This is a genomic window from Amycolatopsis sp. CA-211722 (assembly GCF_056828465.1).
The window spans coordinates 8,056,205-8,112,201 of sequence record NZ_CP184752.1 but is presented as its reverse complement, the minus strand read 5'-3'; the positions used below and the strand labels follow the sequence as shown (position 1 = coordinate 8,112,201).

The following is a 55,997-nucleotide window of genomic DNA, read 5'->3' as shown; positions in this document are numbered from 1 at the left end:
GCGCAGAAGCAGCTCCTTTGCCGCGCTGTCTCCGGCGGATGCCAAGCGCGCCAACGCTTCCACGGCGGTGGTGCGGATGATCACCTCTTCGCCGACCGTGCTGATCCCGTGTGCGGGGTCGTCGGAACGCTCCGGCGGGATCGGCTGGCGCAGCACGTTTTCCAGCATCGGAACGGCGGCCGGGTGCTTCAGGTCGGTGAGCAGCTGGACCAGGCCCCACCGCTCCAGGTACTGCTCCTCGGACAAGGAGTCGTACTGTGCTCCGAGCGCGGGGACGACGTCGTCCGCGCGCTCGCGCAGCCGGTCGAGGCTTCGCTGGTAATTGCGCTCGGCGTCCTCGCCGGACGCGGCCATGGTTTCGGTGGCCTGGGTGACCAGTTCGCCGATTTCACTGTTCGAGAAGCTTCCGAGGCCCGAACTGCCCGGGCCCGCTTCGAGATTGTCGCCACCCGGGCCCAAGGACGGGGTGTCGGGATTGCGTGGCATGAGGTTCTCCTTCGCAGCGGCGGTGATGCTGACGGAAGGAAGGAACGCGAACCGGGGCGGCAGATACCTGATTTTCCGAAAAATCGCCCCTTGGGGCAGAACGTGATTTTCACCGCGGGAATCCGAAAAGGATTTCGTTCACCGAAAACGGGGTGGACGGCGAAAAGCCTTCACGGATTCCCGGCTCGTGATCAATGGCGGACGTCGATGACGACTCGGTTCGGTGAGGTCAGGGTGAACACGCTGACCGCTGTCCTCGACCGGACGCCGAGGCCGATGGACAAGGTGCCTTCGAAGTCGCCGGTGACCGCGACCGCCATGACGTTGCGCAGGTTCCGGGTCCGGAATTTCTGTGGGCCGGGATAGGTCGGATTCCCGGCGTCGTCGTGCGCCGCGGCCGGGGTCGCGGTGACCGCGATGAAGAATTCGCCGGTCAGCCAGACGATCTCGCCGGAACCGTCGGCGGTCAACTCGTCGACGAGGTCGTGGCGGACGGCGGGAGCCGGGCCGGCGGTCAGGTCGAGCACGACCCGGTCGAAGCCGGTGTTCTGGCCGGTGCGGATCCCGGTCATGGTGGGGATCTGCGGTGCCGCGGCGGAAGCCGGGACGACCGCGGCGATGGCGCCGGTCAGCATCAGGACGGTGGTGGCGAGCGCGCGTCGTAAGGTGATGGTCGTGGGACGACCTCCTGCCGGAGAGTTGTTTCCGGAAAGACGCTCCGTGCTCCGAGAGGTTGTATTCTTCGCGCTATCGTTACTGATCGCCGAATTCGCGTCGAACGATCTCGAAGTCGGCGGGAAAATGGTTTCTCACTCGCTCCGCGAGCCGACGCATGTATCGGAGATCGCTTTTCGCGGAAGCGATGAGATGGGTGAATCTCCGATCGTCCTCGCGATAGCCGTCGTCCTGCGAGGCGAAGACGCATTGGACGTCGGTGGGGCCGCCGCTCCAGCAGAGCGCGCCGAGAAGGTACTGCTCGACGACGAGGTTGAAGTCCTCGAGCGGCGCGAGCCGTCGCCAGGCCGTCCGGTTCTCCGGGGACTCGACCATGCGGATGGCGAGATCGGCGTAGCGGCGGAGAAGCGGAACGGCCGTGCCGCCGACGATTCCGGTGCACAGCGCGGCTTCCCCGGTGTAGTCGTCGAATTCCTCCGGCAGGAAACCGCCGGTGCCCCGGATCGCCGCGGCGGCGGCCGCCGGGCGGTAGTACCCCGCGTCGGAAGCCGGTGCGTGCTCGGGATTCTGTGCGACGACCTCGCCGTCGAGCCCCTGCGCCGGGAATCCGGGCCAGAGGAAGACGTCGTTGTCGATGTGCAGGAACGGCTCGCGCTGCTCGCGGTACGCGTGCAACTTGCCGAGCGCCCACCAAGACGGGTTCTGCCCGGCGAGTCCGTTCAGTGTCAGGGAGATGTCGTCGAAGGGCAGCCGTAGCCGACCGGCGAGCAGTTCGTGGCCCCAGTCGTCGGTCACCAGCGCCGTCGTCGGGAAGAGACGGGACGCGAGCCGGAACGACAGGACCCACGACAACGCGTGGAAGAAGTCGCTCGGCCAATGCCTGCCGTGCCGGCGCCGGTACGGGACGCTCCAAAACGACCAGACGGCCCGTCGGATCGGCCGCGCGGCCCTGTCGCCTGGGCGGACCACGCGGACCGGCGGCGGGCGCCAACCGGGCTCGCTGATCTCGCCGTATCCGCTGTGCCAGGGGATTCCGGGCGCGAGCAGGCGGCCGCCGATGGCGACCGCGGTGCCGGAGTCGTATCCGTAGTACGGCATCGCGCTGTGGTTCGGACCCGGGCGGTCGAACGTTACGGTCATTTGTGGTGTACTAGTACACCTTGGGTGCGACGGTCGGCGAAAGCCTTCGCCGGTTCTGATCTTTCACGGTCAGGAGGAGCTTCTTGTCGTCACGAGCGGGAGCGCAGCCTGTGTTCCTGGAACGCTTGCTGCTGGACGTGGAAATGCGGCGTGGGCGGGTCCACCGCCGTCTGGCCGTGCGAACCGTCGTCGCCTGCGAACACGGCGTCGACGGCTATGCCGCCGGTGGCCGGGAGCCGGTCCGCGTCAAGGCGATCGCCGGTTGCCGCGTCGAGACTTCGGTGCTGCGCTTCCCGAAGCCGTTGCGCAAAGGAGAACGGCACGAGTTCGTCTCCCTCGTCTGCGACGACGACCTGGGCGGCGAGAGACGGTGGATCAATGTCGACGTCGACCATCATGGGATCGCGCCCGGTGCCATCGACGGTGAGGGCAAGGTGATCGGAGGGCTGAACGTCAGCATCACGTTCGACGACCGCGTTCCCGAAGCCTGCTGGTGGTACGCGGAGCAGACCGAGCGCGAGCGCGTGGTCCGGCCGCCCGCCGGCGATCGGCGCCTGCTCGAGATCAGGCGCGGCGTCGTCGAGCACACTTTCACGGGGCCGTGCCGTCCGTGGGAGCAGTACGGCATCGCTTTTCGCTGAGGGGAGTGAACATGGCCGGTGATGTGGGTTTGGAGTCCCTGCTCGACTACGCACGAGAGGACCGGGTCGGGCTCTCGGTCGTGGTCGCCGTGGCGGGCGCCAAGGCGGGCGATGGCGCGACGTTCGCGGAGCGAACCGCGACACTGCTCTCGGTGGTGGGCGAGTTGATGGACCGGGGCGCGGTCCCCGGTGATCTGGTGGGCGCGGACCGCGACTTCGTGGCTTGGCCGGGGTCGAAGGACGCCGTTCTGTCGCGGCTGGCGTGCGAGGTCAAGGCGCTGGGCGATCTTCCGGCGACAGGGGAGTTGTGCTGGATCCACGATCCGGCCGCTGGATGACCTTGCCCGGGTCGAGTCAGAGGTCGGCGGCGGACCTTCGTGCCACATGCTCGGCCAGGGCGACCCAGCGAGAGACTGCCTTGGCGGTTCTCCCGCCGGTGCGCCGGTGTCGCGTCATGACACCTCCGGCGCCCAGTTCAACCCCACCCACCCGGACGACTCCGGCCGAAGCGCGAGATCGTCACCCTATACAGCGAGGCCCAAAGCGGCGAGAAGCCGAAGACGTCCCGGAAGCGCTGAACTACAGCGACAGGCCCACTCTCCGCATGGAGAGTGGGCCTGTCGCTGTGTCTGAATACCGCTATGGCGTTAGTTCGCGTCGACCGGCGTCGGTGAGCATGTAGTACGGCCGCCAGTCAGGTGTGGACTTGTCGAACTCATGGGTGACCCAGCCGAGGGTGTGCATCTCGGCCAGCATCTCCGCCAGCCGGCGATGACCGACGGCCGCTGCACGCCGGAGATCCTGGGCGTAGAAGCGGGATTCGGCGCCTCCCGCGAGGAACACGTCCGCCAACCGGCTCATCTCTCGGGCTGTCCGCATGACCAGATTCTAGTCGTCCTGGTCGTCTTCCGGCGGTCGTGGAAGCCAAGCGAACCGCCATGACGTACCTCTGTCACCAGGGTGAGTCGGTCCGGTCGGTTGCACCGGTGGCCGACTTCCCGCGCTCCCGGGGCCCCTGTTTCCGACCTTGCCGCCGACATGGCAGCTTCGGTTGTCGCGCCGTTGTCGTCGTTTCTTGGGCACGGCTACCCCCTTGGTGGGGGAGGCGGCGGCTTGGGAACGTTTGGCGGACCGGAGTTCTTGTCCGTGGGCCGTGTGGGTGTGTCCTTGCCCGGTCCAGGGTTCGTGGGGCTGGTTCCCGCAGGGTTGCGTTCGCGCGCCATCGGCCGCCTTTCTGGTTGCGGGTTGGCGCCGGAGCCCGGTCCGGTGGCGGTGAGCAGCCCGGCCTCGGCTACATCAGCGGGCGCGTTGCGCCGCCGATACGTTTTGAACCTGGTCCGCGCGCAGGTGAGGACCCTCGCGCCGATCAGGCGACCCGGCGCCACGCGAGTAAGAGGGGCGTGACGCCGGGTGGTTTAGGTCGGTGGGGCTGATACCGGTCCGATTCCGAGCGGTTCGGAAGGCGGTTCCTCGCCGTCGCGCTTGTTCGCGCGCCGAGCGAGCGCGGCACCGATCTCCACGAGGTCACGGCTGAGCCTTCGCAGTCCGGCCGCGTAGTGCTCGTCCGACGGTTGCAGCGTCAGCAGCTGCAACGTCACCTCGCCGATCTCGGTATCGACCCGCGCTATACCGGCGAGAATGTCGCGGTCACGCTCCTCCACGGCGTGCTTCCGCGTTCGTCGTGAACAGCAGGTCACGACACAGCGGGCATCGCGTCTTGGCCGACGGCGCCGCGATTCGGTCCCGGCTGATGCTGCCGCGCTCGTGGCGCCGAGGCTCCGGCCGGTTCTCCTCACGATGGCAACAGCATCGGCGGCCACGCTGCGTCGGCGCGAGCTGTGCGCGCTGGTACAGGTGTGCCTCGACGCTGAGGAGAACCCCGCGCCATTCGTACCTGGCCGCCTTCGATAGGCGACGGAACGATCTCGCACGACCGCCGCGGGCCGAACTGGTCGTACCCGAGTTCCGAGGATCCGCTGCCACGGCCCCGGACGGGGGCCTGATAAGTCCAGATGGTCACGATGTTGACACTAAGAGCGATAATGCCTGGTGAGAGGAGCCCCGCGAGTGGCCATTCCGAGGGGGTGGCCAGAAGTCGGGGCCGGGCGGAAGATGGCCACTTTGGCGTGAGGGGTACCTGTGGAGCAGGACAGCATCGGCGAACTGCTCCGAACGCTGCGGGAAGACACTGGGCGATCGCAAACCGATCAAGCCGCCGTGCTGTCCGAACTGTCGGGCCAAACCATCACCAGAAACGAGATCTCCCGTTGGGAGACGGAGAAGCGGCTACCGACACCGTTCTGGCAGCAGCACATCGCTGTGAGCTTCGGAATAGTGGAGACGAGGATCAAGCGCGCCGTTTCGACCGCGCGGGTGAGACGGCGCAAAGAGAGGACGGGCGGAGTGCAGCGACGCGAGTTTTTCGGAGCAATGGCTGCGCTGGCAATCCCGCTCGCCCGCACCGACCAGCCCGCCGCCCGCCGGGTCGGTCGCTCCGATGTCGCGGAACTACGCCGCCGAACCGCTCGTCTGCGGCGCCTGGACAACATCATGGGCGGAGCTGAGACTTTCCCCGTCTACGCCGCCGAAGCCGACTACACGGAGCGGTTGATCCGCGAATCGAGCCACACCGAGGGCATCGGGCGTGACCTGCTCGCACTGCTCGCCGAACAGCAGCAGCAAGCCGGGTGGGCGGCGTTCGACCATGGACAGCACGAACTCGCGGAACAGCTGTACGACGCCAGCCGGGAGAATGCCGAGGACGCGCAGGCTTTGGACCTCGCGGGGAACGCGATCGCGTACGCGGCTTATCAGCAGACGACGAAGCAGCAGAGCGGAACCGCGCTCGCCACCGATTCGTATGAGGTCGCGCGCAAGGTCGCCACGCCAAAGGTGGGAGCGCTGCTACTTGAACGGAAGGCCTGGGCGCACGCGACGGTGGGGGAGGCACAGGAAGCCGACCGTGCGCTCAACCTCGCGCGCGGGGCTCTGAATACCCCGGCGGCCAGGCCCGAACCCGATTGGGTGTTCTGGGTGGACGCCGCCGAGATCGACATCATGGCCGGTCGCTGCTGGACCGAACTCCGGCGGCCGCTGCGCGCCGTCCCCGTCCTCGAGCGGGTCCTGGTGGACTTCGACGACACCCATGCTCGGGACAAGGCCCTGTACCTGACATGGCTGGCCACGTCCTACCTCCAGGCATGCGAGGTCGAGCAGGCCGCGGAGACGCTCGGCCACGCGGCCGACCTGGCGGCCGGAGTGACCTCCGTCCGCCCGGCGCGCCGGATCGAAACGGTGGCGCGCCGCCTGGCCCGCCACCGTTCCACTCCTGTCGTCGCTGACCTGCTCGCCCGGTTGGAGGTCTAGCGGGGCCGGGTCGACTCCTCGGCCCACGCCAGATAGTCCGCAGAGCCGCGAACGAGTTCCACGGCCGTCACCTCGGGCTTGTCCCACGGGTGGTTCTCGATGATGTGCGCCTCCAATTCGGCATAGCGCGCATCGGTCGTCTTGAACGTCACGTTGAACTCTTCGCCATGGCCGCTCTCTCCGAGGTGCCAGAAGAACGACGTGACCGGGCCGACCACCTGCGCGGTGCCCGCGAGGCGCGCGCCGACGGCCGAACTTGCCAGCTTCTCGCCGGATTCCCGATCTGGGGTCGCTGTCGTCACGACAAGGTGAACAGTCATGTCGACAGCGTAGGACCCGAGATCAACGAGGGCCGGAAAATTCGTATCGCCTGGCCTGGCTACACCAGCTCGGTGTTCTCGTAGACGTAGATGGGGCGTCCATCGTCGAGCTCTCCCGAGAAACGGAATACCGCTGTGCCGGACCGCGAACGACTGAATGCCCCCTCTTGATCAGTCTGGAGTGTGACGGTTCCCGCTCGTGCTGGAACACGCAGTTCCTCGGGAGGAGGTGTCTCGTCCGCGATCTCTGCCGTTGTGCGCTGGCCGTTTTTCCAAATGAGCAGAGCGGTGATCAAAGCTTGTTCCCCGAGTAGTTGACGGATCAGTAGGACCATTCCCAGCCGTGTGCGCCCGGACCCATGGCTCCCGTACCGTCTGTGAGTTGAAGGGTCCCGGTCGTTGCGGTCGTGGCGATCGCGATCTGCCCGGTATAGGTGCGGTTGGGCGCGTACGCCGACGGCAACGCCTTCGGGACAACGCACGTGTCCGTCTCCGCCTGATTTGTGACACCGTCGCTGCCGGTTGTGGAGAAGGCGTACGGGTTGATCAAGCTCGGCAGGATGCTAAACGTGCTGAGGCCGTTGCCATCGGCCCTATCGGTCTGCGTCTTGATCGTTACGTCCAGCAGCAGGGTGTGCTTGCCAGGCTGACGCGACATGTACTGGCCGCACTTCGGGTCGACGGCGATCTTCGTGACCCAGAATTCGACGGCCGGGGTGCCATCAGGGTTCGTAATGCCAGCCCGCTCGCCAACCTTCTTCGGGATGTACCCCGTTGCCGTCGATGCGGCCGAGGCAGCAGTGGACGGCGATGAGGTAGGTGAAACGCTGGCGGGTGCTGCCGGACCGGACGCCGCAGAGGTCGGGGCTGACGTCGTAGGCGACTCGTTGCCGCAGGCGGTAAGGCCAACAACGGCGAATGCCATCGCGGCGAACAGAATTGCGGTCTTGTGCATGCGGCACCCCTCGAAAGCGTGTGATCAGGAGTCGTGCACAGCCCCCCATGGTGTTACGCCAATCGCTGCAACGTTCTGTAACTGTCGAACGCTCCGAGCGCTCAACGCTCGCCCTTGCCTGCGCGTATGGGCTGGGCGTGAGCGTTGAGCGCCCGGTGAGCTGAACACTCAGAGTGGACCCTCTTCCCGCGGCCCTCGCGCCGCGCCTCGGTCTCCAGCTCGGGGAGCAGCCGCCGAAGCGTCGAGTCAGCGAAACCGGTGGCTTCACGCAGCTGTTCCGGGCTCGCCGGGGCAGCGCTCAGTAGCTCGGCGACCTGGTCGCGCTTGCTGGCCAGGCGTTGAACCGGTAGCGACGGCTTGGCCAGTGACACCACGTCCTCGCGCTCGATCCGCTCCGTTTCGGCGTGCTCCGGCTCGCCGTCGGCGCCGAGCAGCCGCGCGCGCTCCGCCGGGGTAACGAGCCAGCCGAGAGTCATGCCCGTGAGGATGTCGCTGAGGGCGGCAAGGGGTAGTAGAACGGTCATGTCGGCCTCGGTGAGGCCATGTCCGTTCCGATTCAAACGAAACGGGGCTGCCTGTGTGTTAGGCAACCCCGCTCGAAAACGTCGTCAGCTCACCAGCCGCGTTCGCGCCACTCCGCCAGCTGTCCTCGCTGCTCACCGAGAGTCGAGTCGTCCCCGTGGCCCGGGTAGAACCACGTCTCGTCCGGCAGTTCGCCGAAGATCCGCGTCTCGACATCGTCCAGCAGCGACGTGAAATCCGAAGGCGACCCGGTCTTCCCGACACCGCCGGGGAACAGCGAATCGCCGGTGAACAGGTGCGGGTGCCCGTTCGGGTCGCGGTACAGCAGCGCGATGGAGCCGGGGGTGTGGCCTCGCAGGTGGATCACCTCGAGGGTGATCTGCCCGACCGTCACCGTGTCGCCGTGTTCGACGAGGAAGTCCGGCGGGATCGGCAGCGGTTCGGCGTCCAGCGGGTGGGCCGCGGTGTTCGCGCCGTTCGCGCCGGCGACGGCGCCGAGAGCCTGCCAGTGGTCCTGGTGCTGGTGGGTGGTCACGACGGTCTTCAGCGCGGGCCGGTCGGGACCGTGGCCGATGAGGTCGGAGATCCGTTCCGGGTCGTTCGCGGCGTCGATCAGCAGCGCTTCGTTCTCGGCGCGGCAGACGAGCAGATACGCGTTGTTGTCCATCGGGCCGACCGACAGCTTCGTGATGGTGAGCGCGTCCAGGGTGCGACGGGCGGCGTCGCCGCCGGGGTCGACATGCCCGGTGTAGGTCTCGACGATGTTCACACCGCATACGGTAGTCGTTCGCCTGCAATCGGTTCCACCCGCACAGGCGGCGCACAGGCGCGGGACGTAGGCTCGCGTCGCCCCGCCAGCCGAACCACAGGACGCTCGTGCCCGACGCCTCGCCACACGCCTCGCGCAAGATCAGCTGGGACGTCCTTCGCGTTGTAGCCGTCTTCGCGGTCATGCTCGGGCACGTCACCCATCAGGGGGCGCTTCTGCATCCCGAACTGGTGGGGTACCCCTTTCGGGTAACCGCTCAGTTCGGTGCGGCCATCCTTCTGGTGATTTCCGCCTTCTTCGTTTGCGCGAGCCTGCGCAAGGGCGAGCCCGGCCGGTGGCTGTGGAACCGGGTCGCTCGGCTGGTGCCCGCGTACCTGGTGGCGGTGATCGTCACCTACGTCGTCGCCCGGTACGCGACGATCCGGTTCAGCGGCCTGCCGTTCCCGCCGGGACCGGCCGGATTCCTGTTCGGCGTTCCGCAGGGCCCGCCGTCCGATCCGTCGCCCTGGTACGTCCCCACCGGCGCCGATCTGCTCGCCAACCTGGGCATGGTCCAGGAATGGGGCTGGCGATACGAACTCTTCTACTATCTCGACGGCGCCTACTGGACGCTGCCGGTCCAGCTCGCCGCCTTCACCGCCGCCGCCCTGCTGTGGCCACGCCGGTGGCGCACCCACCGGCTCACCGTCGGCCTGCTCTGGGCGCTGATCCTGGTCCCGCTCTTCCTCCGGTTCGTCGTGTTCGACCCGGTTTCGACGCCGAAGATCGTGGAGACCTTCTACTACGGCCTCGGCCTGCACCGCGTGCACGTCTTCGCCATCGGGATCGCGATCTGGCTGTGGTCGAAACGACGTCTCGCGCACTGGCACCTCGCGCTGTTCGTGCTCGCCGCCTGCGCCGCGCAGGACCTGCAGGTCTTCCCGTTCCATCAGGCCCTGCCGAACGATCCCGAGCGCTGGCCGTCGGCCATCGGGTTCGCGATCATGCTGCTGCTGGTGTGTCTTGCCGCCCGCGGACCGGACTGGCGGTTGCCCGGCCTCTCCAGGGCCGCCCCGGCTGTCACCTGGCTCGCGGGCATCTCGTATGGTCTTTATCTGGTGCACCAGGAACTCGGTTACATCCTGGCCCGTGCCCTGCTGAACGCCGGCGTCCCCGGCTGGCTGCGGCTCCCTCTCGTGCTGGCCGCCGCCGTGGTCGGGGGCTGGGCGATCACCGCCGGCGTGGAACGGCCGGTCCACCGGTGGCTCACCGCTCGCCGGGGTCGACGCGAAAAGCCGGGAAAACCGCAGGTCAAAGACTCGGAACCAGTTTCTGTCGGTGGTGCCTCGTAGCATGGAAGCGGCCGCCCGTGCAGCTTCGACCGGGCCGGCGACCGCAGCTGAGAATGAAACCTGAAGGGACCCTGGCGTGGCTGATCGCCTCGTTGTTCGCGGCGCCCGCGAGCACAACCTCCGCGGTGTGGATCTCGACCTGCCCCGCGACAGCCTGATCGTGTTCACCGGTCTGTCCGGGTCCGGGAAGTCGAGCCTCGCCTTCGACACCATCTTCGCCGAAGGGCAGCGCCGCTACGTCGAGTCGCTGTCGGCATACGCGCGCCAGTTCCTCGGCCAGATGGACAAGCCGGACGTCGACTTCATCGAGGGCCTTTCGCCCGCGGTGTCGATCGACCAGAAGTCCACCTCGCGCAACCCGCGTTCGACCGTCGGCACCATCACCGAGGTCTACGACTACCTGCGTCTGCTCTACGCCCGCGCCGGCAAGGCGCACTGCCCGCAGTGCGGCGAGGCGATCAGCAAGCAGACCCCGCAGCAGATCGTCGACCAGGTGCTCGCGATGGAGGAGGGCACCCGCTTCCAGGTGCTCGCGCCGGTCGTGCGCGGGCGCAAGGGGGAGTACCTCGACCTCTTCGAGAACCTGCAGCAGCAGGGCTACGCGCGCGTCGTGGTGGACGGGACGATCCACCCGCTCACCGACCCGCCGAAGCTGAAGAAGCAGGAAAAGCACCAGATCGCCGTCATCATCGACAGGCTTTCGGTGAAGACGAGCTCACGGCAGCGCCTCACCGACTCGGTCGAGACGGCGCTCCGGCTGGCCGACGGCCTGATCGAGCTGGAGTTCGTCGACCTGCCCGAGAACGACCCGCATCGCGTGCGCGGGTTCTCCGAGAACCTGGCCTGCCCCAACGGTCACCCGCTGGCGATCGAAGACCTCGAGCCGCGGTCGTTCTCGTTCAACGCCCCGTACGGCGCCTGCCCCGACTGCACCGGTATCGGCGTCCGTAAGGAGGTCGACCCGGAGCTCGTGGTCCCGGACGACGAGATGTCCCTCGGCGAGGGCGCCATCGCGCCGTGGGCGGGCGGCCAGAGCGCGGACTACTTCATCCGCCTGCTCGAATCGCTGTCCGAGACCATCGGCTTCCGGATGGACACGCCGTGGCGCAAGCTGCCGGCGAAGGTGCAGAAGGCCGTCCTGCACGGCGTCGACGAGCAGGTCCACGTCCGCTACAAGAACCGCTACGGCCGTCAGCGCTCGTACTACGCGAGCTTCGAGGGTGTCATTCCGTTCCTCGAGCGGCGCCAGGAGCAGACAGAGTCCGAGTACATGCGCGAGCGGTACGAGGGCTACATGCGCGAGGTGCCGTGCCCGGCTTGCCAGGGCACGCGGCTCAAGCCGGAGATCCTCGCCGTCACCCTGGAGCACAAGACCCAGGGCGACCGGTCGATCGCCGAGGTCTGCGCCCTCTCGATCGCCGAGGCGTCGCAGTTCCTGGACGAGCTGGAGCTCGGCAAGCGCGAGCAGGTCATCGCCGGCGCGGTGCTCAAGGAGATCCAGGCGCGGCTGCGCTTCCTGCTCGACGTCGGCCTCAACTACCTCTCGCTCGACCGTGCCTCCGGGACGCTGTCCGGCGGTGAGGCGCAGCGCATCCGGCTCGCCACGCAGATCGGTTCCGGTCTGGTCGGCGTGCTGTACGTGCTGGACGAGCCGTCGATCGGGCTGCACCAGCGGGACAACCACCGCTTGATCGAGACACTGGTCCGCCTGCGGGATCTCGGCAACACGCTGATCGTCGTCGAGCACGACGAGGACACCATCCGCTCCAGCGACTGGGTGGTCGACATCGGCCCGGGCGCCGGCGAGCACGGTGGCCACATCGTCCACAGTGGACCGTACAAGAAGATCCTGCGGAACAAGGAATCGATCACCGGCGCGTACCTGTCGGGCCGGACGAAGATCGAGGTCCCGGCGATCCGGCGCCCGATCGACAAGAAGCGTCAGCTGACCGTCGTCGGTGCCCGAGAGCACAACCTGCGGGGGCTCGACGTGTCGTTCCCGCTCGGCTGCCTCGTGTCGGTCACCGGTGTCTCGGGTTCCGGGAAGTCCACGCTGGTCAACGACATCCTCGCGACCGTGCTGGCGAACAAGCTGAACGGGGCCCGTCAGGTGCCCGGCCGCCACACCCGCGTGAACGGGCTGGCCAACGTCGACAAGCTGGTGCGCGTCGACCAGTCGCCGATCGGCCGCACCCCGCGGTCCAACCCGGCGACGTACACCGGCGTGTGGGACCACGTGCGCAAGCTGTTCGCCGCGACCACCGAGGCGAAGGTGCGGGGCTACCAGCAGGGCCGGTTCTCGTTCAACGTCAAGGGCGGCCGGTGCGAGGCCTGCGCCGGTGACGGCACGATCAAGATCGAGATGAACTTCCTGCCGGACGTCTACGTCCCGTGCGAGGTCTGCAAGGGCGACCGGTACAACCGCGAGACCCTCGAGGTGCACTACAAGGGCAAGACCGTCTCCGACGTGCTGAACATGCCGATCGAGGAGGCGGCCGAGTTCTTCGAGCCGATCAAGGCGATCCACCGGCACCTGGCCACCCTCGTCGACGTCGGCCTCGGCTACGTCCGGCTCGGGCAGCCCGCGCCGACCCTGTCGGGCGGTGAGGCGCAGCGCGTCAAGCTCGCCAGCGAGCTGCAGAAGCGGTCCACCGGCAAGACGGTGTACATCCTCGACGAGCCGACCACCGGTCTGCACTTCGAGGACATCAGCAAGCTGATCGGCGTGATCAACGGGCTGGTGGACAAGGGCAACACGGTGATCGTCATCGAGCACAACCTCGACGTCATCAAGACCTCGGACTGGATCATCGACATGGGCCCCGAGGGCGGTTCCGGTGGTGGCACCGTGATCGCGGAGGGCACTCCGGAGCACGTCGCTTCGGTGGAGGAGAGTTACACCGGTCAGTTCCTGAAGACCGTTCTCGCTTAGGGCTCGTGAGCGGTAAGGACGGTTTCTGGCCAAGGTGCTGGAGGTGTGTCGCGAAAGCCACTTTCGGGACGTCAGACGTCCCGAAAGTGGCTTTCGCGACATGATCGCCGGGGCGGTATCGGGCCCGGCCGTGGTCGAGGTTGCGAAAGCCACTTTCGCAACCCTCAACGTTGCGAAAGTGGCTTTCGCAACCCCTGCAGCGGCTACCTAAGGCACCCTTGGCCCTAACCGTCCTTGCCGCTCACGAGGTCCAGCACCGGCGAGGCGGGCCCGTAGTAGAACGCGCGCAGCCGATACGAGGAGCCTTCTTCGCCCGGCATGGTGGCGAGCCCGGCCGACGTCGTCCCCGGATCGGACACCTCGATCGGCACGAACCCGTCCGCGCCGGGTTTCTTGATCTCCACCAGGAAGCCGTCCTCGTCGCTGGAGCGATCGGCCCAGCTGAACCGCACCATCGCCTCCGGCGCGGGCTCGGCCTTGAACGACGCCGGGGCGGCCGATCGATCGCCCGCCCGCAGCGGCACGGCAGGTCCGGAAGCGGCGGGCGTCGCGGGGCCGGAAACCGTCACAGCGTCCGAAACGGCACCGTAGAACGGCCGGATCCGGTAGTAGAACCGCGTTTCCGGCATCAGGTCCGGATGCCGGAAGGTCGTCTGCCGCGGCGGCACGAACCGCAGGATCGTGTATTCGCCGTGCGGATCGGTCGTGTACTCGACGATCCTGCCCGCGGCGTCCGGATCGTCGTCGGGCCAGCTCAGGTCGACGTTCACCGGATCCGTCAGCGTCGCGGTGAAGCGGGGCTCCTCGCCGCATCCCGACACGAAGGCGACCGCCAGCAGAACGGCCGCGAGTTTCCTTGGCACGCCGAGACCCTCCCGGGAATCAGGCGGCGGCGGAATCCGGAGGCGCCAGCATACGAGCGCCTCCGGTGATCGACAAGACCCCCGGTTGAACCGCCTCCGCCGGTCATCCGTGTGGGAGGCAAGAGGAGGCGGCCATGGAGAACCGAGGAGAGGCCGGTGCCGATGCACAGTTCGATCGCGGCGGGCGCCGAACGATCCACTCTGCCCCTGCGGGTTGCAGTACTGTCCTCGCCGACCCAGAAGACCGTCGGGAGGACGCGAGTGGCGATCGGAGGCTGGCGGCCCAAAAAGGCCAAAGGCGAGGACTTGGTCAGACACTTGTACGCCGAACACGGGCGAAGCCTGCTGGCGTATGCGACAAGGCTGACCGGGGACCGCGCGGCCGCGGAGGACGTCGTGCAGGAGACCTTGGTCCGGGCTTGGAAACATGCCGAAGACCTGGAGAACGACGCGAAGGGATCGGTGCGGGGCTGGCTGCTCACGGTCGCCCGGAACATCATCACCGACCGCGCGCGGGCCAGGGCGGCGCGGCCACCGGAAGTGCCGGAGCCGGCGGAAGGCGTGCCCACCCCGGCGGTGGAGCGGGACCACGCGCAAGGCGTCGTGGACTCCATGGCCGTGCTCGGAGCCATGGACGGCCTGTCCACGGAACATCGTGAGGTACTGGTGGAGATCTATTACCGGGGCCGGACGGTGGCCGAAGCGGCGAAATCCCTGGGCGTGGCCCCGGGTACCGTTAAGTCGAGATCTTATTACGCGTTACGGGCGCTCAGAGCCGTGATGTCCGGACCCGGGAAGGAGGTAGCGCGATGAGTGCGGTGGGACACGACCAGGGCCAGCTCGCCGCCTACGTCCTCGGCGGCCTGACTCAGGCGGAAGCGGCCACGTTCGAGACGCATCTGGCGAACTGCCCGACGTGCCGTCGCGAGGTGCGCGAGCTGTCGGAGCTGCGTCACCACCTCGACGAGGTGCCGCCGGAGGCGTTCCTCGACGGACCGCCCGACGGCGGAGATCTGCTCCTGCAGCGCACGCTGCGCCAGGTTCGCGAAGAAGAGGGCACCCAAGAGCGCAAACCGCGGCGGCTCCTCGCCGTCGCCGGTGCGGCCGTGCTGGTCGTGGTGGCGCTCGGCGCGGGTGTACTCGTCGGACGGCAGACGTCGCCCGAACCGTCGACGGTGGCTTTGCCGGTGCCGACGGCGACTGCCCCGGTGCCCGGCACCCGCGACCTCGCGGCGATCAACCGGGACACGGGTGTGCAACTGGCGGTCCGGGTGGTCCCGGCCGCGGGCTGGGTGCGGCTGCACGCCAAGGCGACAGGTGTCCGCGAAGGCGAGAAGTGCGCGCTCATCGTCGTGACGAAGAGCGGAGAGCGGGTCAACGCCGGCAGCTGGCTCGTTTCGGAGAAGGGACAGCGTGAGGGCACCGGTGTCGACGGTTCCGCGTTGGTCGCCCCCGGTGACGTGGCTTCGGTCGACGTCGTGACGATGGACGGCCGGAACCTGGTGTCGGCGCAGGTATGACGGGTTCGCTCACGGGTCGCGGAGGCGGTTGGTACCGCTTCCGCGACACGTGGGTGCTGCCCGCCTCGCCCAAGGCGGTCTTCGACGCGGTCGTCGACTTGGCCGCGTACCCGCTGTGGTGGCGCGACGTGCGTTCGGTCAGCCGGGTCGACGAGGACACCGCCGAACTCGTCTGCCGCTCCAGGCTGCCGTACGCGCTGACCGTGCGGATGCACCGAGATCGCCAGGACGAGCGCGAGGGGCGGCTGCGAGTGCTGCTCAGCGGTGACCTCGAAGGGACGCTGGCCGGTGCGCTGGTCGCGGTGGGAAGCGGCACGAGACTGGAGATCACGCAGGAGGTCGAGGCGCGGAAACCGTTGCTGCGCAAGCTCGATCGGGTCGCCAGGCCGGTCTTCCGGATCAACCACGCGCTCATGATGCGGCGGGGGCAACACGGTTTGCGGGGATATCTGGGGCGCTAGGCTCCCGCCATGCGTGTCGCCACCGTGCAGCCGTTCACCGTCCCCGCCGACCTCGCCGCGAACATCACCGAACACGCCAGGCTCCTCCGGATCGCGGACGCCGACCTCTGCGTGTTCCCCGAACTCTCCCTGACCGGTCTGGAATTCGAGGCGCTCGCCGCCGACCCTGGCCTCTGGCTGACTCCTGACGATCCACGCCTCGAACCGCTTCGGAAGGCTTGCCGGGCGAGCGCCGTCCACGCCGTCATCGGGCTGCCCCTGGTGGAGGACGGGCACCGGTACATCGGTTCACTCGTCCTCGGCCCCGGCGGGGAAACCGTTGCCACCTATGCGAAACGGAACCTGCACAACAGCGAGGACGAGCTCTTCGAACCGGGCACGAGGCAGGTGATCGTCGAGGTCGGCGGCAGGCTTCTCGGCCTGGCGATCTGCCTCGACGCCGCGAACCCGGAGCACGCGCGGGAACTCGCCGAAGCGGGCGCCGAGGTCTACGTCCTCAGCGCGCTCTTCAGCGAGGGCCAGGAAGACCGGTTGCTCGATCAGGTCGGCGTCGCGGCCGGATACGGGATGTGGGTGGTGCTTTCCCAGTACTCCGGCAAGACCGGCGGCATGGCCGCGTTCGGCGGCAGCGGAGTCTGGAAACCCGGAGGCGCCGCCGAGGTGCGTCTCGGCGGCGAGGTCTCCGAGTGGGCTTACGCGACGATCGCTTCCTGAACCTTCCGGGTGCGAAGGAGCACTGTCGCGGCGAAGACCGCGAGAGCGAGCAGTCCGGCGCTCAACGCGTACGCCGTCCGGTAGCCGCTGGTGAGGGCTTCGGGAATCGCGGTGCCCTCGGCCAGCAGTGATCCGGTGCGGGACGCGGCGGCGGTCGCGAGCACGGCGGTCCCGACGGCCGCACCGATCTGCTGAGTGGTGTTGATCAGTCCCGAAGCGACCCCGGTGTCGGCGGGGGCGACGCCCGCCATCGCCTGTCCCATCAGCGCCGGCATCGCCGCGCCGAACCCGACGCCCATCAGCACGAGCGCGGGCAGGACGTCCGTGGCGTAGTCGCCGTCGGCCTGGACGGTGGCGAGGAAGCCGAGCGCCAGCGCGACCAGCGAGAGCCCGCTGACGAGGACCGTTCGTGCCCCGAAGCGGTGGTTCAGGCGCTCGGCGAAGACGAGCGACATCACCGCGATCGAAAGCGGTGCCGGCAGGAAGGCGAACCCGGTGCTCAACGCGTCGAGTTCGAGCACCCGCTGCAGGTAGAGCGCGGTGATGAACTGGAAGCCGAACAGCCCGGCGACCATCAGGACCATCACCGTGTTCGCCCCGGACACCGCACGGAGCCGGAAGATCCTCAGCGGCAGCAGCGGCCGACGGGCCTTCGCTTGCCGGAGCACGAATCCGGTGAGAAGAAGCAGCGACAGCGCGAGCAGCCCGAGCGTGCGTGCGTCGGCCCAGGTGTACTCCTCGGCCTTGACGATCGTGTAGACCAGGAGCATCAGCCCGCCGGTGACCAGCCCGGCGCCGGTGACGTCTGTGCCGCCGCGCAGGCCAGGGCCTCGATCGTCGGCGAGCAGCCGGACGGCGAGCGCCAGCGCGATCGCGCCGATCGGCAGGTTGACGAAGAACGTCCAGTGCCAGTCGAGCAGTTGCGTCAGCGTCCCGCCCGCGATGAGCCCGATCGACGAGCCCGCGGCTTGGGTGAAGCTGTAGACGCCGATGGCCTTCGCCCGTGCCCGCGGTTCCGGGTAGAGCGTGGTGATCATGCCGAGCACGACGGCCGACGCCAGCGCGCCGCCCGCGCCCTGCAGGAAGCGGAACACGATGAGCTGCGCCTGGTCCTGCGCGATTCCGCACAACAGAGAGGCGAGGGTGAACACGCCGAGCCCGGCGAGGAAGACCCGTTTCCGGCCGATCAGGTCGCCCAGCCTGCCGGACAGCAGGAGCAGCCCGGCGAAGGCGATCAGGTAGGCGTTGACCACCCAGGCGAGGGTGGACGCGGTGAAGCCGAGGTCGTTCTGGATCGCGGGGAGCGCGACGGCGACGATCGAGCCGTCGAGGACGACCATCAGCGAGACGGCGCAAAGGACGGCGAGGGTGAGAGCGCGCATGGTGATCCTTCAAGATTTCCCCAGGTGATGCCTTGGTGCATCACTTGTAACAGCGCCCATCTTGTGTGACTCTGTTCCTCGCCGGAAGGAGGCACTTTCATGTCCCAGGGGAACACCGATGTGACCGCGCAGGCCAGGGTCGTCGATCCCGAAAAACTCGAGGTGTGCACCGTGCTCGAGGTGATCAACCGGATCAGCGGCAAGTGGGCGATCGGCATCCTGCTGGAGGCCACGCGCGGCCCCGTGCGGTTCACCGAGCTGGAGCGCTCGGTGGAGGGGATCAGCAGGCGGATGCTCACCCTGACGTTGCGGAATCTCGAACGCGACGGCCTGCTCGTGCGCACCGTGTACCCGACGGTGCCGCCGAAGGTGGAGTACGAAGCGACGCCGATGGCGAAAGAGCTCTACGCCTCGCTGAGCGGTTTGCTGAGCTGGGCCGAGCGCCACCGCGACTCGATCGCCGAGTCCCGCGTCGTCTACGACGAGAAGGTCAGCGCCTGACGTCCGCCGCGTGCACGGCGCGTTGGACGTGCGAGCACAACATGGCGAAGTACATCTTGTGGAAAGGCAGGTCCGTGCTGTTCTTCGCGGACCAGCTTTCCCAGAGGCCGCCTGGGCGCAGATAGCGTGACGTGTACGCGGTCGTGAGGTCGGCGTCGATGTGGTGCAGGGCCGCGAGCGCCCATTCCTGGTCGTAGCGCAGGTCCGGCCGCGCGAGGTAGTGGTCCAGATAGGACACGAGGATCTCGGCGTCGGCGATGGTGCCGAACCGGGCGAGCGCGAAGCAGTAACCCTGCCCGGCGAAGACCAGGCCGCTTTCCAGGAACAGTTCCCGGATGCGGCCTCGCCACGCGGTGCGGCGGTCGACGCCGATGAGCCACGCCGCGGTGATCCGTGGCCGCCAGTCCGCCGCGAGCAGCTCTTCGAGTTCGTCGTCGGTGATGGTCCGCGCGTCCTCGACCAGGTCGCGCAGGAAAACCTCGCGCTCGGGGTCGCTCATCATCCCGGCGAAGTTGCCGTGCAGCAGCTTCGAGTACCGCGAGACCACGTAGCGGTCGATGGCGTCCGGCATGCCGGTGAGTTTCCCAGATGAGAAGGAACCGCGGTGCGAGGACGGGGGACCCTCGCACCGCGGTTCCGGTTCGTCGCCGGGCGCTACGCGTGTGCCACGGTCTTTTCCCGGTCGCCTTCAGGATCCTGCGATGTGTCGGGATGGTCGTCGATCAGGGTGGCTTCGTCGAACGGTGCCTGGCCGCTGAAGACCCGGTTGGCCTGGTCACGGTCGAATTCCTTGGTCCACGTGCCGACCAGGACGGTCGCGACGGCGTTGCCCGCGAAGTTGGTCAGCGCGCGGGCCTCGGACATGAACCGGTCGATGCCGAGGATGAACCCGACGCCGTCCACCAGTTCCGGCCGGTGCGACTGGAGGCCGCCGGCGAGGGTGGCGATCCCGGCGCCGCTCACACCCGCCGCGCCCTTCGACGCGATGATCATGAACAGCAGCAAGGAGATCTGTTCGCCCACGCCCAGCGGCTGGTCCTGCGCGGTCGCGATGAACAGCGTCGCCATCGTCAGGTAGATGGCCGTGCCGTCGAGGTTGAACGAGTAGCCGGTGGGCACGGTGATGCCGACGACCGGTTTGGAGACCCCGAGGTGCTCCATCTTCGCGATCAGGCGGGGCAGCGCCGATTCGGACGACGAGGTCGACAGGATCAGCAGGAATTCGCGGCCCAGGTAACGCAGCAGGGTGAAGATGTTGACCCGCGCCCCGATCCACAGCACCGCGCCGAGCACGCCGAACACGAACACCAGGCACGTCAGGTAGAAGCCGATCATGATGACGGCCAGGCTGCGCAGCGCGTCCCAGCCGGTTTCGCCGACGACGGCGGCGATCGCGCCGAACGCGCCGACCGGGGCCGCCCACATGATCATCGCCAGGATCCGGAACACCAGGCGCTGGATGTGCTCGATACCGCGGCGGATCGGCTCGCCCTTCGTGCCCAGTTTCTGCACGGCGAATCCGGCGAGCAGCGCGACCAGCAGCGTCTGCAGCACCTGGCCTTCGGTGAACGCGGAACCGAAGCTGGTGGGGATGATGCCCATCAGGAAGTCGATGGTGCCTTCGCCGCCCTCGGCCTGTGTGTGGGCCTTCGCGGCGGCGGCGGGGTCGAGGTGCAGGCCCTCACCCGGGTGCAGGAGGTTGCCGACGACGAGTCCGATGGCGAGCGCGAACGTCGACATCATCAGGAAGTAGCCGAGCGACAGCAGCCCGACCTTGCCGACCTTCGCGGCCTTCGCCACCGATCCGATGCCGAGGACGATGGTGCAGAAGATGATGGGGGAGATCATCATCTTGATGAGATTGACGAAGCCCGTGCCGAGTGGTTTGAGCTCCTTGGCCACGTCCGGCGCGGCGAACCCGACGATGACGCCGAGGACGACCGCCGCGATCACGGCCATGTACAGATAGTGCATCTTGTCGCGACGTCGTGACGCCACTTCCGGCGTTGCAGGCACCTTTGCCTCCAGCTCAGGGGGTGTCCAAGGGAATTGCCCATCACTATCACTCGGCCAGGTGAGCTGGGTCACGGTTGTGTTCATTGAGTTCGCGTGTGTGCCTTTTAGGGAATTCCGCCCCGGGTCCGTGAGCGACCTGGACGGCTGTGTGCTGGTATGAGCGGGTGCCCTCGACGACGCGGATCCGGACCAGACGCGGCAGTCTCGCCCGTCAGCTGCTGATTCTCCAGCTCGTCGTGCTTTTCGTGCTCGTCGCGGCGGGGGTGACGTTCGCCTATCTCGATTCCGTCCGGGCCACCGAGGACCGGGCGGAGGACAAGGTGATCGCGGTCGCCGAGTCGGTGGCGGACGCGCCGGGTGTGCTGGCCGCACTGTCCACATCGGAGCCTGCCACGACGTTGCAGCCGTTCGCGCAGAGTGTCCGGGCGGACACGCAGGTGGATTTCGTGACCATCATGGACAAGAACGGGATCCGCTACACCCATCCGAATCCGGACCTGATCGGGCAGCCGTTCATCGGCAACATCGGCGAGGCGCAACGCGGCGGCAGGGTGCTCGAGACCTACGCCGGCTCGCTCGGGCCGTCCGAACGCGTCGTGGTCCCGGTGCACGGTGCCGCCGGGCAGGTCGTCGCACTGGTGTCGGTCGGCATCACGGTGGAAGCGATCGACGCCGAACTGCGGGAACGCCTGTGGCCGCTGATCGGGGTCGCGGTGGCGGTGCTGGTGGTCGGCGGGATCGGCAGCTATCTCGTCAGCGCCCGGCTCCGGCGGCAGACCAGGGGGATCGCGCCGGAAGAACTGAGCAACCTGTTCGAATACCACGAGGCCGTTCTGCATTCCGTGCGCGAGGGGCTGCTGCTCGTCGGCGGCGACGGGCGAGTGGTGCTGTGCAACGACGGAGCCCGCGCGCTGCTGGCCGTCACCGACGACCCGGTCGGCCGCGAACTGTCCGCATTGGACATTCCGGAGGATCTCGTCGAAGCGTTCACCTCGGGGGAGGAGCGCACCGACGAACTCCATCTCACCGAGGCCAGGGTGCTCGTCGTCAGCACGTCGCCGGTGCGCTCGGGCGGGAAGGCGATGGGCACCGTGGTGATCCTGCGCGATCACACGGAACTTCAGGCGCTGACCGGGGAACTGACCACCGTGCGCGGCCTGGCCGAGGCGCTGCGGTCGCAGGCGCACGAGGCGGCGAACCGGCTCCACACCGTCGTTTCGCTGGTCGAGATCGGCCGCCCCGAACAGGCCGTCGAGTTCGCGACCGAAGAACTCGCGCTGGCGCAGGAACTCACCGACCGTGTGGTCGGCGCGGTCGCCGAACCGGTGCTCGCGGCGCTGCTGCTCGGCAAGGCGGCGGAGGCGAGCGAGCGCGGTGTCGAGTTCACGATCACGCCCGACACCGTCATGGAGGACGCGGACACCGGTGTCCCGCCGCGGGATCTGGTGACCATCCTCGGCAACCTGATCGACAACGGCATCGACGCGGCGGCCGGGAACGCCGGCACCGGCGGTCGGCCCGGCGTCGAGGTGACCGTCCGCGCGGACGCCGACGGATTGCTGCTGCGGGTCGCCGACACCGGGCCCGGCGTCCAGGACGTCGAAGAGGTCTTCCGGCGAGGCTGGTCCACCAAACCCGAAGACGGGCACGGGCTCGGTCTGGCGCTGGTGGGTCAGGCGGTGCGGCGGCACAGTGGGACGATCGACGTCGACCGCGACGAGGGCGCGGTGTTCACCGTGTGTTTGCCGCCGAAGGAGCCGACACGATGATCAAGGTGCTGGTCGTCGAGGACGAACCGGTGGCCGCCGACGCGCATCGGGTGTACGTCGAGCGCATGCCCGGCTTCACGGTGTCCGGCGTCGTCCACTCCGGCGGCGACGCCCTGCGGTTCTGCGAACGCGAACCGGTCGACCTGGTGCTGCTGGACTTCTATCTCCCGGACACGCACGGTCTCGCCGTCTGCCGGTCGCTGCGCGCGGCCGGGCTCCCGATCGACGTCATCGCGGTGACCTCGGCGCGGGATCTGGCGCTGGTCAAGGCCGCCGTGTCGGTCGGGGTGGTGCAGTACCTGCTGAAACCGTTCACGTTCGCCTCCCTGCGGGAGAAACTCGAGCGTTACGCCGAGTTCCACGGAGCTTCGGGCGAGGTGACCGGGCAGGCCGAGATCGACCGCGCGCTCGGCGCCCTGCGCACCACCGAGCGGCAGGTCCTGCCGAAGGGGATGAGCGCGCAGACCCTGGAGGCGATCACCGAAGTCCTCGCCTCGGCCGCCGACGGCCTGTCCGCCGGGGCGGCCGCTACGGCGATCGGGGCCTCCCGCGTCACCGCGCGCCGCTACCTCGAATACCTCGCCGACAACGGCCTCGCCCAGCGTGAGCCCCGCTACGGCCAGGTCGGCCGCCCCGAGGTCTGGTACAAACCGAAAACCGTATAACGACCTATACGACGGATCATGGTCGTATGCGAACACGTGCATGTCAATAGGGCGAAAGTGTTGGTAAATCACCAGCTGGCGGAAGCGACGAAAGTCGGTGCCGGGTCTCGGCCGGGACTCCTAAATTCACGAACCATTCCGTTGTCCTCACAAGGAGTGGGTCCATGGCAAGGAAGTTCTTCGTCTCCGCCTCCGTGAGCTTGGCGCTGCTGGCCGTCCCGGTCACCGCGGGCCAGGCCACGGCGGCGGTCCAGCCTGCTCAGCAGACCGTGGCGGCCACCACGGTCTACTACGACGCCTCGGGTGCCCCCACCTTCCGGGCCGCCATCCAGGCCGGCGTGGCGAACTGGAACAACTCGGTGTCCAACGTGAAGCTGCAGGAAAGCTCGTCGGGCGCCACCCTGCGCTACACCGAGGGCAACGACCCCTCGGGTTCGTACGCCGAGACCGACGGCCACGGCCGCGGCACCATCTTCATCGACTACACGCAGGCGCGGGAGTACGACCAGACGCGGATCGCCGCGCACGAGACCGGCCACGCGCTCGGCCTGCCGGACAATTACCAGGGCCCGTGCTCCGAACTGATGTCCGGCGGCGGCCCCGGCCCGTCCTGCACCAACGCGAAGCCGAACGCGCAGGAGATCTCGCGGGTGAACTCGCTGTGGGCCAACGGGCTCGTCGCGGCGGGCGCCATGCAGCGCATTTACAACTGACGCCTCTGGTCCCTCGTGAGTGGTAAGGACGGTTCTAACCGTCCTTACCACTCACGAGAATTCGTCGACCGTAACCACCTGCCGCACAAGGGTCGTACGAAGACCTCGGCGGCTCTAGCATGATCAGATGCGTCGGGCGCCGCGGATTCTCGTACCAGCCGCGCTGCTGTTCAGCGCCATGGTGGCGAGCAGCGGGATCGCGTCCGCGCCGCCACCGCCGGTGGCGCCCTTCGCCGGGCTGAACGAACTCTGGAACGGCTACGGCGATCAGGGCGGGCACTGGACGGGCGGGGATCGCACGGTGTCGGTGCCGCTGCCGGACGGCCGCACCGCGTGGCTGTTCTCGGACACGTTCCTCGGCACGGTGAACCCCGACCACAGCCGTCCCCGGGACAGCCCGATCGCGCGCAACACCCTGGTCGTCCAGCGGCCCGACGGCACGCTGGGGGAGACGCTGCACGGTGGCACCGCGGACGAGCCGGAGGCGCTGATCGGGCTCGCGGGTTCCGGTGAGCACTACTGGGTCGGCGACGGAGTCGTCCAGGGCGACGTCCTGCGGGTGCTCTACAACCGGTACGAGACGACAGGGTCCGGCGGCCTCGATTTCCGGAGCGCCGGGACCTCGCTGGCGACGTTCCGGCTGCCCGCGCTGACGCCGTCCGAGCTGCTGGTGATCCCGGTGAGCGACAAGGTCGCGTGGGGATCGGAGCTGCTCGAAGACGGCGGGCACATCTACATCTACGGTGCCGAACAAGGCCGGCTGAGGCTCGCCAGGGTGCCCGTCGGTGGCCTTCGCGGGCCTTGGCGGTTCTGGACCGGCGCCGGCTGGTCGTCTCGAGAAGAGGACTCGGCCCGGATGCTGTCCGGGGTCGGGACGGCGTTCTCGGTGAACCGCGTCGGCGGCGAGTACGTGCTGATCACCATGGACACGAGCCCCGGTTTCAGCCCGGTGATGCTCGCGTACACCGCGAGTTCGCCGACCGGCCCGTTCGGCGATCCGGTCGTGCTCCACCGGGCACCCGAAGCCAGTGACCGGCGCATCGTCTACGACGCGACAGCGCATCCGCAGCTGAGCCGTCCAGGGAAGCTCATGGTGTCCTACAACGTGAACAGCCTCGACCACGGCGACAACTTCGAGGACGCGCGGATCTACCGGCCGCGGTTCGTCGAGGTCACCTGGCCACCGGCGCTACGCTTCATCGGGTGATCGAGATACTCGACGATCTGGACGTCCTCACCCGGCCGGACGTCGATCCCCGCACTCTGAGCCTCGCCGGTGCGCGCCTCGGGTCGGACGCCGCCGTCACCGTCGCCCGCGACAGCGTCATCGAGGTCACGCTTTCGCCGATCGTCCACCGCGTGATCGCCGGAAGCGGCCGGGAGACGGAGTACTACGGCGCGGACGGTGCGCCCCTCTCGCGTGAAGTGGTGGTCGAGAGCGTCGTCGAAGGCGAGGGAATCGTGCACTTTCCCGGCAAATTCAGCTACCGGATCGTCGGCGGGGTGGTCGTCGGCTTCGCGATGTACGGCGGCGAGCGCGGTCTTCTCGCCCACTTCGGGTACCTGCGTTCCCGTGACGAGTTCCTCGACGCGTTCGGCACGCCCGACCTCGTCGAGGAGAGCTTCGACTGCGGCGAGCTGATGGGATACCGGCATCGTTACCTGGCCGCGGGGAAACAGGTGTTCTGGGACAGCTGGGACGAGCGCGTGGGTTCGCTGAACATCGGCGACTTCGGCGCTCGCTGATCATTCGTCCCGCGGCGCTTCGATACTCAGGGAAGTGCCACCCGTGAGCTGGTTCAGCCTGGTCATGGTCCGGTCCAGCTGCTCCGCCAGCCTCGGGATCGTGCTCGACGGGAGATAGGCCTCGGCGCCGGCGTCGAGCAGACGGCGCACCGGACCCTCGTACTTGACGCCGAGCTCGGCGTCCTCGATCTCCGTGATCACGATCCGGGCCTTCGGATACAGCGCGCGGAAGTTGCCGATCAACTGTGGGCTGCCCGGCGGGACCAGCAGGACGTCGACGGTCGGGGGAGCCGAGCGCAGGTCCAGGACGAGGTAGCCGGGCCCGAGCCGCTCGGACAACGAGTCCCGCGCCGACGCGGACAGCTTCATGGCGGTGGCCACCACCGTGATGTCGTCGGAGTCCGCCGGACGCACCGGTTCTTCGCGGGCAGCGGCGGAAATCGTCCCGATGGTCTCGCCGTTCCGGGTGATGAGCACGTTCTCGCCAGGGCGGAGGGTGTCGATGAGCGCTACGAGTTCTTCAGGAAGCTGGGAGGCGTCGACCCACTGATCACTCATCACCCCATGATGGCCTGATCCCCCGCGCGTGGTGCAAGGAAGGTACGTGAAGGCCCCCTTCACTGCGCTAGGCGCAATGAAGGGGGCCTTCACGTGTTCACCGCTGCCGAGGCCGTCCGGGCACGCCCGGTCGCGTCTGCCAGGGAAGCGGCCCGTCGAGCGGCCGGTACTCGACGCCCAGCGCGTCCAGCCGCGGCAGGTGATGGTCCCGCAGCCGCGGCAGGAACTCCGCGTAGTCCCGCCCGTCCGGATCGCTCCACGCCACCTCGGCGAAGGCGCATAGACGCGGGAAGGCGACGTAGTCCACCCGCCGCACGGTGTCGAGATGCTCCGACCACACCTGCGCCTGCGCCCCGAGAATCGACTTCCCCTCGGGGAAATCAGCGGGCACCGGCTCGTAGCCGTAGAAGCTCTCCAGCGTGCTCAGGTACCCCACGGGGATCGGTTCGTCCGGGTGATCGGACTGCCGGTGGTCCAGGTACACGTGCTCCTCGGGGCACATGACTACGTCGTGCCCGGCGGCCGCCGCGCGGGCGCCGGCCGCTTCGCTCTGCCACGACCCGATGACCATCGGCGGCAGGTCACCCGCTTCGAGCACTTCGTCCCAGCCCAGCGGACGACGCCCCCGATCGACCAGATGCTGCGCGATCTCCCGGACGAACCGGCCGTGTTCCTCGGTCGCGCCGGGAACTTCGTCACCGCCGAGCGCGATGACCTCGGACGGGAAGATCTCCAGTACGTGGTCGAAGACGCGTTTGAAGAAGTCCACTGTGGACTCCTCGGTGTTCAGCAGGGACGTGCTGATACCCCAGCTGGTCCACACCTCCCACGGCTCGCCGGTTTCCGGGCCGAGCTCGGGGTACGCGGTGATCGCGGCCCGTGCGTGCCCGGGGATGTCGACCTCCGGGACCACCGTGACCGAACGCGCGGCGGCGTACGCGACGATCTCGCGGAGATCGTCGGCCGTGTAGAACCCGCCGTGCGGCCGCCCGTCCCGTTCCGGACCGTCGTGCCGTCCGACCATGGACGACTTCCGCCAGCCGCCGACCTCGGTCAGCCGGGGGAACTCGGGGATCTCGATCCGCCAGCCCTGGTCGTCGGTCAGGTGCAGGTTGAGCACGTTGAGCTTGTGCGCGGCGATCAGGTCGATGAACCGCAGCACTTCGGCCTTGGTCCGGAAGTGCCTCGCCACGTCGAGTAAACAGCCGCGCCAGCCGAACCGCGGATGGTCGGTGACCACGCCGCACGGGATGCTCCGCTGTCCACTGTGGATCGACGCGGCCCGGAACGCGTCCGGCCCGATCAGTTGCCGGAGGGTCTGACGGCCGTAGAACTCGCCTGCCGCGTCGGCCGCGTGCAGGGTCACGCCGGACGGATCGATCTCCAGCCGGTAACCCTCGGCGGGCAGGAGGTCGTCGCGGCGCACGTCCACTTCGGACGGTACTGGACATTGTCCCGGCAGGGGTTCCACCGAGACGGGACGGGGGAGCAACGTTTCGAAGCCAGGCATGTCAACCCTTCACCGCGCCGCCCATGACGGACACGAGTCGTCGTTGCACGAGAATGAAGAACACCAGCACGGGGATGGTCATCAACGTCGAACCCGCCATCACCGCGCCCCAGTCGGTGTCCTCCGGTTTGAAGAACACCAGGATCGCCAGCGGGAGCGTCTGGTTCTCGGTGTTGGAGATGATGAACGTCTTCGCGAACAGGAAGTCGTTCCAGGCGTGGATGAACGCCAGCACACTGATCGCCACCAGCCCCGGTGCCACCAGCGGGAAGAGGATCTGCCAGGTGAACCGCATCCGGCTCGCCCCGTCGATCTTCGACGCCTCTTCCAGTTCCTGCGGTACCGCGGCGACGAAACCGCGCAGCATCCAGATCGCGAACGGCAGGCTGAACGCCAGGTGCACCAGGATCAGCGAGCCGAGGTGGTTGGTGCCGAACGCGGGCGCGACGTCGCCGACCGACCGCATCAGGAAGAACAGCGGGATGGTCAGCGCCTCGACCGGCACCATCTGCGCCACCAGCACCATCACCAGCAGCACCGTCCGGCCCTTGAAGTTGAACCGCGTCAGCGCGACCGCCGAAAGGAACGACAGCAGCAGCGACAACGCCACCACCACGACGGCCACGATCACGCTGTTCAGGAAGAACATCGCGAAACCTTCGCCGCTCAGCACCCGTTCGAAGTGTTCGAGGGTCGGCGTGAGCGTCCAAGGCCTGGGGTTCTCCGCCTGGATCTGCCCGGTGGGCTTGAAGGCCGAGAGCACCATCCAGTACACGGGGAACGCGACCATGCCGGCGATCACCACGCAGATGATCTCCGCGATCAGCCTGCCAGGGCGTTTGACCCGGCGGGTCTTCGGAGCCGTCGTCACACCCATCCCGCGCTCCGGCGTTGCGACCGGACGTACAGCCCGGTGATGGACAGCAGCAGCAAGGTCATCACGACTCCGAGCGCCGCGCCGAGACCGTATTCCTGTCCGGCGAAGGCCTGTTGATAGGCGAAGACGTTGAGCACGAGGTTGCGCCCGGCCACGCCGCCGCCGTTGGTCATCACGTAGATCTGGGTGAAGATCTTGAAGTCCCAGATGATCGACTGGATGGTGGCGATGGTCAGCAGCGGCCGCACCATCGGCAGCGTGATCGACCACGTGGTGCGCCAGGTCGACGCGCCGTCGAGGTACGCGGCCTCGATGACCTCCTCCGGCACGCCCTTGAGCCCCGCGTACATCGTCACCATGACGAACGGGTACGAGCACCAGATGACCTCGGCGGCCACCAGGCCGAACGTGCTGTAGGTGTCGAAGGTCCAGGAGTGGTTCGCCATCCCGGTGAACCCGATGCCCGACAGCACCTCGTTCACCAGGCCGAAGTCCGCGTCGAACAGGAACAGCCAGACGTACGAGCCCGCCATCGCCGGCGTCGCCCACGCGGCGAGCGCCGCCAGGAACAGCGGGACACGCGCCCACGCGCGGACACGGGTCGCCAGCACGGCGAGACCCGTCCCGAGGGCGAGACTGCCGACGACGCAGACCGCGGTGAAGCCGAGGGTCTTGGCCAGTACCTCCCAGAACTGCAGGTTCTCCAGCAGTTCGACGTAGTTCCCGAAGCCGAGGAACACCAGCGGGGCGTTGCCGACCGCCTGCGGCTGGCCGTAGTCGTAGAACGAGATCAGGACGAGCTGGTAGATCGGGTACACCAGCATCGCGAGCAGCAGGATGCCACCGGGCGCCAGGTAGAGCAGGGCGGCCCGCCCGTCCCGGCGACGGCGGGGCGACCGCCGTGCCGGGACGGCCGGAGCCGTGGTGCGGGGGATTTCTTTCGTGACCACTAACCGAACGCCTTGTTCATCTCGGCGGCCGCGGCGGTGAGCGCCGTCGCGGGGTCCTTGCCGCCGGTCGCGATCTGCTGGATCGCGGTGGGCAGCACGTTCTGCGCGTCGATCTTCGACCACGCCGCGGTGGCGGGGACGAACTTCGTGCCCGCGGTGAGCGTGTCGACGAACGGCTTGACCGACGGGTCGCTCGCGGCGAGCTTCTGCTGGACGCTGCCGAGGGTGGGCAGGTTGCCCATCGCGACGTACATCTTCTCCTGGTACTTCGCGCCACCGAGGAGCTGCGTGAACTCGACCGCGAGGCTCTTGCGCTTGGTCGCGTTGAACACGCCCAGCAGGTTGCCGCCCGCGAACGCCGGAGCGATCTTGCCCGCTTCGGTGCCCGGGATCGGGATGATCGCGTACTTGCCCTTCACCTGGCCCGCTTCGACGGCCTTGCGGTTGAAGTCACCGCCGATGGACATCCCGGCCTTGCCGCCGGCGAACGCCGTGATGCTCTGCGTGCCGGTGAGGTTGGCGCACTGCTCGGGCGGGCAGATGTCCGCCTTCAGCAGGTTCGCGTACGCCGTGACGCCGGCCTTGGCCTGCTCGGAGTCCACAGTGGACTTCCACTTGCCGCCGTCCTGCTTGGCGATCTCGCCGCCGTGTGCCCACAGGAACGGCAGCATCGCGTAGGTGTACTTGCCGCCGACGGAGATGCCGTACAGCTCCGGCTTCTTGGCGCGGATCGTCTTCGCGGTCTCGGTCAGTTCCGCCAGCGTCGTGGGCGGCTTGAGGCCGAGTTCGGCGAAGAGGTCCGTGCGGTAGTACAACGCGCGGATACCGGTGAACCACGGAAGCCCGTAGGTCTTGCCACCGGACTTCGCGGTCTCCAGGACCGCGGGCAGGATGTCGGCGCCTTCCTTCCACGACGAGAGATCGCCGGTCAGGTCGGCCAGCGCGCCGGTCGCGGCGTAGCTGGAGACGTCGGTGTTGCCGAACTCGGCGACGTCCGGCGCGCTCGCCGGATCGTTGAAGGCGCCGGAGAACTTGTCCGCGCGGCCTTCCACCGGGATCCACTGGACGTCGACCTCGACACCGGAATGCGCCGCCTTGAATTCGGTGATCGCCTCCTTGACCGCCGCCTCCTTGGGCGCGCGGTTGGCCTCGTCGAACAGCCAGACCCGGACGGTGCCGGTCTTCTCGTCACCGCCGCCCGCGGCCGGGGTGTTCTGGGCCGGCGCGCAGCCGGCGACGAGGCCGACGGCCGCGAGGCCCGCGATGAAGACGCGAGTTCTCATGGGTTTTCTCCTTAGGCGAAAAAGACGGAATTGACCTGGGGGAGCGCCAGTTTCCCGGCTACGGCCCCCGGAAGACCGGTCCCGGGATCGCGCGGCAGCCAGCTGAGCGTGCCGGACTTGTCGCTGGAGACGTAGAACCAGCGTTCGGTCGGATCCAGGGTTATGTGGCGCGGGTATACGCCGCCGACGGGCGCGTTGTTCAGCAGCTGCAACGACTTCCCGTCCTCGCCGACGCCGAACGACGCGATCGTGTCCGAACCGCGCACGGACGCGTAGACGAAATTCCCGTCCTTGGACGTGGTGATCTCGCCCGGGTACTGCGCGCCGGGGGTGCCCGCCGGAACGGCCGCGACGACCTGCCCGGCGGTCAGTTTCCCGGTGGCCGGGTCCCACGCCGCGACGGTCACCTCGGCCCGCAGCTCGCCGAGGATGTACGCGTACTTGCCGTTCGGGTGGAAGGCGAGGTGACGCGGCCCGGCACCGGATGGGAGCTTCAGCTGCTGGTTCAGCTTCAGTTTCCCGGTGGCGACGTCGAGTTTGTAGACGTAGACCGAATCCGCGCCGAGGTCGACCGACAGCACCCACTTGCCGGTGGGGTCGTTGACCACCTGGTGGGCGTGCGCGGCCCGTTCGGCGCCCTTGTGCTGAGCCAGATCGACGACGTCGCCGAGTTTCCCGCCCGCGAGGATCGGGAGGACGACGACGCTGCCGCTGCTGTAGTTCGCGGCCAGCACGTACTTCTGGCTCGAGTGGACGCTCAGATGCGTCGGGTGCTGGCCCTTCGCCGACTTCTTGTTGAGCAGCTTGGGTTTCGTCGGGTCGGCGAGGCTGAACGCGGAGATCTGGCCGTTCTCGTCCTCATTGGTCACGTAGAGGGTCTTGCGGTCGGCGCTGACGTCGAACCAGGAAGCGTTGCTGACCCCCGGGATCGTCCGGTCGACGACCACCGCGTTCGTGGTCGCGTCCCGGTGAGCGACATCGAGCCCATGCCCGGAACTGGTGTAGCTGCTGACGTAGATGGCCCCGGTTCCCTTCGGTCCGCAGGTCTGTTCGGAGGCGTTCGCGAGGTGGGAACCCAGAACGGTGGTGAGCCCAGCCGCTCCGACGGCGCCGAGGAAGGTGCGTCGATCGAGTCCGGTCATCGTGATCTCTCCCAGCTTTCAGGTGGTTTAAACCACTGCCATGAGCAATGCTGCCACGCCGAAACCGGAAACGGAAAGGACGGTTTCCAAGACGGTCCAGGTTTTCAGGGTCTGCGGAACGGACATGTTGAAGTACCGCGAGATGATCCAGAAACCGCCGTCGTTCACGTGCGAGGCGATGATCGACCCGGCCGAAATGGCGACGACCAGCAGTGCGAGCTGCATCTGCGAGTAGCCCAGCGTCGCCACGGTCGGCGCGACGATACCGCTCGTGGTGACGATCGCGACCGTCGCCGAACCCTGCGCGATGCGCATGCCGCAACTGATCACGTAGGCCGCCAGGATCACCGGGAGGCCGGCGTTGTCGAGGGAACCCGCGACGGCCTTGCCGATCCCCGTCGCGGCCAGCACGGCGCCGAAGAACGCGCCCGCGCCGACCACGAGCAGGATCATCGCGACCGGGCGCAGCGACTTCGCCGAAAGCTCGCTCAGATCCTTGCCCGTCAAGCCGCGGCGCAGGCCGAGCAGCCACGACGCGAGCAGCACCGAGATCGTCAGCGCGACCGCCGGAGTGCCGATGAACGCGGCGACACCGGCGAGCGCGGACTCCTTGGGAAGCCAGATGCTGCCGAAGGTCCCGGCGAGGATCAGCACCAGCGGGACCGCGATGATCCCCAGCACCAGCCCGAGCGACGGCGGGTTGTCCTCCTTCTCGCCCTCTTCCTCCGCGACCAGGAACTCCGCGGGAACCGCCACGTCGACGCGTTTGCCGATCCAGGTCGAATACAGCACACCGCCGACGAGGAACGCCGGGATACCGCAGACCAGGCCCATCAGGATGATCCAGCCGAGTTCCACGTGCAGCAGGCCCGCCGCGGCCACCGGACCGGGGTGCGGCGGGAGGAACGCGTGCGTGATCGAAAGGCCGGCGAGCAGCGGCAACGCGTACAGGACCAGCGAACGGCCGCCCTGTTTGGCGGCGACGTAGACCAGCGGCGCCAGCACGAAGATACCGATGTCGAAGAACACCGGGATCCCGAAGACGAAGCCCGCGAGACCCATCGCCAGCGGGGCCCGCTTCTCGCCGATGGCCCGCAGCAGCGCGCCGGTGAGGACCTTCGCCCCGCCGGAACGCTCCAAAATGGACCCGAGGATGGTGCCGAGCCCGATGATCGCGGCGATATGCCCGAGAATCCCGCCGAAACCCTTTTCCAGCAGGGAGTCCGACGCCTTCTGTGCGGAGCCGACGATCTGGACGACCGGCAGGCCGGCGGCCAGCGCGGTCAGCAGGCCGACCACGATCAGCGCGATGAAGGGCTCGAGCTTGACTTTGATGATGAGGAACAACAACACCGCGATCGAGACGGCGGCGAGGGTCAGGAGACCTCCCGTCGAATGTTGGAGCCAGTCGATCATCGGGCACTCCCGGGGTTCCGCAGTGAATGGCCGGCGAGGGCGCCGGTCGGTTGACCATCGTCGATGGCGGCGACACCGTTGACGAAGACATAGGGGATACCGGCGGCCTGCTGCCGCGGTTCGTCGAACGTGGCGGTGTCGGCGACGGTTTCCGGGTCGAACAGCACGAGGTCGGCCGCGTATCCGGCGCGGACGAGACCCCGGTCGGTCAGCCGCAGGCGCTGTGCCGCGCGGCCGGTGAGGTGGGCGACGCATTCGGCGAGTTCGAGGACGCCGAGTTCGCGGACGTAACGTGCGAGGTACCGCGGGAACGTGCCCCAGGCGCGGGGATGCGGCCGCGCGCCGACGAGCAGCCCGTCGCTGCCGCCGGTGTGCGTGCGGTGCCGCATGATCGCCTGGACGTTCTCCTCGTGCCCGACATGCATCAGGCAGGACGTCCCGAGCTTTTCCGAGAGCAGGACGTCGAAGTACAGCTCCGCGGCCGGTTTCCCGGCCCGTTGTGCCGAAGCCGCGACGGAATGCCCGACGAGGTGGGAGTTCTCGTCGCGGCGGACACCGTTGATCTCGATGGCCTCCCAGTCGATCGGCACCCCGTGGGCGCCGTCGGAACCGGTCTCCTCGATCTCGGCACGGATACGCTCGCGGGTGTCCACATCGGACAACCGGGCCAGGGTGGCGTCGAGCCCGCCTTCGGTCGCCCAGCTCGGGAGCAGCGCCGAAAGGTAGGTGGCGCCCGGAAGGTAGGGATAGGTGTCCAGCGTGATGTCGCAGCCGTCGTCGAGCGCCTGGTCGAGCAGCTCCAGCAGGTTCGACGCCTTGCCCTTGTTCACCGAGAAGTTCATCGTGGCGTGCGCGAGGTGCAGCGGGCAGCCCGAGCGGCGGGAGACGTCGACCATCTCGCCGAACGCCTCCAGCGCGCCCTTGCCGTAGCTGCGGTGGTGCGGGCTGTAGAAGCCGCCGTTCTCGCCGACGACCCGGCACAGCTCGACCAGCTCTTCGGTGGTCGCGTACATGCCCGGCGTGTAGGTGAGCCCGGACGACATGCCCATCGCTCCCTCGGCCAGCCCGGTCGCGATGAGTTCCTTCATCGCGTTCATCTCGGCTTCGGTCGCGGGCCGGTCTTCCCAGCCGACGGTGAGCATGCGGACGGTGCCCTGCGGCACCAGGTAGGCCGCGTTGACCGCGACCCCGGCGTCGAGCCGGTCGAGGTACTCGCCGACGGAACGCCAGTTCCAGTCGAACCCGGCCGGATCGTCGTTCCAGCCGGCGAGCTGCTGGCGCAGCGCGGCGAGGACGTCGTCGTTCACCGGCGCGTAGGAGAGCCCGTCCTGTCCGAGGACCTCGGTCGTGACGCCCTGGGAGAGCTTCGCGAGGTGATCCGGATTGGCGAGCAACTGGAGGTCGGAATGCGAATGCATGTCGATGAACCCGGGCGCGAGCACGAGTCCTTCGGCGTCGATGGTGCGGCGGCCCGCGAGCGAGCCGGGTTCGGCGACACTGGCGATACGGCCGTCGGTGATGCCCACGTCGTGCCTGGTGAGCGGATCTCCGGTGCCGTCGGCGACCAGTGCCGAGCGGACGACGATGTCCATGGTGATTCTTCCTCTGCGGCGGTGGAGGACGGATCAGAAGTGGGTGCGGACGAAATCGAGCACGGTCTCGCCGTCGGGGCCGACGACCGGGATCAGGGGCCACTTGTCGAAGACGGTGCAGGGATGGGACAGACCGAGGGCGATCCAGTCCCCGACCTCGACCGGTGACGACGCGGGCAGGGTGAGAAAGGCGTGCTGGTCGTTCATCTTCTGGATGGAATGACCTTCGAGCGCGGACGTCTGCCCGTCGCCCTTGCGGATGAGGCGCGGCTCGGGCATGCCTTCGTCGAACGAGGCGTCTCGTTTGCCGATGGTGAGCAGCGCGAGCTCGTCCGTCGGCTTCGACGTCACCTGAGCCCAGGCGCGCAACGCGGAACGGAACGACGCGACGCCGCCGATACGCGGGTGTTCGCCCAGCGGGGAGATCACGCGGTAGAAGCCGTCGTCGTGGGTCACGTAGGCGCCGCTGCGCAGGATCGGCAGGACGTCCAGGCCGCCCCAGTCCTTGGTGAGCTCGTCGGCGACGCGGTCGAAGTACGCGCTGCCGCCGCCGGTGACGATGATCTGCCCGGCGTCGTCGAGCAGGCCCTTGGCGTGGAAGGCGAAGACGAGTTCGCGCAGACCGTCCACATAGGAGCTGATCAGCTGGAGCGACTTTTCGTCCGTGTGGTGGGAAAGCGCGCCTTCGTAGCCACCGGATCCGCGCAGGCGAAGAGCCGGGCTCGCGTGCGCGGCCTCGGCGACGGCGAGTGCGGTCTCGGTGTCGCGGACACCGGTGCGGCCGCCCTCCGCGCCGAGTTCGACGAGCACGTCCACCTTGCGGCGGGCCCCGCGCAGGGCTTCGGTCATGAGCTCGACACCGCGGACCGAGTCGACCCAGCAGACGAACTCGAAGTCGTCGTCGGCGTCCAGTTCGGCGGCCAGCCACTTCAGACCGGAGGGGTCGAGCAGCTGGTTCGCCAGCAGGATGCGGGAAACGCCGAACGCGCGGTATATCCGCAGGTGGCCGGCGTTCGCGCAGGTGATACCCCACGAGCCGTGCTGCAGCTGCCGCTCGAACAGCTGCGGCGCCATCGTCGTCTTGCCATGCGGGGCCAGCGCGACCCCGCGTTCGGCGCACCAGGCCGCCATCGTGCGGAGGTTGTGCTCGACGGCCTCCTCGTCGAGGACGACGAACGGGCCGAGGAAGCCGTCTTCGAACAGCTTCGCGCCGCGGGCGGCGGCCTCGCCGATCGTGAGACCGGACAGCGAGGGCGCGACCGAGCGGAAGCGCCAGTCGACGCGCTCCTCCCGGACGGCCGCGACCGCGGCGGAATCGATGGTGCCGGCTTGGAACATGAGGTTCACCTCGGTTGCGTATGTTGCAACGGACGTTGCGCATATTGCGTGGGATAGGTGTAGCATCCGGTCCGCTGGAGGTCAACGGCATGACGACTAGGAGACGTGAAGGTGACAAGCGCGCCCGACGTGTTGTGCATCGGGGAGTCGATGGCCTTGTTCGTGCCGGCCGAACCCGGGCCGCCCGACGAGGTACGTAAGTGGGTGCGAAGCATCGGAGGCGCCGAATCGAACGTCGCCTGTCATCTCCCGGCGCTGGGTGTCACCAGCGCGTGGGTGAGCGCCGTCGGCGACGATCCGTTCGGCCGCGCGCTGGTGCGCGAGATCGGTGAGGCCGGGGTGGACGTCAGCGCGGTCGTGGTCGATCCGGCCCGTCCGACCGGGCTCTACGTCAAGGAGAGCGGCGCGGACGGCAGCCCCGTGCGCTACTACCGGAAAGGCTCGGCCGCGTCCGGAATGGACGCGGGATTGCTGGGGAAACTCGAACTCGACGGCGTGCGCGTCATCCACCTTTCGGGGATCACGCCCGCGCTGTCGGACGGCTGCCTCGACCTGGTGCGGGCGCTGATGGAACGGCCGCGTGGGGACACGCTGGTGTCGTTCGACGTGAACTTCCGGCCCGCGCTGTGGACCGAGCGGGATCCGTCGGTGCTGGCCGGGCTGGCCGCCCGCGCCGACATCGTGCTGGCGGGCGAGGACGAGGCCGAGCGGGTGTGGGGGACCGGTGATCCGGCAAGGCTGCGCGCCGCCGTGCCGGGGCCGAAGACGCTGGTCGTCAAGCACGGTGCACGCGGGGTGACGTTGGTCGAGGGCGACGGACCACCGCTGTTCTCGCCCGCGCTCCAGGTCGACGTCGTGGAACCGGTCGGCGCCGGCGACGCCTTCGCGGCCGGGTTCCTCGCCGCCACCCTGCGCGGCGACGACCCCGCGACCCGGCTGCGACGTGGCCATTTGCAGGCTGCGGCCACCCTGCTGACCCACGACGACGTGGGCACGCCGCTGCCCGGGTCCGTCGTCGAAGCGCTCCTCGGCGCGGATGAGGCAGCATGGGCGGCGGCCAAGCTGACGGACAAGGGAGTGGTGGGCGGATGAGCCAGAGCCTGGACAGGGCGCTCACGCTGCTGGGCGGCCTCGCCCGCGAGCCGAAGACACTCGACCAGCTCGCCGAGGAGATCGGCGTGCACAAGTCGACCGTGCTGCGCCTGCTGCGCACCCTGGAGGCACATCACTTCGTGCGCAGGGAAGGGCAGCGGTACTACCGGCTGGGCAGTGCGCTTTTCGACCTCGCGCAGCAGGCACTGGAGGATCGCGACGTCCGCCGCACCGCGCAATCCGCGCTCGCCGGGCTCAACGCGCGCACCGGCCACACCGTGCACCTCGCGTCCTATGAGGACGGAGAGGTCGTCTACATCGACAAGTTCGAGGGCAGGCACTCGGTGCGGATGTACTCCCGCATCGGGAAACGCGCGCCCCTGCACTGCACCGCCGTCGGCAAGGTGCTGGTCGCGGCGATGACGCCGGAGAAGCAGGCGGACGTGGTATCGAGGATCGACTTCTTCGTCCGCACGCCGAACACGATCACCACACCCGAGGCCTACGAGAAGGAGCTCGCGCTCGTCGCGGACCGCGGGTACGCGGTGGACAACGCCGAGCACGAGGACTTCATCCACTGCGTCGCCGCGCCCGTCCGCGGTCCGGGCGGCGTGGTACTCGCGGCCGCGTCGGTGTCGGTGCCGAAGGTGCTGCTCGACTACGACGGCCTGATGGCGCTCGTGCCCGAGCTGGTCGCCGCCACCGAAGAAGCTTCCGTCCACAGTGGATGGACGGGGAACCGAAAGGGGAAGTTGGAATGAGCAAGACCGCGATCAGCACGGAGAACGCGCCGAAGCCGGTGGCCGCGTTCTCGCAGGCGGTCCGCAAGGGCAACATCCTGCAGGTGGCCGGCCAGGTCGCCTTCGACCCGGCCACCGGCGCCATCGTCGGCGAGACCGTCGGCGAGCAGACCGAGCAGACCTTCAAGAACATCGAGGCGGTGCTCGAGGCCGCCGGTTCGAGCCTGGCCGACGCGCTGATGGTGCGTGTCTACCTGACCGACGTCGACCACTTCGGCGCGTTCAACGAGGTCTACAACAAGCTGATCGGCGAGGCGCCGCACCCGGCCCGCACCACCGTTTACGTCGGCCTGCCCGCCGGGCTGCTGGTGGAGATCGACGTCCTGGCCGTGACGGACTGACCCTCGCGCGCGTGTCATGAACGACCCTTTCCTGACGTTTTTCGTCAGGAAAGGGTCGTTCATGACACTTCGGGGTCAGAGGACGCTCGTGTACCCGTTCAGCGCGGGCTGCCCGCCCAGGTGCGCGAAGAGCACGTTCGAATCCCGCGAGATCTCGCCGCGGGAAACGAGGTCGATCAGCCCCGCCATGGACTTGCCCTCGTACACCGGATCGGTGAGCACTCCCTCCAGCCGCGCCAGCGTCCGGATCGCGTCCAAAGTGGACTCGTCCGGAATGCCGTAGATCCCGGCGTGATAACGCTCGTCCAGTTCGACGTCGCGGATCTCGCCCGCGCCGATCAGCTCCGCGGTCGCCCGGGCGATCCGGGTGACCTGGTCACGCGTCTCGGCCGGTTTCGCCGAGCCGTCGATGCCGAGGATCCGCCGCGGCTTCCCCGAAAGCGCGGCCCCGGCGACCATCCCGGCCTGCGTGCTGCCGGTGACCGAGCAGACGACCACCGTGTCGAAGAAGACGCCGAGTTCGGCCTCCTGCGCTTCGAGCTCGACGATCCAGTTCGCGAACCCGAGCCCGCCGAGCCGGTGGTCCGAACCGCCCGCCGGGATCGCGTACGGCTTCCCGCCGTCGGCCTCGATCTCCTTGACCGCGTTCTCCCAGCTCTCCTTGAACCCGACACCGAACCCGGCCTCGACCATCCGGATGTCCGCGCCGAGGATGCGCGAGAGCTGGATGTTGCCGACCTTGTCGTACATCGGGTCGGTCCAGTCGACCCAGCTCTCCTGCACCAGCACGGCCTTGAGTCCGGCCCGGGCGGCGGCCGCGGCGACCTGGCGAGTGTGGTTCGACTGCACGCCGCCGATCGAGATCAGCGTGTCCGCGCCCTGGGCCAGCGCGTCGGCGACCAGGTACTCGAGCTTCCGCGTCTTGTTGCCACCGAACGCGATCCCTGAGTTGACGTCCTCGCGTTTCGCCCAGACCTTCGCGCCGCCGAGGTGGGCGGTGAGCCGTTCGAGCGGATGGACGGGGGAGGGGCCGAACAGCAGCGGGTAGCGGGGGAAATCGGCGAGGGTCATGGCGTCTCCAGGAGGTCTTCGAGCTCGGTCCAGATGGTGGCGGTGATGGCGCAGGCCGCGTCGACGTCGCCCGCTTCGAGGGCGTCGGCCAGTTCCGCGTGGCGCCGGACCGACCGGTGGGCGGGCAGGGAGCCGAAGCGCGCGTATTCGAGACGCCGCAACAGCGGGGTGTAGCGGGCCAGCGTCGCGGCGATCGCCCGGTTGCGCGCGGCGGCCACCGGGACGTCGTGGAGTTCGTCGTCGGCGGCGATCGCGGCCGCGATGTCCCCGGCGGCGATCGCGTCGGCGAACCGGGTGTTGGCCGCCCGCATCGCGGCGACCTCCGCCGGTCCCATCCGAGGCGCGCCCGCCCGGACGGCGAACTCATGCAGCGCGCGCACGAGCTGCAGGGCGTCACGGACGTCGTCGGGCACGAAGCCCGCGACGCGTGTGTAGCTCTGCGGCTTCGACTCGACGAGACCGTCTTCGGCGAGCCGCAGCAGCGCTTGGCGCACCGGCGCCCGGGAAAGCCCCAGCTGCTCGGCGAGGTCGCCGTCGCGCAGGTTCGTTCCCGGCGGCAGCGTCCCGTCGATGATCGCCCGCCGGATGCTCTCGTAAGCCTCATCCCTGAGGAGGGACCTCGGTACCTTCGCTAACCCACTCACATCTGAAATGTTAGTTCATTCGCGCTTCAGATCGGTAGTCCGGATGTCATGAAAGGGTCGTTCCTGACGAAAAACGTCCTGAACGGCCCTTTCATGACACTTGAGGATCGGGAGGGGACTAGTAGACCGGCCCCGTGTACTTCTCGCCCGGGCCCTGCCCAGGCGCGTCCGGCACGGCCGAAGCCTCGCGGAACGCCTTCTGCAAAGACTGGAGGCCGTCGCGCAACGGGCCCGCGTGCAGGCCGAGGTACTCTGCCGAAGCGGTGACCAGCCCGGCGAGGGCGGTGATCAGGCGGCGGGCCTCGTCGAGGTCGCGGTGCGGTGAGCTGGCCGGATCCTCGTCCGCGAGACCGAGACGTTCGGCGCCGGCGGAGAGCAGCATGACGGCCGCCCTGCTGATCACCTCGACGCTCGGGATGTCCTCCAGGTCGCGGACGTCCGGGGAATACGGGGGCTGCTGAACGGGTTCATCTGACACGTCTGGTACCCTTCCACGAGCGACCAGCCCCCGAGCGATCGGGGGCGGCAAGTGGAGCCCCGCTCCCACCCGTGTCACCGCCGCAACATCAGGTGTCCGGGTCCGGTCTCGCTGAAGACGATTTCGGGCGTCGGAGGCGGTGTGTTCGATTCTGGAGATCGAACACGATCGGAATGAGTGGGCCTCGCGTACCTCACGGTACCGGGGCCTTCGGCATGTGGGCACCAGGTCGAAACGGTAGAAGAATTTACCTCGGACCAAGGAGGCCCCATCAGCTCCGAGACACGCATCAACGACCGAATCCGGGTACCGGAGGTCCGCCTCGTCGGGCCGGCCGGTGAACAGGTCGGCATCGTCCGGATCGAAGATGCGCTGCGGCTGGCACAGGAGAACGATCTCGATCTGGTCGAGGTCGCTCCGCAGGCACGCCCGCCCGTATGCAAGCTCATGGACTTCGGCAAGTTCAAGTACGAGAGCGCGCAGAAGGCCCGCGAGTCCCGCCGCAACCAGCAGCTCACCGTCATCAAAGAGCAGAAGCTGCGGCCGAAGATCGACCAGCACGACTACGAGACCAAGAAGGGTCACGTGTCGCGCTTCCTGGCGGCAGGCAACAAGGTCAAGGTCACGATCATGTTCCGCGGTCGCGAGCAGTCCCGGCCGGAACTCGGCTTCCGGCTGCTGCAGAAGCTCGCCGACGAGGTGACCGAGCTCGGGTTCGTCGAGTCGTCGCCGAAGCAGGACGGTCGCAACATGATCATGGTGTTGGCCCCGCACAAGAACGTGAAGCCGCAGAAGGCCGCGAAGGCAGCCAAGGACGAGTCGTCCGAGCCGCCCGCCGACGCGTAGCGCCGACCAGCACATGTCAGCGGCACACCGGGGAAAACCGGTGTGCCGCCGCACGAAAGAGGACAACGTAATGCCGAAGATGAAGACGCACAGCGGGACGTCCAAGCGTGTCCGCGTCACGGGTTCGGGCAAGCTGCGCCGCCAGAAGGCCGGCCGTCGCCACCTGATGGAGAAGAAGTCCAACAGGCTCACCCGTCGCCTCGAAGGCACGACCGAGATCGCCAAGAACGACGTCGGCCGCGTCAAGCGCCTTCTCGGCCGCTGACACCCCCGCACTTGTAAACCCCGGGCGCGCTCGCCGCGCCCCCAGATCGACAGGATGGACCAGTGGCACGCGTCAAGAGGGCGGTCAACGCCCAGAAGAAGCGTCGCGCGACTCTCGAACTCGCCAGCGGCTACCGCGGTCAGCGTTCGCGGCTGTACCGCAAGGCGAAGGAGCAGACGCTTCACTCGCTGAACTACGCCTACCGGGACCGTCGTGCCCGCAAGGGTGACTTCCGCCAGCTGTGGATCACCCGCATCAACGCCGCGGCCCGCGCCAACGGCGTGACCTACAACCGGTTCATCCAGGGCCTCAAGGCCGCGGGTGTCGAGGTCGACCGCAAGATCCTCGCGGACCTCGCCGTCAACGACGCCGCCGCCTTCACCGCGCTGGCCGAGCTGGCCAAGGCGAACGTGAACACCGAAGAGAAGAAGTCGGCCTGACCGGCGACAGCGCTCTTCCGCGACCCGGGGCGGCTCCGTTCACCGAACGGACGCCCCGGGTTGTTGCTGCGCGCAAGCTCACCCGCCGGGCCGAGCGTGAGAAGACCGGCCGGTTCCTCGCCGAGGGCGCGAACGCCGTCGAGGCCGCGCTCGAACACGGCGGCGAGGTGTTCGAGCTGTTCGTGACCGAACGCGCCGCCGCGCAGCACGAGCGGCTGCTCACCGTCGCGCGTGAGGCCGGCGTCCCTGTCTCGCCGATCACCGATCGCGCCGCCGACGGGTTGTCCGAGACCGTGACGCCGCAAGGCATCGTCGCGGTCTGCGCGCTCGTCGACCGTCCACAAGAGACCGTCCTGAAGCCGGGCGCGAAGCTCGTCGTCGTCCTCGTCGACGTCGCCGACCCCGGCAACGCGGGCACCGTGATCCGGGTCGCGGACGCCGCCGGTGCCGACGCGGTCGTCCTCGCCGGGGACAGCGTCGACCCGCACAATGGCAAATGCGTCCGCGCGGCCGCCGGCAGCCTGTTCCACCCCGCCATCACCCGTATCCGGGACGTCGACGCGGCCTTGAAGGCCTGCTCCGCCGCCGGGCTCCGTACCTTCGGCGCGCACGGGTACGCCGACACCGAGCTCGATCAGGTGACCTTCGGCGAGCCCACGGCGTGGGTGTTCGGCAACGAGGCGCATGGTTTGCCGCGAAGCGTCCTGGAGACGGTCGACCTCGCGGTCAAGATCCCGATGTACGGCAAGGCGGAGAGCTTGAACCTCGCGACGGCCGCCGCCATCTGCGTGTACACGAATGCGATGGCTTCCCGGGCCGCGACCACGTAGAGTCGCAGGCATCACGCCGTAGCAGCACGACACCAAGGGAGCTCTCATGGAACGCAGTGTTCGTTCCAGCACCTTGTTTACGGCGTAGAGCGCGGTTTTCGCACTTCCGAGTGACGGTGTGCCCAGCCCGAGGGTGATCGGGGGCCGCCGTTCGCTGTCCCATAGAATTCAGCAGCTGCTAAACCCATGTGTGCGCTCGCGTGCACCGGACCAGTCCCAGCGGACGCCGAGGAGTTATGTCCGAAGCCAACGACAAGCAGGACCCCCAGGCGGGAACGCTCGCGCCGGAAACGTTGACGGCCGCCGTCAAACAGGCCGAGACCGATTTCGCGGCCGCGGCGGATCTCGACGCGCTGGCCGCGGTCAAGCCCGCCCACCTCGGGGACCAGTCTCCGCTGCTGCTCGCCCGGCGCGAGATCGGCGCCCTGCCGAAGCAGGAGAAAGCCGAGGCCGGCAAGCGGGTCAACGAAGCGCGACAGGGCATCCAGGCCGCCTTCGACGCGCGCCGAGCCGTGCTCCAGGCCGAACGTGATGAGAGGGTGCTCCGCGAGGAGGCCGTCGACGTCACGCTCCCGTGGGACCGCGTGCCCCGTGGCGCCCGGCACCCGATCGCGACCCTGTCGGATCGGATCGCCGACGCGTTCGTCGCGATGGGCTACGAGGTCGCCGACGGCCCGGAACTCGAAGCCGAGTGGTTCAACTTCGACGCGCTGAACTTCGGCAAGGACCACCCCGCGCGCCAGCTGCAGGACACGTTCTACCTCGGCGAGGAGGACTCCGGCCTGGTGCTGCGGACGCACACGTCACCGGTGCAGGCCCGCACGCTGCTGCACCGTGACCTGCCCGTCTACGTCGTCTGCCCCGGTCGCACCTACCGGACCGACGAGCTCGACGCCACGCACACCCCGGTGTTCTCGCAGGTCGAAGGGCTCGCGGTGGACAAGGGCCTGACGATGGCGCACCTCAAGGGCACTCTCGACGCCTTCGCCCGCGCGATGTTCGGCGGTACTTCGAAGACCCGTCTGCGCCCGCACTTCTTCCCGTTCACCGAGCCGTCGGCGGAGGTCGACGTCTGGTTCGAGGAGAAGAAGGGCGGCCCCGGCTGGGTCGAGTGGGGCGGCTGCGGCATGGTCAACCCCAACGTCTTGCGTGCCTGCGGCGTCGACCCCGAGGTCTACTCGGGCTTCGCCTTCGGCATGGGTATCGAGCGCACCCTGCAGTTCCGCAACGGAATCCCGGACATGCGCGACATGGTGGAGGGCGACATCAGGTTCACCCTGCCCTTCGGAACGGAGGCCTGAGTGAAGGTCCCAGCCAGCTGGCTGACCGAACACCTCGACGTCGACGAGGAGGTCACGGCCCAGGATCTGGCCGACGCCTTCGTGCGTATCGGCATCGAGGTCGACGACGTCCGGAAGCTCGAACCCGTCACCGGCCCGCTCGTGGTCGGCCGGGTCGCCGAGATCGAGGAGCTCACCGAGTTCAAGAAGCCGGTCCGGTTCTGCCGGGTCGACGTCGGCGAGTCGGACGACGACACCGACAAGCCCGACGAGAACCTCGACGAGGACGACGAGGACGACGACGAAGGTCCTTTCGAGGACGAAGGCCCCACGGGCATCAAGACCCGCGGGATCATCTGTGGTGCCTCGAATTTCGCCGAGGGTGACCTGGTCGTCGTCGCACTGCCCGGCACCGTGCTGCCCGGTGGGTTCGAGATCGGCGCGCGCAAGACCTACGGCCGCCTCAGCGACGGCATGATCTGCTCCGCGAGCGAGCTCGGCATCGGTGACGACCATTCCGGCATCCTGGTGCTGCCGCCGAGCACGGCCAGCCCGGGCGAGGACGCGAACAAGCTGCTCAACCTCGAGGACACTGTCCTGGAGGTCACGCCGACCCCGGACCGCGGGTACACCCTGTCGGTCCGCGGCCTGGCCCGCGAGCTGTCCAACGCGCTCGACGTCCCGTTCGGCGACCCGGCGTCCATCGAGGTCCCCGAGGCCGAGAGCGACGTCTGGCCGGTGCACCTCGAGGACACGGAGGGCTGCAAGCGGTTCGTGCTGCGCCGGGTCAAGAACCTCGACGCGACGGCCCCGACGCCGTGGTGGATGCGCCGCCGCCTGATGCTGGCGGGGATCCGTTCGATCTCGCTCGCGGTCGACGTCACCAACTACGTCATGCTCGAGCTCGGGCATCCGCTGCACGCCTTCGCCACCGGTTCGGTCAAGGGCGATCTGGTGGTGCGCAAGGCGAAGCCGGGCGAGAAACTGACCACTTTGGACGATGTCGAGCGCACGCTCGACGTGGACGACGTGGTCATCGCCGACGACAGCGGCGTCATCTCGCTGGCGGGCACGATGGGTGGCGCGTCGACCGAGATCACCGCCGAGAGCACCGACGTTCTGCTCGAAGCGGCGCACTGGGATCCCTCGTCGATCAGCCGGACGGCCCGCCGTCACAAGCTGTTCTCCGAGGCGGCCAAGCGGTTCGAGCGCTACACCGACCCGCAGCTGTGCGCGGTGGCCGTCGAGCTCGCGGCGCGGCTGCTGCGGCAGTACGGCGAGGGTTCGATCCTGCCCGGCCGCACCGACGAGGGCGGCGTCGAGCCGAACCCGCCGGTGACCATGCCGATCAGCCTGCCCGACCAGGTGGCCGGGGTGCGGTACGAGCGCGGTGTCACGGTCAAGCGGCTCTCGCAGATCGGCTGCAAGGTCAACGTGGGCACGGCCGAGGACGGCACCGCCTTGGTGACCGCCGTCCCGCCGAGCTGGCGCGGTGACCTGGTGCAGCCCGCCGACCTCGTCGAGGAGGTGCTCCGGCTGGAGGGCTACGACAGCATCCCGTCGGTGCTGCCCGACGCCCCGGCGGGCCGCGGCCTCACCGACACGCAGCGCCGCCGTCGCTCGGTCGCGCGTGCGCTGGCGGAGAACGGCTACGTCGAGGTGCTGCCCTTCCCGTTCATCTCGGACTCGGTCTGGGACGCGTTCGGGCTGCCCGAGGACGACGTCCGCCGCAGCACCGTGAAGGTCCGCAACCCGCTGGAGGCGGACAAGGACCGGATGGCGAGCACCTTGCTGCCGGGGCTGCTGGATACCTTGCAGCGCAACATCTCCCGCGGTTTCAAGGATGTCTCGCTGTTCCACATCGGACAGGTCGTGCTGCCCGGGCCGAACCCGATCCCGATGCCTTCGCTCGGCGTGGACCGGCGTCCGACCGACGAGGAGCTCGCGGTTCTGGAGGCGGCGGTCCCGCCGCAGCCGCTGCACGTCGCCGTCGTGCTCGCGGGTCAGCGTGCCCGGGCCGGCTGGTGGGGCGCGGGCGAGCAGGCCAACTGGGCCGACGCGGTGCAGGCCGCGCGCCTGGTGGCGCAGGCCGCCGGTGTCGAGCTGACCACGGCCGCCGCCGACCAGCCGCCGTGGCACCCTGGCCGCTGCGCGCAGCTGCGGGTGGGGCAGTGGCCCGTCGGTTACGCCGGTGAGCTGCATCCGAAGGTCGTCGAGGCGCTCGGGTTGCCGCCGCGCACCGTCGCGATGGAACTCGACCTGGACGCGATCCCGATCCCGGACGGCCGTCCGGCGCCGCGGATCTCGGCGTACCCGCCGGTGCTGCTCGACGTCGCCCTCGTCGCCGAGGCGAGCGTCCCGTCGGCCGACCTGGCCGAGGCCCTGCGCGAAGGCGCGGGCGAACTGCTCGAAGACATCACGCTGTTCGACTCGTACCAGGGCGAGCAGCTGGGCGAGGGCAAGCGTTCGGTGGCGTACAAGCTGCGCTTCCGCGCCCCGGATCGCACGCTCACGGTCGACGAGGCCACCAAGGCCCGCGATGCCGCCGTCGCGGTCGCCGGTGAACGTTTCGGGGCGAGCCTGCGAGCCTGATCTGTAAAGCGCGTGAAGGCCCCCTTCCCTCGACTCAGCCGAGGGAAGGGGGCCTTCACGCGCTTCAGATGTGGCAAAGTGTGGACTTGTGTCACGTCCCGACGGTCGGTCCAGCATCCAAGACATCGCCCGCGCCCGGCTGAGCGACGGTTTCGTCGGCAGGGTCGGGGAACGCGAAGACTTCCGGGTCAATCTGGGCCTCTCGGGGGAGGACCGTCGCCGCCGGTACCTGTTCGCGGTGCACGGTCTCGCGGGGGTCGGCAAGTCCTTCCTGCTCGACCAGCTTCGTGGTATCGCCGAGGAAACCCGAGCCGCCGTCGGGTTCGCGGACGACCGTCAGCAGGATCTGCCCGCGACCTTGGTCAAGTTGGCGAAAGACCTCGCTCGCGGCGGGTACGAGATGCGCCGCTTCGAGAAGCGCTACGAGTCCTATCTCAAGGCGAGGGAACGCCTGCACAGCGATCCGCAGGCTCCGGCCGCCGGGCGCGAACTGGTGACGAAGACCGTCGTCAAGGCCGGGCTCGGGGTCGCGAAGACCCTCCCTGGCGGAAGTATCGCCGCCGACGCCATCGACGCGGACGCCACGGCGAAACAGCTGGAGCAGTTGCAGGTCTACCTCGCGGCGAAGTTCAAGCGGAAGGCCGACGTCCAGCTTCTCCTGGAACCGGCGGAGGAGCTGACCAAACCGTTCGTCGAGGACCTGTGGCGTATTCCGGAGAGCAGGCAGATCGCCCTGTTCTTCGACACCTTCGAGCGCACCGCGCCGGTGCTGGAGACGTGGCTGCTCGATCTGTTCGGCGGGTTGTACGGGGATCTCCCGCAGAACCTGGTGTTCACCGTCGCGGGCCAGTTCCCGTTGGACGAGGCGAAATGGAACCGGCACGCGCCGCTGGTGCGCGAGATCGAACTCCGGCCGTTCACCGAGCCGGAGGCACGCCGGCTGCTCGCCGAACACGGGATCACCGACGAAAAGGTCGTCGAGATCGTGCTGCGGCTGACGGACGGCCTGCCCGTCCTGGTCGCCATGCTGGCTCGCGGGAACCCCGCCGAGGCGGATGCCGTCGGCGACCCGAGCGACGACGCGGTCAAGCGGTTCCTGCACTGGGTTCCCGAAAAGGCCAAGAAGGACATCGCGGCCACGGCGTCCCTGCCGCGTTTCCTGGACGAAGACGTCATCGGCGTGCTGACCGGGAAGGAGGGGGCGGGTGAGATCTTCCGCTGGCTGCGGGAACTGCCGTTCGTCGGGCGCCGTGAGCTCCCGGTGCGCTATCACCCGGTGGTCCGCGGCCCGATGGTGCGCATGGAACGCGGTCGTTCGCCCGCCGAATTCGCCGAACGGCACCGCAGGCTCGGCGAGTACTACGAAGGCCGCTGTGCCGAACTCGGTCTGAGCGACCACCGCGAGGCCTGGAGCGACGAGCGCTGGCAGAAACGAAAACTCGAACAGACCTACCACCGGCTCTGCGGCGACCCGGCCGAGGCGCTGCCCGACGCGCTGCTCGGCGCCGCCGAGATGATCACCACCGGCACCGCTTCCGCCCGCGCTTGGGCGCGCATGATGGAGCAGGCGGGTGCCGACGCGGCCGCGCCTCCGGTACTGGGCTGGGGCCGGCGCCTGGCCGCGGCCGTCGGCGACGGCGAGATGGCGGTGCTCGACGCGCTCGCCGGCGCGGGCGAGCTCGACGCCGCGCGGCTTTCGACGGTGATCCGGCGGCGCGCCTGGGCCTACGAAGGCCAAGAGGACATCGAGGCGGCGACACGGGACTTCGACCGAGCGCTCGATCTGAACCCCGCCGACCCCTACGCGTGGAGCGATCGGGGCAACCTGTTCCGCAACGAGGGTGACTGGGAACGGGCGTTGTCGGATCTGAACCGGGCGATCGAGCTCGACCCCGGGTACGCCTATTCGTGGCGTGGACGCGGCTCCGCCCGTGCCGAACTCGGCGATCTCGACGGCGCGATGGCAGACCTCGACGAGGCCGTCCGTCTGCAGCCCGACCACACGTGGGCGTACGCCATCCGGAGCGAGGTGCACTTCAAACGCGGCGATATCCGGAAGGCGATCCACGAGATCGACATCGCGATCCGCCTCGACCCCGAATACGCGTGGGCCGTCCACTACCGGGCCACACTGCTCGCCGAGCTGGGAGACGACGAGGGAGCACTCGCCGGTCACCGCGCGGCCGCCGCCCTCCGCCCCAAAGACGTCTTCTACCTGTCCAAACTGGCGTTGTTCTTGGAGCGGACGGGAGACGGAGACGCCGCGTCGGCGGCCTTCGACGCGATCGTCGAGGCTGACCCAGGGAGCGCCAGGGCCCACGCGATCCGGGCGGCCTTCCACCACCGCGGTGAACGGAACCGGCTCGCCGTCGACGGTTTCACCGCCGCGCTGCGGATCGACCCGGACTACGAGTGGGCGTACTACATGCGCGGCCAGGCACACCACGGTCTGGACGATTACCTCAAGGCACTCGCCGACCTCGACCGGGCCCTCGAGCTGGCTCCCGACGACGCCGAGAACCATCTGCAGCGAGGGGCCGTGCTCAGCAGGCTCAACGAGAACAGCGCCGCGGTGAGCTCCTTGAGCCGCGCGATCGAACTCGATCCCGGCAACGAGTGGGCACACAGCTGGCGTGCTCTGGCCCACCAGCGTTCCGGCGACTTCCCGGCGGCCCTCGCCGACATCGACGTCGCCGTCGCGGCGAATCCGGGGCTGGCCTTCCTCCACACCAGCCGCGGCGACATCCTCAGAAACCTCGACCGGCACGACGACGCCAGGGCGGCATTCGACGAAGGGGTTCGCCTCGGCCAGGACGGTGGGTACGCCTTGTACCGGCGCGCCCGCCATCGGTTTGTCTTCGGTGACCTGGAAGGCGCTTTGGCCGACACGGAAAGCGCGCTGGAAGCAGGGCACGACGAGAGCGCCCGCGCCCTGCGCGCGGACATCCGCTGCCGGGCAGGCGAGTACGAGGAGGCCATCCGGGAACTACGCGAACTGGTCGCCTCGGATCCCGAGGAGTCCGACTACCGCGAGAGCCTCGGAGAGGCCCTGTTGTTCGCGGGGGAGATCGACGAGGCGGAGCCGCTCCTGGCCCCGCTCGCACCGGAATTCGGCTGGGCTCACAACCTCCTCACCCTTGTCTGGCTGAAGACAGGGAAGACGGAAGAAGCCCACCAAGCGCTGAACGAGGGCCTCGACAACGCCACCGCCCGGATCTCGACCGGGGCCTTCGACTGGGACGTCCAGCTCCAACCACTCTTCTACCTCCTCGTCCTCGGACGTGAGGACGAGATGACCCGCGACCTCAAGGCGCTGCTCGAGAAGGGCCCGCCACAGGAGACGCGCTTGGAGCTGCTTCGCGATCTCAAGGAGCTACGAGTGCTGTTGCCCGAACTCGGCGGAGTGATCGAAGACCTCGTCGCCCTCATCCCGAGGCCGGTGCTCACCCACCCAGGTGCTTGAGCGCCTCCCTTCTGGACAAAGTGGACAGTGCCGGATGCGCGGTGACGAAGGCGCGCACCCAATCCGGCTCGGTCTTCGCGTACTCGCGCAAGGCCCAGCCGATCCCTTTGCGCAGGAAGAAGTCCTTGTCGTCGATGCTGGCCTCGATCGCTCGGGTGAGCAGGTCGGTGTCCGTTCCGCCCTTGGCGCCGATCTGGCAGATGACCGAAGTGCGGCGACGCCATCGATCCTCGTCGTAGGCCCAGGTCAGCATCAGCGTGGTCATCGTCTCCGGCTCCGCGCGCAGGATCGGCCCGACCCGGCGGATCGCGACTTCGTCCACGTAGTCCCACCAGGCGCCCGTCACGATCATCTCCTCGTAGAGGGGGAGCAGACCGGCGTCCTGCCAGCGGGCGTAGATGCGGTGGCCGGACAGAGCGATCGCCGCATAGCGCTCTTCACGGAATTCCGCTTCGCGCCACAACGTGAGCACAGCCGTCGAGAAACTCACTCGATCGGGTAGCGGATGCTCGGTGTAGACCCGCTTCAGCAAGGACGCCCGAGGCGGGGACGCAACACCGAGGAACGGCATCTCCGACTTCATGTACGCCCGCATCGCCGGCGCTTTTTCCGGATCGGCCAGTCCGGCCAAACCGTTGCGAACCGCCGAAACCAGGCTTTTCACCTCGTCCACGCGTTCTCCTTTCCCCCGTGGCCGCCGCGAGCGTACGACAGGGGACCGACAAGACGGATATGCCCGGATCGAGGATCGGATACCGACTAAAGAGGGATGGCGGTCAACGTGTCGGTCAGCGAGATTGAAGCCGGTTCTCGGTAGCTTCGGCCCGACCGGGTCGAACGCGGACGAAAAGGAACACAGTGAAGAAATTCGTTGCCGCCCTGGCGGTCGCGGGGATCGGCGTCGGCACCATGGCGCTCGCTCCCTCCGCCACGGCCGCCTCGGCGTCGGACTTCGATCCGAAGCCCATCTCCTGGGGAGCCTGTACGCGCCCGAGCCTGGTCAAGGCCGGCGCGGAATGCGGTTTCCTCGAGGTCCCGTTGGACTACGCGAAACCCGGCGGCGAGAAGATCTCGATCGCCGTCTCGCGCGTGAAGCACAAGGCCGCCGAGTCGCAGGGGGTCATGCTGGTCAATCCGGGCGGGCCCGGAGGCTCCGGCCTCGGCCTTTCGACCCTCGGCAGGGCCGTCCCCAAGAAAGCGGGTGAGGAGTACGACTGGATCGGCTTCGACCCGCGCGGCGTGGGGGAGAGCAAGCCGTCGCTGACCTGCGACGGAAACTATGCCTCCTACAACCGCCCTCAGTACGTGCCGACCACGCGCGCCATCGAGACGGCGTGGCGTGAGAAGGCGAAGGGCTACGCGAAGGCGTGCGCCAAGAACGGCGCGATCCTGGACCACATCAAGACCATCGATGTGGCGAAGGACGTCGACAGCCTGCGCAAGGCGCTGGGCGAGAAGCAGATCAACTACTACGGCTTCTCCTACGGCACCTACCTCGGGCAGGTCTACAGCACGCTGTTCCCGCAGAACGTGCGGCGGATGGTGTTCGACGGCACCGTCGACCCCCGCGACGTCTGGTACAAGGCGAACCTGAACCAGGACATCGCCTTCGACAAGAACATCAAGATCTACTTCGGCTGGCTCGCGAAGTACGACGACGTCTACCACCTCGGCAAGACCGCGGCCGCGGTCGAGAAGCTGTGGTACGCCGAGCAGAAGAAGCTGTACGACAAGCCCGCGGGCGGCGTCATCGGCGGCTCCGAGTGGACGGACATCTTCCTGCAGGCGGGCTACTACGTGTTCGGCTGGGAAGACATCGCGAACGCGTTCGCCGGCTGGGTGCACAAGGGCGACTGGCAGACTTTGAAGGGCCTGTACGACGACTCCAACCCGCCGGGCCAGGACAACGGCTACGCGGTGTACGCGGCCGTGCAGTGCACCGACGTGGCGTGGCCGCAGAGCTGGCCTCGCTGGAAGTTCGACAACTGGGTCACCCACTTCCGGGCGCCGTTCGAAACCTGGGGCAACGCCTGGTTCAACGCGCCGTGCCTCGACTGGCCGGCCAAACCGGGCAAGCCGGTGGAGATCGACGGGAGCAAGGTCCCCGGCATCCTGCTCGTCAACGAGGAGAACGACGCCGCGACGCCGTACCCCGGCAGCATCGAGGTCCGCAAGCGCTACCCGAACTCCAGCCTGATCAGCGCTCCGGGTGGCACGACGCACTCGGGTTCGCTGTCCGGTGTGTCCTGTGTGGACGACAAGATCGCGGACTACCTGCTGACCGGGAAGCTGCCGGCGCGCAAGCCGGGCAACGGCTCGGACGTGCAGTGCGGCGCGGTTCCGGCGCCGGTGCCCGCCGGTGCTTCCGCGGCCGCCAAGTCCGACGTGCCGTCCTCGGTCACCGAAGTGAAGAAGGAGGCGTTGGCTCAGGCGCTGCCATTCTGAGTTTCTCGCCAGAGAACGCCCCGGTCCGGATTTCCCGGATCGGGGCGTTCTTGCTCTGATGCTCATCGGCGTGGTTGCGAAAGCCACTTTCGCAACGTGCGGCGGCGGTCGTCGTGGATGGTTCGCCCGATCTGCCGAGGGCGTGTCGCGAAAGCCACTTTCGCGACCTCAGACGTCCCCAAAGTGGCTTTCGCGACATGGCCGTCGAGGATTTTGGTGAGCAGCCGCCCTCGCGCGCCCGCTAGCAGTGGCTCCTGATCCGCATGGTGTGGATGCGGTCGAAGAACCCGGCGTCGAACGACCCCTCGGCGAACCACCAGTGCCACACGTTCTTGACGGTGCCCTTGACGAATTTGGTGTCGCCGCCGTGATGGACGGGCCCGAGGACGATGCCGTTGCTATCCAGGGTGTTCACCCACATCAGCCACGCGTCGTTGCTGTCGCTGCTGACGATCGTCGCCTCGAACGAAGCGCTGCCGTTGCGTCTGAGAGTCCATTTCGCGTTGTCCATCGTGCAGTCGCCCGCCTGGATGCGGCCCCAGGTGAACCAGCAGGAATCCGCTCCGGTGCAAGTGGCCTGTGCGGTGGTGGACCCCGTCGTCCCGGCCGAGGCGGGCGTGGCGAAAACGGTCCCGATCGCGAGCACGAGCATCGTCACGAAAAGCGACAACCGACTTGCTTTGGTCCTCATGTTTCCTCCCCTTCGTAAAACAACCGGTGAGCAAAGCTAACTCGCCGGAGGCCGGGTTCGAGATCACTTAGGTGCGGCAACAGGGGTGGCCGATGGTGCGTGACCGGCACCCTCTCGTCCCCGAACGCGAGGAAAGTTCCGGTCACGCATCGAATCGCCTCGCCGCGCCGGAAAACTGCCGGGGCCGCCCCTTACCGTTCCCGGCATGACCATCGTCGAAGAGCACCGGACCGAGATCCGCGTGCAGGACACCGTTTATCGCATCGAGGTCGCCGCCCGTGAGGGTGGCGGCGCGGCCGGGGAAGACCGCTGGGTGACCGTCATGGTCGGCGGAGCCGGACCGCAGGAGGAGCCTGTCGCCGAAGGCAGGCTCGACATCGACGCCGAAGCCGTACCGGCCTTGGCGACCGTCCTTTCCGACACCCTCCTGGCGTTCGCCGGGCGGGGAGCCGGAAGGAACGGCCGCCGAAGATCGGCGGACCGCCCCGCCCACCAAGGCTCGCCGTGGTCCGACGAGCTGGACGCCGAACTGGAAAGCCGTTGGCTGGCAGGGGAAAGCGTCGAGGAGATCGCCCGGCGATTCGAGCGGACACCGGGCGGGATCCGGGCCCGGTTGCCCAGGGTCGGCTGCGACCCGGAGCACCGGGGCGCGTATCTCCCGATCCCGCCGAGCAGACGAGAGGTAGGTGAACTCGGCTGAACCAGGGCGGTCGCGAGGGCGGGCAGGCCCTCGCGACCGCCATCAGTCCACTGCGGACTTCGCTCCGCGCTGAACCCTCGCCGCCATTTCCCTGAGCCGAGCGATCAGTTCCGGCGGTTCGTGCACGGTGAATTCACAGCCGAGCCCGAGTATTCGGAACGCGAGCCAGTCCAGGGTGTCCGTGCCCGCGTGGAAAACGCAGTTCTCGTCATCGATCGGTTCCAGCTCGCCGAATCCCTCGCCGATCGCGGGGGACACCTGGCCGATCGGCGCGTGGAGGGTCACACGTGCGCTGTAGGTGGGAAGGAGGCTGTACATCTTGTCTGTGACGTAGGCCGCCACGTCCTTCGCGGGTGGCTGTCTCGGGGTCGCCCGGCCACCGGTCGCCCGCGGTTCCGAGATCCGGTCCGCGCGGAAGATCCGCCAGTCGTCCCGGTCGAGGTCGTAGCTGAGCAGGTACCACCGGCGTCCGGCGGAGACGAGCCGGTGCGGTTCCACGTGCCGCCGGGATTCGGTCCCGTCGCCGGTGCGGTAGCCGAACCGGGTCCGCTCGGTGTTGGCGATCGCGCCCGCGAAGACCGCGAGGTGCTCCGGGTTCACCGCCGGTCCGGTGCCCGGGATGGGCACGGTCGCGGCGCCCAGCGCGCCGACGCGGTACCGCAGCCGCGACGGCAGCACCTGCTCGAGTTTGGCCAGCGCCCGCACCGAAGACTCCTCGATTCCCGAGATCGCCTGTCCGGCGGCGCTCCGGAGACCGACCGCGATCGCGACGGCCTCCTCGTCGTCGAGCAGCAGTGGCGGCATCGCCGCGCCGGCGCCCAACCGGTAGCCGCCTTCGGAACCTCGCGACGCCTCGACGGGGTAACCGAGCTCACGCAAGCGGTCGATGTCGCGCCGGATGGTCCGCGGACTGACCTCCAGCCGCTCGGCGAGCTCGCTGCCAGGCCACTCGCGTGGGGTTTGCAGGAGCGACAGCAGGCTCAGCAGCCGCGCGGGCGTGTCGGTCATGCGGTCAAGCATGCCCCGGCGACAGCCCGTATCGGGTGAGCCACACGACTTTGTTTGATTGAATTTGCATGGGAGTGCATAATCATGCGTATGACGGTGAAGATCGCGGTGGCCGGAGCCAGCGGGTACGCGGGCGGCGAACTCCTGCGCCTGCTCCTGACCCATCCCGAAGTCCAGATCGGCGCGCTCACCGCGGCCAGTTCCGCGGGGACGCCACTCGTCCAGCACCAGCCGCACCTCGCGCCACTGGCAGACCGAGTCCTGCTGGAGACGACCCCGGAGACCCTGGCCGGGCACGACGTCGTCTTCCTCGCCCTGCCGCACGGCCACTCCGGCGAGATCGCCGCGCGGCTGGGACCGGACGTGCTGGTGGTCGACCTCGGCGCGGACCATCGTCTCTCGGACGCGGCCGACTGGCAGCGCTGGTACGGCGGCGACCACGCGGGGCAATGGCCGTACGGGCTCCCCGAGCTCCCCGGCGCCCGCGAGCGCCTCGCCGGGACCAAACGCGTCGCGGTCCCCGGCTGCTTCCCGACCGGCGGTTCGATCGCCCTCGCCCCGGCGCTCGCCGCGGGCCTGGTCGAGCCGGAGGTCAACGTCGTGGCCGTCACCGGGACCTCGGGCGCGGGCAAGAGCCTGAAACCGAACCTTCTCGGTTCGGAGGTGATGGGTTCGGCCACCGCGTACGGCGTCGGCGGTGCCCACCGGCACACCCCCGAGTTCGCGCAGAACCTTTCCGCGGTGTCGGGTGAGCGGGTCAAGGTGTCGTTCACCCCCGTGCTGGCCCCGATGCCGCGCGGGATCCTCACCACCGCGAGCGCCCCGCTGAAGGCCGACCTGGACGCCGACGGCGCTCGC

General features: G+C 68.4%; 56 protein-coding genes (2 of these 56 running past the window's edge). 28 read left to right on the top strand and 28 right to left on the bottom strand.

Translation table 11 applies throughout. The annotated features are described in order from the left end of the window. From ACOCEP_RS37080 to ACOCEP_RS37070, 3 genes are all read right to left on the bottom strand, one after another. Positions 1-486 carry the 5' portion of a HEAT repeat domain-containing protein gene (locus ACOCEP_RS37080; protein ID WP_482334352.1) on the bottom strand. Its footprint begins 222 nt before the window's first position, so 486 of the gene's 708 nt are visible here — the first part of the coding sequence; the start codon lies at positions 484-486; the stop codon falls past the left edge of the window. A gap of 191 nt (positions 487-677) precedes the next feature. After that, a complete protein-coding gene (locus ACOCEP_RS37075) occupies positions 678-1,121 on the bottom strand; it encodes an AMIN-like domain-containing (lipo)protein (protein WP_482334350.1) in 444 nt (147 codons plus the stop codon). 118 nt (positions 1,122-1,239) lie between these two features. Then, positions 1,240-2,301: a DUF6734 family protein gene (locus tag ACOCEP_RS37070; RefSeq protein WP_482334348.1), complete on the bottom strand. Its 1,062-nt coding sequence runs from the start codon at positions 2,299-2,301 to the stop codon at positions 1,240-1,242. 110 nt (positions 2,302-2,411) lie between these two features. On the opposite strand from ACOCEP_RS37070, the gene ACOCEP_RS37065 reads away from it, so the two are divergent. Beyond that, complete coding sequence (locus ACOCEP_RS37065) at positions 2,412-2,942, top strand: hypothetical protein (protein ID WP_482334346.1); 531 nt, start codon at positions 2,412-2,414, stop codon at positions 2,940-2,942. Between the two features lie 11 nt (positions 2,943-2,953). Beyond that, entirely contained in the window at positions 2,954-3,280 is a 327-nt protein-coding gene (locus tag ACOCEP_RS37060; RefSeq protein WP_482334345.1) for a hypothetical protein, read from the top strand. Between the two features lie 301 nt (positions 3,281-3,581). Here the strand turns inward: ACOCEP_RS37060 and ACOCEP_RS37055 are convergent, their stop codons facing one another. Together ACOCEP_RS37055 and ACOCEP_RS37050 are read right to left on the bottom strand one after the other, a co-directional pair. Then, positions 3,582-3,821 carry a hypothetical protein gene (locus tag ACOCEP_RS37055; RefSeq protein ID WP_482334343.1) on the bottom strand — a complete coding sequence of 80 codons (240 nt, stop codon included), beginning with the start codon at positions 3,819-3,821 and terminating at the stop codon, positions 3,582-3,584. A 536-nt stretch (positions 3,822-4,357) separates the two neighbouring features. Next, on the bottom strand, positions 4,358-4,603 hold the full coding sequence (locus ACOCEP_RS37050; RefSeq protein WP_482334341.1) for a hypothetical protein: 246 nt from the start codon (positions 4,601-4,603) through the stop codon (positions 4,358-4,360). A 478-nt stretch (positions 4,604-5,081) separates the two neighbouring features. Here ACOCEP_RS37050 and ACOCEP_RS37045 point away from each other — a divergent pair, with 478 nt between their 5' ends. Further along, entirely contained in the window at positions 5,082-6,308 is a 1,227-nt protein-coding gene (locus tag ACOCEP_RS37045; protein ID WP_482334339.1) for a helix-turn-helix domain-containing protein, read from the top strand. Here the strand turns inward: ACOCEP_RS37045 and cutA are convergent. The 4 genes from cutA to ACOCEP_RS37025 form a co-directional block, all read right to left on the bottom strand. Beyond that, positions 6,305-6,628 (bottom strand): divalent-cation tolerance protein CutA, encoded by a 324-nt coding sequence (gene cutA / locus ACOCEP_RS37040; RefSeq protein WP_482334337.1) that lies wholly within the window; start codon positions 6,626-6,628, stop codon positions 6,305-6,307. The two genes, ACOCEP_RS37045 and cutA, sit on opposite strands and share 4 nt — an antisense overlap. A gap of 322 nt (positions 6,629-6,950) precedes the next feature. Beyond that, positions 6,951-7,583 (bottom strand): hypothetical protein, encoded by a 633-nt coding sequence (locus tag ACOCEP_RS37035; RefSeq protein ID WP_482334335.1) that lies wholly within the window; start codon positions 7,581-7,583, stop codon positions 6,951-6,953. Between the two features lie 101 nt (positions 7,584-7,684). After that, a complete protein-coding gene (locus ACOCEP_RS37030; RefSeq protein WP_482334333.1) occupies positions 7,685-8,059 on the bottom strand; it encodes a hypothetical protein in 375 nt (124 codons plus the stop codon). Between the two features lie 137 nt (positions 8,060-8,196). Next, entirely contained in the window at positions 8,197-8,874 is a 678-nt protein-coding gene (locus ACOCEP_RS37025; protein ID WP_482334331.1) for an MBL fold metallo-hydrolase, read from the bottom strand. A gap of 107 nt (positions 8,875-8,981) precedes the next feature. Between ACOCEP_RS37025 and ACOCEP_RS37020 the strand changes: the two genes are divergently transcribed. Together ACOCEP_RS37020 and uvrA are read left to right on the top strand one after the other, a co-directional pair. Beyond that, the gene (locus ACOCEP_RS37020) at positions 8,982-10,205 is read left to right on the top strand and encodes an acyltransferase family protein (protein ID WP_482334329.1); all 1,224 of its coding nucleotides are present in this window, start codon (positions 8,982-8,984) and stop codon (positions 10,203-10,205) included. A 76-nt stretch (positions 10,206-10,281) separates the two neighbouring features. Further along, positions 10,282-13,137, top strand: coding sequence for an excinuclease ABC subunit UvrA (gene uvrA / locus ACOCEP_RS37015; RefSeq protein WP_063273341.1), 2,856 nt, complete (start codon positions 10,282-10,284; stop codon positions 13,135-13,137). A gap of 224 nt (positions 13,138-13,361) precedes the next feature. On the opposite strand, the gene ACOCEP_RS37010 is transcribed toward uvrA, so the two are convergent. After that, complete coding sequence (locus ACOCEP_RS37010) at positions 13,362-14,000, bottom strand: fibronectin type III domain-containing protein (protein WP_482334327.1); 639 nt, start codon at positions 13,998-14,000, stop codon at positions 13,362-13,364. Between the two features lie 261 nt (positions 14,001-14,261). Here ACOCEP_RS37010 and ACOCEP_RS37005 point away from each other — a divergent pair, with 261 nt between their 5' ends. From ACOCEP_RS37005 to ACOCEP_RS36990, 4 genes are read left to right on the top strand one after another with little or no spacing between them, the layout of a single operon-like run. After that, the gene (locus ACOCEP_RS37005) at positions 14,262-14,813 is read left to right on the top strand and encodes a sigma-70 family RNA polymerase sigma factor (protein ID WP_482339892.1); all 552 of its coding nucleotides are present in this window, start codon (positions 14,262-14,264) and stop codon (positions 14,811-14,813) included. Beyond that, positions 14,810-15,520: an anti-sigma factor family protein gene (locus ACOCEP_RS37000; RefSeq protein ID WP_482334325.1), complete on the top strand. Its 711-nt coding sequence runs from the start codon at positions 14,810-14,812 to the stop codon at positions 15,518-15,520. The genes ACOCEP_RS37005 and ACOCEP_RS37000 overlap by 4 nt, the downstream gene beginning before the upstream one ends. Continuing rightward, positions 15,517-15,981 (top strand): SRPBCC family protein, encoded by a 465-nt coding sequence (locus ACOCEP_RS36995; RefSeq protein WP_482334323.1) that lies wholly within the window; start codon positions 15,517-15,519, stop codon positions 15,979-15,981. Before ACOCEP_RS37000 ends, ACOCEP_RS36995 begins: the two co-directional genes overlap by 4 nt. Positions 15,982-15,990: 9 nt before the next feature. Further along, the gene (locus ACOCEP_RS36990; protein WP_482334321.1) at positions 15,991-16,695 is read left to right on the top strand and encodes a carbon-nitrogen hydrolase family protein; all 705 of its coding nucleotides are present in this window, start codon (positions 15,991-15,993) and stop codon (positions 16,693-16,695) included. Here the strand turns inward: ACOCEP_RS36990 and ACOCEP_RS36985 are convergent. After that, entirely contained in the window at positions 16,674-18,077 is a 1,404-nt protein-coding gene (locus ACOCEP_RS36985) for an MFS transporter (RefSeq protein ID WP_482334320.1), read from the bottom strand. The two genes, ACOCEP_RS36990 and ACOCEP_RS36985, sit on opposite strands and share 22 nt — an antisense overlap. A 99-nt stretch (positions 18,078-18,176) precedes the next feature. Here ACOCEP_RS36985 and ACOCEP_RS36980 point away from each other — a divergent pair, with 99 nt between their 5' ends. After that, positions 18,177-18,578: a winged helix-turn-helix transcriptional regulator gene (locus ACOCEP_RS36980; RefSeq protein WP_125682348.1), complete on the top strand. Its 402-nt coding sequence runs from the start codon at positions 18,177-18,179 to the stop codon at positions 18,576-18,578. On the opposite strand, the gene ACOCEP_RS36975 is transcribed toward ACOCEP_RS36980, so the two are convergent. Beyond that, complete coding sequence (locus ACOCEP_RS36975; protein WP_482334318.1) at positions 18,568-19,149, bottom strand: DUF6000 family protein; 582 nt, start codon at positions 19,147-19,149, stop codon at positions 18,568-18,570. The genes ACOCEP_RS36980 and ACOCEP_RS36975 overlap by 11 nt on opposite strands. Before the next feature lie 83 nt (positions 19,150-19,232). Then, a complete protein-coding gene (locus tag ACOCEP_RS36970) occupies positions 19,233-20,552 on the bottom strand; it encodes a cation:dicarboxylate symporter family transporter (RefSeq protein WP_482339891.1) in 1,320 nt (439 codons plus the stop codon). A 206-nt stretch (positions 20,553-20,758) separates the two neighbouring features. Between ACOCEP_RS36970 and ACOCEP_RS36965 the strand changes: the two genes are divergently transcribed. From ACOCEP_RS36965 to ACOCEP_RS36945, 5 genes are all read left to right on the top strand, one after another. Then, positions 20,759-22,363 (top strand): ATP-binding protein, encoded by a 1,605-nt coding sequence (locus tag ACOCEP_RS36965; protein ID WP_482334316.1) that lies wholly within the window; start codon positions 20,759-20,761, stop codon positions 22,361-22,363. Further along, entirely contained in the window at positions 22,360-23,028 is a 669-nt protein-coding gene (locus tag ACOCEP_RS36960) for a response regulator (protein ID WP_482334314.1), read from the top strand. The genes ACOCEP_RS36965 and ACOCEP_RS36960 overlap by 4 nt, the downstream gene beginning before the upstream one ends. Before the next feature lie 164 nt (positions 23,029-23,192). Then, complete coding sequence (locus ACOCEP_RS36955; protein ID WP_482334312.1) at positions 23,193-23,741, top strand: snapalysin family zinc-dependent metalloprotease; 549 nt, start codon at positions 23,193-23,195, stop codon at positions 23,739-23,741. Between the two features lie 127 nt (positions 23,742-23,868). Continuing rightward, entirely contained in the window at positions 23,869-24,948 is a 1,080-nt protein-coding gene (locus tag ACOCEP_RS36950) for a DUF5005 domain-containing protein (protein ID WP_482334310.1), read from the top strand. Next, positions 24,945-25,487: a hypothetical protein gene (locus ACOCEP_RS36945; RefSeq protein ID WP_482334308.1), complete on the top strand. Its 543-nt coding sequence runs from the start codon at positions 24,945-24,947 to the stop codon at positions 25,485-25,487. Before ACOCEP_RS36950 ends, ACOCEP_RS36945 begins: the two co-directional genes overlap by 4 nt. On the opposite strand, the gene ACOCEP_RS36940 is transcribed toward ACOCEP_RS36945, so the two are convergent. The 9 genes from ACOCEP_RS36940 to ACOCEP_RS36900 form a co-directional block, all read right to left on the bottom strand. After that, positions 25,488-26,045 carry a hypothetical protein gene (locus ACOCEP_RS36940; protein ID WP_482334307.1) on the bottom strand — a complete coding sequence of 186 codons (558 nt, stop codon included), beginning with the start codon at positions 26,043-26,045 and terminating at the stop codon, positions 25,488-25,490. It abuts the gene before it with no gap. Positions 26,046-26,142: 97 nt separating this feature from the next. Further along, positions 26,143-27,555 carry a beta-N-acetylhexosaminidase gene (locus ACOCEP_RS36935; RefSeq protein WP_482334305.1) on the bottom strand — a complete coding sequence of 471 codons (1,413 nt, stop codon included), beginning with the start codon at positions 27,553-27,555 and terminating at the stop codon, positions 26,143-26,145. A gap of 1 nt (position 27,556) precedes the next feature. Next, entirely contained in the window at positions 27,557-28,432 is an 876-nt protein-coding gene (locus ACOCEP_RS36930; protein WP_093933506.1) for a carbohydrate ABC transporter permease, read from the bottom strand. Next, entirely contained in the window at positions 28,423-29,382 is a 960-nt protein-coding gene (locus ACOCEP_RS36925; protein WP_482334304.1) for a carbohydrate ABC transporter permease, read from the bottom strand. Before ACOCEP_RS36925 ends, ACOCEP_RS36930 begins: the two co-directional genes overlap by 10 nt. After that, complete coding sequence (locus ACOCEP_RS36920) at positions 29,382-30,665, bottom strand: extracellular solute-binding protein (protein ID WP_482334303.1); 1,284 nt, start codon at positions 30,663-30,665, stop codon at positions 29,382-29,384. The genes ACOCEP_RS36925 and ACOCEP_RS36920 overlap by 1 nt, the downstream gene beginning before the upstream one ends. Positions 30,666-30,676: 11 nt before the next feature. Then, positions 30,677-31,807: a lactonase family protein gene (locus tag ACOCEP_RS36915; RefSeq protein ID WP_482334301.1), complete on the bottom strand. Its 1,131-nt coding sequence runs from the start codon at positions 31,805-31,807 to the stop codon at positions 30,677-30,679. Positions 31,808-31,834: 27 nt separating this feature from the next. Beyond that, positions 31,835-33,223 (bottom strand): GntP family permease, encoded by a 1,389-nt coding sequence (locus ACOCEP_RS36910; protein ID WP_482334300.1) that lies wholly within the window; start codon positions 33,221-33,223, stop codon positions 31,835-31,837. Then, positions 33,220-34,815 (bottom strand): N-acyl-D-amino-acid deacylase family protein, encoded by a 1,596-nt coding sequence (locus tag ACOCEP_RS36905; RefSeq protein WP_360123610.1) that lies wholly within the window; start codon positions 34,813-34,815, stop codon positions 33,220-33,222. Before ACOCEP_RS36905 ends, ACOCEP_RS36910 begins: the two co-directional genes overlap by 4 nt. Positions 34,816-34,848: 33 nt before the next feature. Continuing rightward, entirely contained in the window at positions 34,849-36,153 is a 1,305-nt protein-coding gene (locus ACOCEP_RS36900; RefSeq protein WP_482334298.1) for an amino acid deaminase, read from the bottom strand. A gap of 150 nt (positions 36,154-36,303) precedes the next feature. Here ACOCEP_RS36900 and ACOCEP_RS36895 point away from each other — a divergent pair, with 150 nt between their 5' ends. From ACOCEP_RS36895 to ACOCEP_RS36885, 3 genes are read left to right on the top strand one after another with little or no spacing between them, the layout of a single operon-like run. Further along, positions 36,304-37,245, top strand: coding sequence for a sugar kinase (locus ACOCEP_RS36895; protein ID WP_482339890.1), 942 nt, complete (start codon positions 36,304-36,306; stop codon positions 37,243-37,245). Beyond that, the gene (locus tag ACOCEP_RS36890; RefSeq protein WP_037345627.1) at positions 37,242-38,006 is read left to right on the top strand and encodes an IclR family transcriptional regulator; all 765 of its coding nucleotides are present in this window, start codon (positions 37,242-37,244) and stop codon (positions 38,004-38,006) included. Before ACOCEP_RS36895 ends, ACOCEP_RS36890 begins: the two co-directional genes overlap by 4 nt. Next, the gene (locus ACOCEP_RS36885) at positions 38,003-38,386 is read left to right on the top strand and encodes a RidA family protein (protein WP_007028047.1); all 384 of its coding nucleotides are present in this window, start codon (positions 38,003-38,005) and stop codon (positions 38,384-38,386) included. Before ACOCEP_RS36890 ends, ACOCEP_RS36885 begins: the two co-directional genes overlap by 4 nt. Before the next feature lie 75 nt (positions 38,387-38,461). On the opposite strand, the gene ACOCEP_RS36880 is transcribed toward ACOCEP_RS36885, so the two are convergent. The 3 genes from ACOCEP_RS36880 to ACOCEP_RS36870 form a co-directional block, all read right to left on the bottom strand. After that, positions 38,462-39,457, bottom strand: coding sequence for a 1-aminocyclopropane-1-carboxylate deaminase (locus ACOCEP_RS36880; protein ID WP_482334295.1), 996 nt, complete (start codon positions 39,455-39,457; stop codon positions 38,462-38,464). Then, positions 39,454-40,101, bottom strand: coding sequence for a GntR family transcriptional regulator (locus tag ACOCEP_RS36875; RefSeq protein WP_482334293.1), 648 nt, complete (start codon positions 40,099-40,101; stop codon positions 39,454-39,456). The genes ACOCEP_RS36880 and ACOCEP_RS36875 overlap by 4 nt, the downstream gene beginning before the upstream one ends. Before the next feature lie 118 nt (positions 40,102-40,219). Next, on the bottom strand, positions 40,220-40,579 hold the full coding sequence (locus ACOCEP_RS36870; protein WP_005163289.1) for a DUF1844 domain-containing protein: 360 nt from the start codon (positions 40,577-40,579) through the stop codon (positions 40,220-40,222). A 270-nt stretch (positions 40,580-40,849) separates the two neighbouring features. Here ACOCEP_RS36870 and infC point away from each other — a divergent pair, with 270 nt between their 5' ends. The 7 genes from infC to ACOCEP_RS36835 all read left to right on the top strand — a co-directional run bounded on the left by infC (position 40,850) and on the right by ACOCEP_RS36835 (position 50,295). Continuing rightward, positions 40,850-41,425 (top strand): translation initiation factor IF-3, encoded by a 576-nt coding sequence (infC, locus tag ACOCEP_RS36865; RefSeq protein ID WP_051071860.1) that lies wholly within the window; start codon positions 40,850-40,852, stop codon positions 41,423-41,425. 70 nt (positions 41,426-41,495) lie between these two features. Beyond that, complete coding sequence (gene rpmI, locus ACOCEP_RS36860) at positions 41,496-41,690, top strand: 50S ribosomal protein L35 (RefSeq protein WP_007028043.1); 195 nt, start codon at positions 41,496-41,498, stop codon at positions 41,688-41,690. A 62-nt stretch (positions 41,691-41,752) separates the two neighbouring features. Next, positions 41,753-42,130, top strand: coding sequence for a 50S ribosomal protein L20 (gene rplT / locus ACOCEP_RS36855; RefSeq protein WP_005163284.1), 378 nt, complete (start codon positions 41,753-41,755; stop codon positions 42,128-42,130). Continuing rightward, positions 42,127-42,960, top strand: a complete 834-nt coding sequence (locus ACOCEP_RS36850; RefSeq protein WP_482339889.1) for a TrmH family RNA methyltransferase — start codon at positions 42,127-42,129, stop codon at positions 42,958-42,960. The genes rplT and ACOCEP_RS36850 overlap by 4 nt, the downstream gene beginning before the upstream one ends. Positions 42,961-43,196: 236 nt before the next feature. Then, the gene (gene pheS / locus ACOCEP_RS36845; protein WP_482334290.1) at positions 43,197-44,261 is read left to right on the top strand and encodes a phenylalanine--tRNA ligase subunit alpha; all 1,065 of its coding nucleotides are present in this window, start codon (positions 43,197-43,199) and stop codon (positions 44,259-44,261) included. Further along, positions 44,262-46,832: a phenylalanine--tRNA ligase subunit beta gene (gene pheT, locus ACOCEP_RS36840; RefSeq protein ID WP_482334288.1), complete on the top strand. Its 2,571-nt coding sequence runs from the start codon at positions 44,262-44,264 to the stop codon at positions 46,830-46,832. A gap of 88 nt (positions 46,833-46,920) precedes the next feature. Then, positions 46,921-50,295 carry a tetratricopeptide repeat protein gene (locus tag ACOCEP_RS36835; protein ID WP_482334287.1) on the top strand — a complete coding sequence of 1,125 codons (3,375 nt, stop codon included), beginning with the start codon at positions 46,921-46,923 and terminating at the stop codon, positions 50,293-50,295. Here the strand turns inward: ACOCEP_RS36835 and ACOCEP_RS36830 are convergent. Next, positions 50,276-50,968: a DNA alkylation repair protein gene (locus tag ACOCEP_RS36830; RefSeq protein WP_482334286.1), complete on the bottom strand. Its 693-nt coding sequence runs from the start codon at positions 50,966-50,968 to the stop codon at positions 50,276-50,278. The genes ACOCEP_RS36835 and ACOCEP_RS36830 overlap by 20 nt on opposite strands. A gap of 185 nt (positions 50,969-51,153) precedes the next feature. On the opposite strand from ACOCEP_RS36830, the gene ACOCEP_RS36825 reads away from it, so the two are divergent. Then, positions 51,154-52,740, top strand: coding sequence for an alpha/beta hydrolase (locus tag ACOCEP_RS36825; RefSeq protein WP_482334284.1), 1,587 nt, complete (start codon positions 51,154-51,156; stop codon positions 52,738-52,740). A gap of 241 nt (positions 52,741-52,981) precedes the next feature. Here ACOCEP_RS36825 and ACOCEP_RS36820 read toward each other — a convergent pair whose 3' ends face one another. Then, positions 52,982-53,431 (bottom strand): DUF6294 family protein, encoded by a 450-nt coding sequence (locus tag ACOCEP_RS36820; protein ID WP_482334282.1) that lies wholly within the window; start codon positions 53,429-53,431, stop codon positions 52,982-52,984. Between the two features lie 205 nt (positions 53,432-53,636). On the opposite strand from ACOCEP_RS36820, the gene ACOCEP_RS36815 reads away from it, so the two are divergent. Further along, positions 53,637-54,131, top strand: a complete 495-nt coding sequence (locus tag ACOCEP_RS36815; protein WP_482334281.1) for a helix-turn-helix domain containing protein — start codon at positions 53,637-53,639, stop codon at positions 54,129-54,131. Positions 54,132-54,173: 42 nt separating this feature from the next. Here the strand turns inward: ACOCEP_RS36815 and ACOCEP_RS36810 are convergent, their stop codons facing one another. Continuing rightward, positions 54,174-55,139 (bottom strand): helix-turn-helix transcriptional regulator, encoded by a 966-nt coding sequence (locus tag ACOCEP_RS36810; protein ID WP_482334279.1) that lies wholly within the window; start codon positions 55,137-55,139, stop codon positions 54,174-54,176. A gap of 90 nt (positions 55,140-55,229) precedes the next feature. Here ACOCEP_RS36810 and argC point away from each other — a divergent pair, with 90 nt between their 5' ends. Beyond that, positions 55,230-55,997: the 5' portion of an N-acetyl-gamma-glutamyl-phosphate reductase gene (argC, locus tag ACOCEP_RS36805; protein WP_482334277.1), read on the top strand. Its footprint extends 261 nt past the window's final position; 768 of the gene's 1,029 nt are visible here — the first part of the coding sequence; its start codon is at positions 55,230-55,232; the stop codon falls past the right edge of the window.

Bases quoted from the DNA above. Each gene is read 5' to 3' on its own strand.
- ACOCEP_RS36915 (WP_482334301.1), bottom strand. From the start codon at position 31,807: ATGACCGGACTCGATCGACGCACCTTCCTCGGCGCCGTCGGAGCGGCT.
- ACOCEP_RS37060 (WP_482334345.1), top strand. From the start codon at position 2,954: ATGGCCGGTGATGTGGGTTTGGAGTCCCTGCTCGACTACGCACGAGAG.
- ACOCEP_RS36985 (WP_482334320.1), bottom strand. From the start codon at position 18,077: ATGCGCGCTCTCACCCTCGCCGTCCTTTGCGCCGTCTCGCTGATGGTC.
- ACOCEP_RS37030 (WP_482334333.1), bottom strand. From the start codon at position 8,059: ATGACTCTCGGCTGGCTCGTTACCCCGGCGGAGCGCGCGCGGCTGCTC.
- ACOCEP_RS36990 (WP_482334321.1), top strand. From the start codon at position 15,991: ATGCGTGTCGCCACCGTGCAGCCGTTCACCGTCCCCGCCGACCTCGCC.
- ACOCEP_RS37055 (WP_482334343.1), bottom strand. From the start codon at position 3,821: ATGCGGACAGCCCGAGAGATGAGCCGGTTGGCGGACGTGTTCCTCGCG.
- ACOCEP_RS36885 (WP_007028047.1), top strand. From the start codon at position 38,003: ATGAGCAAGACCGCGATCAGCACGGAGAACGCGCCGAAGCCGGTGGCC.
- ACOCEP_RS36900 (WP_482334298.1), bottom strand. From the start codon at position 36,153: ATGTTCCAAGCCGGCACCATCGATTCCGCCGCGGTCGCGGCCGTCCGG.
- rpmI (WP_007028043.1), top strand. From the start codon at position 41,496: ATGCCGAAGATGAAGACGCACAGCGGGACGTCCAAGCGTGTCCGCGTC.
- ACOCEP_RS36910 (WP_482334300.1), bottom strand. From the start codon at position 33,223: ATGATCGACTGGCTCCAACATTCGACGGGAGGTCTCCTGACCCTCGCC.
- pheS (WP_482334290.1), top strand. From the start codon at position 43,197: ATGTCCGAAGCCAACGACAAGCAGGACCCCCAGGCGGGAACGCTCGCG.
- ACOCEP_RS36880 (WP_482334295.1), bottom strand. From the start codon at position 39,457: ATGACCCTCGCCGATTTCCCCCGCTACCCGCTGCTGTTCGGCCCCTCC.
- ACOCEP_RS36975 (WP_482334318.1), bottom strand. From the start codon at position 19,149: ATGCCGGACGCCATCGACCGCTACGTGGTCTCGCGGTACTCGAAGCTG.
- ACOCEP_RS37035 (WP_482334335.1), bottom strand. From the start codon at position 7,583: ATGCACAAGACCGCAATTCTGTTCGCCGCGATGGCATTCGCCGTTGTT.
- ACOCEP_RS36820 (WP_482334282.1), bottom strand. From the start codon at position 53,431: ATGAGGACCAAAGCAAGTCGGTTGTCGCTTTTCGTGACGATGCTCGTG.
- cutA (WP_482334337.1), bottom strand. From the start codon at position 6,628: ATGACTGTTCACCTTGTCGTGACGACAGCGACCCCAGATCGGGAATCC.
- ACOCEP_RS36935 (WP_482334305.1), bottom strand. From the start codon at position 27,555: ATGCCTGGCTTCGAAACGTTGCTCCCCCGTCCCGTCTCGGTGGAACCC.
- ACOCEP_RS36930 (WP_093933506.1), bottom strand. From the start codon at position 28,432: ATGGGTGTGACGACGGCTCCGAAGACCCGCCGGGTCAAACGCCCTGGC.
- ACOCEP_RS37000 (WP_482334325.1), top strand. From the start codon at position 14,810: ATGAGTGCGGTGGGACACGACCAGGGCCAGCTCGCCGCCTACGTCCTC.
- ACOCEP_RS36920 (WP_482334303.1), bottom strand. From the start codon at position 30,665: ATGAGAACTCGCGTCTTCATCGCGGGCCTCGCGGCCGTCGGCCTCGTC.
- ACOCEP_RS36970 (WP_482339891.1), bottom strand. From the start codon at position 20,552: ATGCACTATCTGTACATGGCCGTGATCGCGGCGGTCGTCCTCGGCGTC.
- ACOCEP_RS36950 (WP_482334310.1), top strand. From the start codon at position 23,869: ATGCGTCGGGCGCCGCGGATTCTCGTACCAGCCGCGCTGCTGTTCAGC.
- ACOCEP_RS36955 (WP_482334312.1), top strand. From the start codon at position 23,193: ATGGCAAGGAAGTTCTTCGTCTCCGCCTCCGTGAGCTTGGCGCTGCTG.
- ACOCEP_RS36810 (WP_482334279.1), bottom strand. From the start codon at position 55,139: ATGACCGACACGCCCGCGCGGCTGCTGAGCCTGCTGTCGCTCCTGCAA.
- ACOCEP_RS36980 (WP_125682348.1), top strand. From the start codon at position 18,177: ATGTCCCAGGGGAACACCGATGTGACCGCGCAGGCCAGGGTCGTCGAT.
- ACOCEP_RS36995 (WP_482334323.1), top strand. From the start codon at position 15,517: ATGACGGGTTCGCTCACGGGTCGCGGAGGCGGTTGGTACCGCTTCCGC.
- ACOCEP_RS36890 (WP_037345627.1), top strand. From the start codon at position 37,242: ATGAGCCAGAGCCTGGACAGGGCGCTCACGCTGCTGGGCGGCCTCGCC.
- ACOCEP_RS37070 (WP_482334348.1), bottom strand. From the start codon at position 2,301: ATGACCGTAACGTTCGACCGCCCGGGTCCGAACCACAGCGCGATGCCG.
- ACOCEP_RS36905 (WP_360123610.1), bottom strand. From the start codon at position 34,815: ATGGACATCGTCGTCCGCTCGGCACTGGTCGCCGACGGCACCGGAGAT.
- ACOCEP_RS37075 (WP_482334350.1), bottom strand. From the start codon at position 1,121: ATGCTGACCGGCGCCATCGCCGCGGTCGTCCCGGCTTCCGCCGCGGCA.
- ACOCEP_RS36895 (WP_482339890.1), top strand. From the start codon at position 36,304: ATGGCCTTGTTCGTGCCGGCCGAACCCGGGCCGCCCGACGAGGTACGT.
- ACOCEP_RS36960 (WP_482334314.1), top strand. From the start codon at position 22,360: ATGATCAAGGTGCTGGTCGTCGAGGACGAACCGGTGGCCGCCGACGCG.
- ACOCEP_RS36815 (WP_482334281.1), top strand. From the start codon at position 53,637: ATGACCATCGTCGAAGAGCACCGGACCGAGATCCGCGTGCAGGACACC.
- ACOCEP_RS36940 (WP_482334307.1), bottom strand. From the start codon at position 26,045: ATGAGTGATCAGTGGGTCGACGCCTCCCAGCTTCCTGAAGAACTCGTA.